Annotated in this window: 55 protein-coding genes, 2 tRNA genes and 1 rRNA gene (1 of these 58 only partly in view); 31 read left to right on the forward strand and 27 right to left on the reverse strand. The window is 65.1% G+C overall.

Annotated features, from left to right (window positions below; translation table 11 throughout):
• The 5 genes from rrf to EPD80_RS08755 all read left to right on the forward strand — a co-directional run.
• Positions 1-91, forward strand: a 5S ribosomal RNA gene (rrf, locus tag EPD80_RS11625); the annotation flags it as partial.
• Between the two features lie 120 nt (positions 92-211).
• Entirely contained in the window at positions 212-1093 is an 882-nt protein-coding gene (gene rssA, locus EPD80_RS08740; RefSeq protein ID WP_142805115.1) for a patatin-like phospholipase RssA, read from the forward strand.
• The gene (locus EPD80_RS08745; RefSeq protein ID WP_142811172.1) at positions 1090-2538 is read left to right on the forward strand and encodes an FAD-binding oxidoreductase; all 1449 of its coding nucleotides are present in this window, start codon (positions 1090-1092) and stop codon (positions 2536-2538) included. The genes rssA and EPD80_RS08745 overlap by 4 nt, the downstream gene beginning before the upstream one ends.
• Positions 2535-3515, forward strand: coding sequence for an octaprenyl diphosphate synthase (gene ispB / locus EPD80_RS08750; RefSeq protein WP_142811174.1), 981 nt, complete (start codon positions 2535-2537; stop codon positions 3513-3515). Before EPD80_RS08745 ends, ispB begins: the two co-directional genes overlap by 4 nt.
• A 12-nt stretch (positions 3516-3527) precedes the next feature.
• Positions 3528-3604, forward strand: a tRNA-Pro gene (locus EPD80_RS08755).
• A 92-nt stretch (positions 3605-3696) separates the two neighbouring features.
• On the opposite strand, the gene fliR is transcribed toward EPD80_RS08755, so the two are convergent.
• The 4 genes from fliR to EPD80_RS08775 form a co-directional block, all read right to left on the reverse strand.
• Positions 3697-4485: a flagellar biosynthetic protein FliR gene (gene fliR / locus EPD80_RS08760; RefSeq protein ID WP_185957753.1), complete on the reverse strand. Its 789-nt coding sequence runs from the start codon at positions 4483-4485 to the stop codon at positions 3697-3699.
• Positions 4486-4633: 148 nt separating this feature from the next.
• The gene (gene fliQ / locus EPD80_RS08765; RefSeq protein WP_142811176.1) at positions 4634-4900 is read right to left on the reverse strand and encodes a flagellar biosynthesis protein FliQ; all 267 of its coding nucleotides are present in this window, start codon (positions 4898-4900) and stop codon (positions 4634-4636) included.
• Positions 4901-4909: 9 nt separating this feature from the next.
• Positions 4910-5662 carry a flagellar type III secretion system pore protein FliP gene (gene fliP / locus EPD80_RS08770; protein ID WP_142811178.1) on the reverse strand — a complete coding sequence of 251 codons (753 nt, stop codon included), beginning with the start codon at positions 5660-5662 and terminating at the stop codon, positions 4910-4912.
• Entirely contained in the window at positions 5659-6012 is a 354-nt protein-coding gene (locus tag EPD80_RS08775) for a FliO/MopB family protein (protein WP_185957754.1), read from the reverse strand. Before EPD80_RS08775 ends, fliP begins: the two co-directional genes overlap by 4 nt.
• Before the next feature lie 170 nt (positions 6013-6182).
• On the opposite strand from EPD80_RS08775, the gene EPD80_RS08780 reads away from it, so the two are divergent.
• Positions 6183-6956 (forward strand): MBL fold metallo-hydrolase, encoded by a 774-nt coding sequence (locus EPD80_RS08780; RefSeq protein ID WP_142811182.1) that lies wholly within the window; start codon positions 6183-6185, stop codon positions 6954-6956.
• Between the two features lie 62 nt (positions 6957-7018).
• Here EPD80_RS08780 and EPD80_RS08785 read toward each other — a convergent pair whose 3' ends face one another.
• From EPD80_RS08785 to tkt, 6 genes are all read right to left on the reverse strand, one after another.
• The gene (locus EPD80_RS08785) at positions 7019-7444 is read right to left on the reverse strand and encodes a DUF1841 family protein (RefSeq protein ID WP_142811184.1); all 426 of its coding nucleotides are present in this window, start codon (positions 7442-7444) and stop codon (positions 7019-7021) included.
• Positions 7445-7582: 138 nt separating this feature from the next.
• A complete protein-coding gene (gene nth / locus EPD80_RS08795; RefSeq protein ID WP_142811294.1) occupies positions 7583-8239 on the reverse strand; it encodes an endonuclease III in 657 nt (218 codons plus the stop codon).
• Positions 8240-8327: 88 nt separating this feature from the next.
• Positions 8328-9005, reverse strand: coding sequence for an RnfABCDGE type electron transport complex subunit B (locus EPD80_RS08800; protein ID WP_221928928.1), 678 nt, complete (start codon positions 9003-9005; stop codon positions 8328-8330).
• The gene (locus tag EPD80_RS08805; RefSeq protein ID WP_142811186.1) at positions 9002-10186 is read right to left on the reverse strand and encodes a phosphoglycerate kinase; all 1185 of its coding nucleotides are present in this window, start codon (positions 10184-10186) and stop codon (positions 9002-9004) included. Before EPD80_RS08805 ends, EPD80_RS08800 begins: the two co-directional genes overlap by 4 nt.
• A gap of 10 nt (positions 10187-10196) precedes the next feature.
• A complete protein-coding gene (gene gap, locus EPD80_RS08810) occupies positions 10197-11216 on the reverse strand; it encodes a type I glyceraldehyde-3-phosphate dehydrogenase (RefSeq protein WP_142811188.1) in 1020 nt (339 codons plus the stop codon).
• Positions 11217-11246: 30 nt separating this feature from the next.
• Positions 11247-13265 (reverse strand): transketolase, encoded by a 2019-nt coding sequence (gene tkt / locus EPD80_RS08815; RefSeq protein WP_142811190.1) that lies wholly within the window; start codon positions 13263-13265, stop codon positions 11247-11249.
• A gap of 139 nt (positions 13266-13404) precedes the next feature.
• Here tkt and EPD80_RS08820 point away from each other — a divergent pair, with 139 nt between their 5' ends.
• Genes EPD80_RS08820 through EPD80_RS08830 form a run of 3 tightly spaced genes read left to right on the forward strand, consistent with a single transcriptional unit; the run spans position 13405 to position 17851 of the window.
• On the forward strand, positions 13405-15900 hold the full coding sequence (locus EPD80_RS08820) for a DNA translocase FtsK (protein WP_313770265.1): 2496 nt from the start codon (positions 13405-13407) through the stop codon (positions 15898-15900).
• Positions 15897-16553, forward strand: coding sequence for a LolA family protein (locus tag EPD80_RS08825; RefSeq protein WP_142811192.1), 657 nt, complete (start codon positions 15897-15899; stop codon positions 16551-16553). Before EPD80_RS08820 ends, EPD80_RS08825 begins: the two co-directional genes overlap by 4 nt.
• Positions 16550-17851, forward strand: coding sequence for a replication-associated recombination protein A (locus tag EPD80_RS08830; RefSeq protein ID WP_142811194.1), 1302 nt, complete (start codon positions 16550-16552; stop codon positions 17849-17851). The genes EPD80_RS08825 and EPD80_RS08830 overlap by 4 nt, the downstream gene beginning before the upstream one ends.
• Here the strand turns inward: EPD80_RS08830 and EPD80_RS08835 are convergent.
• A complete protein-coding gene (locus EPD80_RS08835) occupies positions 17846-18127 on the reverse strand; it encodes a hypothetical protein (protein WP_142811196.1) in 282 nt (93 codons plus the stop codon). The genes EPD80_RS08830 and EPD80_RS08835 overlap by 6 nt on opposite strands.
• A 197-nt stretch (positions 18128-18324) precedes the next feature.
• Between EPD80_RS08835 and serS the strand changes: the two genes are divergently transcribed.
• The 5 genes from serS to EPD80_RS08860 are packed head-to-tail and all read left to right on the forward strand — an operon-like array spanning position 18325 to position 22794.
• The gene (gene serS, locus EPD80_RS08840) at positions 18325-19611 is read left to right on the forward strand and encodes a serine--tRNA ligase (RefSeq protein WP_142811198.1); all 1287 of its coding nucleotides are present in this window, start codon (positions 18325-18327) and stop codon (positions 19609-19611) included.
• Positions 19612-19633: 22 nt separating this feature from the next.
• Entirely contained in the window at positions 19634-20758 is a 1125-nt protein-coding gene (locus EPD80_RS08845) for an NAD(P) transhydrogenase subunit alpha (RefSeq protein WP_142811200.1), read from the forward strand.
• 13 nt (positions 20759-20771) lie between these two features.
• Positions 20772-21077, forward strand: a complete 306-nt coding sequence (locus EPD80_RS08850) for an NAD(P) transhydrogenase subunit alpha (protein WP_142805005.1) — start codon at positions 20772-20774, stop codon at positions 21075-21077.
• Positions 21074-22450: an NAD(P)(+) transhydrogenase (Re/Si-specific) subunit beta gene (locus EPD80_RS08855; protein ID WP_142805006.1), complete on the forward strand. Its 1377-nt coding sequence runs from the start codon at positions 21074-21076 to the stop codon at positions 22448-22450. The genes EPD80_RS08850 and EPD80_RS08855 overlap by 4 nt, the downstream gene beginning before the upstream one ends.
• Positions 22451-22461: 11 nt before the next feature.
• Positions 22462-22794 (forward strand): hypothetical protein, encoded by a 333-nt coding sequence (locus tag EPD80_RS08860; protein ID WP_142811202.1) that lies wholly within the window; start codon positions 22462-22464, stop codon positions 22792-22794.
• Between the two features lie 24 nt (positions 22795-22818).
• On the opposite strand, the gene EPD80_RS08865 is transcribed toward EPD80_RS08860, so the two are convergent.
• A complete protein-coding gene (locus EPD80_RS08865) occupies positions 22819-24300 on the reverse strand; it encodes an EAL domain-containing protein (protein WP_142805008.1) in 1482 nt (493 codons plus the stop codon).
• 203 nt (positions 24301-24503) lie between these two features.
• Between EPD80_RS08865 and EPD80_RS08870 the strand changes: the two genes are divergently transcribed.
• Positions 24504-24941, forward strand: coding sequence for a MaoC family dehydratase (locus EPD80_RS08870; protein WP_142805009.1), 438 nt, complete (start codon positions 24504-24506; stop codon positions 24939-24941).
• Between the two features lie 56 nt (positions 24942-24997).
• Here the strand turns inward: EPD80_RS08870 and folE2 are convergent, their stop codons facing one another.
• The 11 genes from folE2 to tsaE all read right to left on the reverse strand — a co-directional run bounded on the left by folE2 (position 24998) and on the right by tsaE (position 36347).
• Positions 24998-25804: a GTP cyclohydrolase FolE2 gene (gene folE2, locus EPD80_RS08875; RefSeq protein WP_142805010.1), complete on the reverse strand. Its 807-nt coding sequence runs from the start codon at positions 25802-25804 to the stop codon at positions 24998-25000.
• A gap of 62 nt (positions 25805-25866) precedes the next feature.
• The gene (gene dxs, locus EPD80_RS08880) at positions 25867-27735 is read right to left on the reverse strand and encodes a 1-deoxy-D-xylulose-5-phosphate synthase (protein WP_142805011.1); all 1869 of its coding nucleotides are present in this window, start codon (positions 27733-27735) and stop codon (positions 25867-25869) included.
• A gap of 6 nt (positions 27736-27741) precedes the next feature.
• Entirely contained in the window at positions 27742-28644 is a 903-nt protein-coding gene (locus EPD80_RS08885) for a polyprenyl synthetase family protein (protein WP_142805012.1), read from the reverse strand.
• Complete coding sequence (gene xseB / locus EPD80_RS08890) at positions 28641-28880, reverse strand: exodeoxyribonuclease VII small subunit (protein WP_142805013.1); 240 nt, start codon at positions 28878-28880, stop codon at positions 28641-28643. Before xseB ends, EPD80_RS08885 begins: the two co-directional genes overlap by 4 nt.
• Positions 28877-29818, reverse strand: coding sequence for a 4-hydroxy-3-methylbut-2-enyl diphosphate reductase (ispH, locus tag EPD80_RS08895; protein ID WP_142805014.1), 942 nt, complete (start codon positions 29816-29818; stop codon positions 28877-28879). The genes xseB and ispH overlap by 4 nt, the downstream gene beginning before the upstream one ends.
• A gap of 7 nt (positions 29819-29825) precedes the next feature.
• Positions 29826-30254, reverse strand: a complete 429-nt coding sequence (locus EPD80_RS08900; RefSeq protein ID WP_142805015.1) for an FKBP-type peptidyl-prolyl cis-trans isomerase — start codon at positions 30252-30254, stop codon at positions 29826-29828.
• A complete protein-coding gene (gene lspA, locus EPD80_RS08905; RefSeq protein ID WP_142805016.1) occupies positions 30251-30766 on the reverse strand; it encodes a signal peptidase II in 516 nt (171 codons plus the stop codon). Before lspA ends, EPD80_RS08900 begins: the two co-directional genes overlap by 4 nt.
• Positions 30763-33576 (reverse strand): isoleucine--tRNA ligase, encoded by a 2814-nt coding sequence (gene ileS / locus EPD80_RS08910; RefSeq protein ID WP_142811204.1) that lies wholly within the window; start codon positions 33574-33576, stop codon positions 30763-30765. Before ileS ends, lspA begins: the two co-directional genes overlap by 4 nt.
• Complete coding sequence (locus EPD80_RS08915; RefSeq protein ID WP_142805018.1) at positions 33573-34526, reverse strand: bifunctional riboflavin kinase/FAD synthetase; 954 nt, start codon at positions 34524-34526, stop codon at positions 33573-33575. The genes ileS and EPD80_RS08915 overlap by 4 nt, the downstream gene beginning before the upstream one ends.
• Before the next feature lie 58 nt (positions 34527-34584).
• Positions 34585-35946, reverse strand: a complete 1362-nt coding sequence (locus tag EPD80_RS08920; protein WP_142805019.1) for an N-acetylmuramoyl-L-alanine amidase — start codon at positions 35944-35946, stop codon at positions 34585-34587.
• Positions 35919-36347, reverse strand: a complete 429-nt coding sequence (gene tsaE, locus EPD80_RS08925) for a tRNA (adenosine(37)-N6)-threonylcarbamoyltransferase complex ATPase subunit type 1 TsaE (RefSeq protein ID WP_221928929.1) — start codon at positions 36345-36347, stop codon at positions 35919-35921. The genes EPD80_RS08920 and tsaE overlap by 28 nt, the downstream gene beginning before the upstream one ends.
• Positions 36348-36419: 72 nt before the next feature.
• Here tsaE and queG point away from each other — a divergent pair, with 72 nt between their 5' ends.
• Positions 36420-37523: a tRNA epoxyqueuosine(34) reductase QueG gene (queG, locus tag EPD80_RS08930; protein ID WP_142805021.1), complete on the forward strand. Its 1104-nt coding sequence runs from the start codon at positions 36420-36422 to the stop codon at positions 37521-37523.
• Complete coding sequence (murI, locus tag EPD80_RS08935) at positions 37520-38338, forward strand: glutamate racemase (RefSeq protein WP_142805022.1); 819 nt, start codon at positions 37520-37522, stop codon at positions 38336-38338. The genes queG and murI overlap by 4 nt, the downstream gene beginning before the upstream one ends.
• Before the next feature lie 17 nt (positions 38339-38355).
• Here murI and EPD80_RS08940 read toward each other — a convergent pair whose 3' ends face one another.
• From EPD80_RS08940 to EPD80_RS08955, 4 genes are read right to left on the reverse strand one after another with little or no spacing between them, the layout of a single operon-like run.
• On the reverse strand, positions 38356-39231 hold the full coding sequence (locus tag EPD80_RS08940; protein WP_142805023.1) for a sulfurtransferase: 876 nt from the start codon (positions 39229-39231) through the stop codon (positions 38356-38358).
• Complete coding sequence (locus tag EPD80_RS08945; RefSeq protein ID WP_142805024.1) at positions 39212-39580, reverse strand: SpoIIAA family protein; 369 nt, start codon at positions 39578-39580, stop codon at positions 39212-39214. Before EPD80_RS08945 ends, EPD80_RS08940 begins: the two co-directional genes overlap by 20 nt.
• Positions 39581-39610: 30 nt before the next feature.
• Positions 39611-40972, reverse strand: a complete 1362-nt coding sequence (locus EPD80_RS08950) for a sensor histidine kinase (RefSeq protein WP_142805025.1) — start codon at positions 40970-40972, stop codon at positions 39611-39613.
• On the reverse strand, positions 40969-41697 hold the full coding sequence (locus tag EPD80_RS08955) for a response regulator (RefSeq protein WP_142805026.1): 729 nt from the start codon (positions 41695-41697) through the stop codon (positions 40969-40971). The genes EPD80_RS08950 and EPD80_RS08955 overlap by 4 nt, the downstream gene beginning before the upstream one ends.
• 184 nt (positions 41698-41881) lie before the next feature.
• Between EPD80_RS08955 and EPD80_RS08960 the strand changes: the two genes are divergently transcribed.
• The 14 genes from EPD80_RS08960 to nuoG form a co-directional block, all read left to right on the forward strand.
• Positions 41882-42418, forward strand: coding sequence for a Spy/CpxP family protein refolding chaperone (locus EPD80_RS08960; RefSeq protein WP_169116320.1), 537 nt, complete (start codon positions 41882-41884; stop codon positions 42416-42418).
• A 150-nt stretch (positions 42419-42568) separates the two neighbouring features.
• Positions 42569-44488: an ATP-dependent zinc metalloprotease FtsH gene (gene ftsH, locus EPD80_RS08965; protein WP_142805028.1), complete on the forward strand. Its 1920-nt coding sequence runs from the start codon at positions 42569-42571 to the stop codon at positions 44486-44488.
• Positions 44488-45333 carry a dihydropteroate synthase gene (gene folP / locus EPD80_RS08970; RefSeq protein ID WP_142811207.1) on the forward strand — a complete coding sequence of 282 codons (846 nt, stop codon included), beginning with the start codon at positions 44488-44490 and terminating at the stop codon, positions 45331-45333. The genes ftsH and folP overlap by 1 nt, the downstream gene beginning before the upstream one ends.
• A gap of 58 nt (positions 45334-45391) precedes the next feature.
• Entirely contained in the window at positions 45392-46777 is a 1386-nt protein-coding gene (glmM, locus tag EPD80_RS08975; protein WP_142811209.1) for a phosphoglucosamine mutase, read from the forward strand.
• The gene (gene tpiA, locus EPD80_RS08980; RefSeq protein ID WP_142805031.1) at positions 46774-47535 is read left to right on the forward strand and encodes a triose-phosphate isomerase; all 762 of its coding nucleotides are present in this window, start codon (positions 46774-46776) and stop codon (positions 47533-47535) included. Before glmM ends, tpiA begins: the two co-directional genes overlap by 4 nt.
• 9 nt (positions 47536-47544) lie before the next feature.
• Positions 47545-47892: a preprotein translocase subunit SecG gene (secG, locus tag EPD80_RS08985; RefSeq protein ID WP_142805032.1), complete on the forward strand. Its 348-nt coding sequence runs from the start codon at positions 47545-47547 to the stop codon at positions 47890-47892.
• Positions 47893-47948: 56 nt separating this feature from the next.
• Positions 47949-48033, forward strand: a tRNA-Leu gene (locus tag EPD80_RS08990).
• 160 nt (positions 48034-48193) lie between these two features.
• Complete coding sequence (locus EPD80_RS08995; protein WP_142805033.1) at positions 48194-48568, forward strand: NADH-quinone oxidoreductase subunit A; 375 nt, start codon at positions 48194-48196, stop codon at positions 48566-48568.
• A gap of 4 nt (positions 48569-48572) precedes the next feature.
• The gene (locus tag EPD80_RS09000) at positions 48573-49049 is read left to right on the forward strand and encodes a NuoB/complex I 20 kDa subunit family protein (RefSeq protein WP_142805034.1); all 477 of its coding nucleotides are present in this window, start codon (positions 48573-48575) and stop codon (positions 49047-49049) included.
• 16 nt (positions 49050-49065) lie between these two features.
• Positions 49066-49668 (forward strand): NADH-quinone oxidoreductase subunit C, encoded by a 603-nt coding sequence (locus tag EPD80_RS09005; protein ID WP_142811211.1) that lies wholly within the window; start codon positions 49066-49068, stop codon positions 49666-49668.
• Positions 49661-50914, forward strand: coding sequence for an NADH-quinone oxidoreductase subunit D (locus EPD80_RS09010; RefSeq protein WP_142811214.1), 1254 nt, complete (start codon positions 49661-49663; stop codon positions 50912-50914). Before EPD80_RS09005 ends, EPD80_RS09010 begins: the two co-directional genes overlap by 8 nt.
• Before the next feature lie 20 nt (positions 50915-50934).
• Entirely contained in the window at positions 50935-51414 is a 480-nt protein-coding gene (nuoE, locus tag EPD80_RS09015; RefSeq protein ID WP_142811215.1) for an NADH-quinone oxidoreductase subunit NuoE, read from the forward strand.
• On the forward strand, positions 51411-52730 hold the full coding sequence (gene nuoF / locus EPD80_RS09020; RefSeq protein ID WP_185957756.1) for an NADH-quinone oxidoreductase subunit NuoF: 1320 nt from the start codon (positions 51411-51413) through the stop codon (positions 52728-52730). Before nuoE ends, nuoF begins: the two co-directional genes overlap by 4 nt.
• Positions 52724-54495, forward strand: the 5' portion of a protein-coding gene (gene nuoG / locus EPD80_RS09025; protein WP_142811217.1) for an NADH-quinone oxidoreductase subunit NuoG. The gene runs 541 nt beyond the window's last position; the window shows 1772 of its 2313 coding nt (coding positions 1-1772); its start codon is at positions 52724-52726; the stop codon falls past the right edge of the window. The genes nuoF and nuoG overlap by 7 nt, the downstream gene beginning before the upstream one ends.

Here is a 54495-nt window from a genome sequence, read left to right on the forward strand (position 1 = left end):
CCACGCCTTCCCATCCCGAACAGGACCGTGAAACGGCGCCGCGCCGATGATACTGGAGCTCCGCCTCCGGGAACGTAGGTCAGCGTCAGACATCCCCTACCCCGCACACAAAAACCCCCTGCCAAAACGGTAGGGGGTTTTTGCGTCGACCTCCTGTGCGCCTTTCCTTGAGCTAAACTGGCATTTTCTGTTTGTTTTTTTGGTGCGTCCTATGTCGCGAATCGGTATTGCGCTTGGCTCTGGGGCGGCGCGTGGATGGGCTCATTTCGGTGTGATTCGTGCCTTGCGTCGTCTCGGAGTGAAGATCGACGTGATCGCAGGGACGTCGATCGGTGCCATCGTCGGGGCGGCCTATGCTTCGGGGCGCTTCGATGCCATGCAGCAATGGGTAGAATCGCTTTCCTGGGTCGATGTGCTATCGCTGATGGATGTTTCCCTGCGCGGCGGTGCGCTTCAAGGCGACCGGGTGATCGACTATTGCGCAGAGCATTTCTTCGCGTCGCGATTCGATGAATTGACGATCCCTTTTGGTTGTGTGGCCACGGAACTGACGACCGGGCGTGAAGTCTGGCTACGGGAAGGCCCGTTGCGTCCAGCGGTGCGCGCTTCCATTGGGCTTCCTGGAATGTTCACGCCGACCAAGCTGCACGGCCGTTGGTTCGTCGACGGTGGGCTCGTCAATCCCGTGCCCGTGAGCTTATGCCGTGCACTGGGAGCCGAACTGGTCATCGCCGTCGAGTTGGGATCGAGTCGGATGGGGCGGCATTTCCGTTTACCCAACGGTAACGGTAGTGTGGAACGCTGGAAGAACCGCTTGTTCGCCATGGTGGGGTTGACTTCCTCGGGCGAGGCGGACCAAGCGGAATCGTTGCCGCCGATCGCTGCGGTGCTGGCCACTTCGGTCAACATCATGCAGATGCGTATCGCGCAGTCACGTTTGGCGGGGGACCCGCCCGAGGTGTTGATTTCGCCTCGAGTGGCAGATTTGTCGATCCTCGATTTTCACCGCGCAGCGGATGCGATCGAGGAGGGCGAGGCGGCTGTACAGCGGGTAGAGTGGCAAATTGCCGAATTGCTGGAGAGCGCGCGATGAGCGCTTCCGATCTGCTTCGTTCCCTGGCGTGCTGTGTGGGTGAGGCACACGTGCGTTGCGCCGAGTCTGAGATGGCCGCTTTCCTTCTCGACTGGCGTGGGCGATATCGCGGCCGAGCCTTGGCGGTGGTTCAACCTGCCACGACAGACGAAGTGGCGGCAGTGGTGCGCCATTGCCGCGTGTATGGGGTGCATATCGTTCCCCAGGGCGGAAACACGGGGTTGGTGGGCGGCGCGACACCGCTCGAAGAGCAGGCCCCGGCGATCGTGCTGCACCTGGGGCGTTTGCGCCGAATCCGTAGCCTGGAGCCGCAGGAGTTCACCGTGGTCGCCGAAGCGGGGGTGACGGTACGGGAGGTGCAGGAGGCGGCGCGTTCGGCGAACCGCCTGTTTCCCTTGTCGCTCGCCTCGGAGGGCAGCGCCACGGTGGGTGGAGTGTGCGCGACGAACGCGGGGGGCGTACACGTCCTGCGTTACGGCACGACGCGCGACCTGGTGCTGGGCCTGGAGGTGGTGCTTGCCGACGGCAGCGTGATTTCTTCGCTCCAAGGCTTGCGCAAGGACAACACCGGCTATGCGTGGAAGCCCCTCTTCGTGGGCTCGGAAGGGACTTTGGGCGTCATCACCGCGGCGACCTTCAAGCTCTTTCCTTTGCCCACCGAAGTCGTGACTGCGTGGGTGGCCGTACCGGATCCGGCCGCGGCGGTGAGGCTCTTCTCCTGGCTGCGTGAGACGGTGGGCGAGGGGCTCGAGGCGTTCGAGCTGATAAGCCGCACGACGCTCGAGCTGGTATTGAAACACATTCCTCAGGCGAGGGTGCCCTTTTCGGGCGAACCTCCGGCATGGTCCGTGCTCGTCGAATTCGCCGAAGCCGGGCGTGGGGCGCAGTTGCAAGAGCGGGTAGAGCGGGCGATGACCGTGGCCATCGAGCGGGGTTGGGTGCAGGATGTGGCGCTTGCGGCCAATGAGGCGCAACGCCGGGCGTTGTGGGCGTTGCGTGAGAATGCCTCCGAAGCGCAGCGTTTCGAGGGATTCAGTTTCAAGCACGACGTCTCTCTGCCGATCCGGGCGCTTCCAGAGTTCATCGCCGAGTGTGAGGCGCGCCTGCGCCGGCATTGGCCCACCGTGACGCTCGTCTGTTTCGGGCATCTCGGCGATGGCAATCTGCACTACAATGTCTTCCCCACCGGGATCGAACCAGCCCAATGGCCGCTCATCGAACCGCGGCTGTCGGGATTGGTGCACGACACCGTGGCCGAATTCGGCGGTTCGATCTCGGCCGAGCATGGCATCGGACGCCTCAAGGCCGAGTTGTTGCCGCGCTACAAGTCCGAGGAAGAGCTTTCTTTGCTGCGCCGGCTCAAGGCAGCGATCGATCCAGAGAACCTGTTCAATCCGGGCAAGGTCGTGCGTGGCGACGACCGCCCGTGTAGCGAGGAAACATGACGCCAACGCCGACGATCAAGGAGATCCTTGCGCCGCTGCAGCCGGACATGGCGCGCACCGACGAGGTGATCCGGCGCGAACTGCATTCGGATGTGGCGCTGGTGCGCAGCATCGCCGATTACATCATCGCCGCCGGCGGCAAGCGCTTGCGCCCGGCGCTGCTCTTGGCGGTGGCCCGCGCCTTGGGCTATGACGGGCCGCACCATGCCACCCTCGCTGCCGTGGTCGAATTCATCCATACCGCCACCTTGCTGCACGACGACGTGGTCGACGAATCCGATCTGCGCCGAGGGCGTGAGACGGCCAATGCCGTCTTCGGCAACGCCGCGGCGGTCCTGGTAGGGGATTTTCTCTATTCCCGCTCGTTCCAGATGATGGTTTCGGTGGAGAGCATGCGGGTGATGGCGGTGCTCGCCGAGGCGACCAATGTCATCGCCGAGGGCGAAGTGCTGCAGTTGATGAACCAGGGCAATCCCGACACCACGCTCGAGGATTACTTCCGCGTGATCGAATACAAGACCGCCAAGCTCTTCGAGGCGGCGGGCCGCCTGGGGGCCATCCTCGCCGGGGCGACGCCCGAGGTCGAGGAGGCGATGGCGGCCTTCGGCCGGGAACTCGGCTGCGCTTTTCAAATCATCGATGATGTGCTCGACTATGCGGCCGATCCGGCGGTGTCGGGCAAGAACGTGGGCGACGACCTCGCCGAGGGGAAACCGACCCTGCCGCTGCTGCACGTGCTGCATCATGGTACGACGGTGCAAGCGGACCTCGTGCGGCAAGTCATCGAGCACGGGGGGAGAGAGCATCTTTCCGCCGTGCTCGAGGCGATCGCGGAAACGGGGGCGCTGGAGGTCTCGCGCCGCGTCGCCGAGCGCTATGCCACGGCGGCCAAGGCGCGACTGGCGTGCTTGTCCCCTTCCCAATTCCGGGAATCATTGCTACAATTATCAGACTTTGCGGTGAATCGTTCTGCATGAATCGCAAAACGTCGGGGAATAGCTCAGCCTGGTAGAGCACTGCGTTCGGGACGCAGGGGCCGGAGGTTCGAATCCTCTTTCCCCGACCACCTCTTTTTCATCTTCCGCCGAATGCCTGGATTACTTGCCCGACGGCCTCGATGCCTTCGGCGCGAATCCTCTTTCCCCGACCACCTCTTTTTCATCTTCCGCCGAATGCCTGGATTACTTGCCCGACGGCCTCGATGCCTTCGGCGAATCCCTGTTGCAGTATCCCTCCCATGGGGCTCAAACTCGCCAGCAAGGCGAGAAAACCCATCGTGATCGTGATGGGGAATCCGATCGCGAAGAGATTGAGCTGGGGGGCGGTGCGTGTGAGTATGGCCAGCGCGATGTTGGTGAGCAGCACCACCGCCGTGATCGGGAGCGACAGCAGAAAGGCGAATGCGAAGAGCGTCACCGGATAATGCAGCATCACTGCCATCCCTTCTTGCAGGGCGAGATCGGCGCCGAGGGGAATCCAGTCGAAGCTGACGACGATGGCATGCAGCAGCATCAAGTGGCCGTCGAGAGCAAGGAAGAGCAAGGTAGCTACCACCGCGAAGAATTCGTTCAGCACCGGTGTCTGGGTGCCGGAGGTGGGGCTATAGAACACCGCGAAAGACAACCCCATCTGGAATCCGACCATGGCGGCAGCCAGGTCGATCGCGGCGAAGATGAAGCGCAGCACGAAGCCGCAGGTGATGCCGATGAGCAGTTCTTGGGCGATGATCGGATAGATCAGCCAGGAGTCGAGCGGAATGGATGGGGCAGGCGGCAGTACCGGCGCGATGGCCACCGTGATCGCCAGCCCCAGTACCAGGCGAATGCGGGTGGGTAGCGCTCGATTGGAGAATACCGGCGCCACCGCGAGCAGGGACAGGATGCGCACCGCCGGGAAGAAGTAAGCGGAGATCCATGCCGACCATTGTGCTTCCGTGATCGTCCACATTGCTTCAGAGCCCATGAATGGATGTGCTGCGCGGACAGAGTGCTTTTTCGCCCGCCGTGCGTTCCTCGCTTGCCGTCTCGATGGATCTCGTCGTGGCTTTTCGGGCGTTTGCTACGCTCTCTGCCGGCAATGATCGATTCACGGATCTTTAGCCGATGAGCGAGGGAAGCGAGGAGAGCAGTCGCGTGAGGTAGTCGGTGATCGTCTGACCCATCCATGGGCCCATCACGATGAGGGTGGTGAACACGGCCACGAGCTTGGGGACGAAAGTGAGCGTCATTTCGTTGATCTGAGTGGCGGCCTGGAAGATGCTCACCAGCAGACCCGTGGCCAGGGCAGCGATGAATGGCGGGGCACTCAGTAGCAGGGCCGTGATCACGGCGTCGCGAGCGAAATCCATCAGCATGGGGGTCATGGTGGGTCCTCAGACGAGTGCGAAGCTTTTGACGAGCGAACCGATGAGCAGGGTCCATCCGTCGACGAGTACGAAGACGAGGAGCTTGAAGGGGAGCGCGACGATCACCGGCGACATCATCATCATCCCCATCGACATCAACACGGAGGCGACCACCATGTCGATGATCAGGAATGGGAGAAAGACGATGAAGCCGATCTGGAACGCCGTCTTGAGCTCGGAGGTGACGAAGGCCGGTATGATGACGCGCAGTGGCAGGTCCTCTGCCCGTTCGACCGGTGGCGTCTTGGCCAGGTCGGCAAAGAGGGTGAGGTCGTTGTCGCGCACCTGGGCGAGCATGAAGCGCTTGGTCGGAACCGCGGCGCGCTCCAGTGCCTGCGTGAAATCGATCTGGTTCGCTTGGAGAGGTTGCCAGGCTTCGACGTAGATCCGTTCGGCCACCGGCGCCATGATGAAGAAGGTGAGGAAGAGCGCCAGGCCAATCAATACCTGGTTCGGTGGCGAGGTTTGCGTGCCGAGTGCCATACGCAGCAACGAGAGCACGATGATGATGCGGGTGAAGCTCGTCATCATCAGGATCGCGGCGGGGATGAAGGTGAGGGCGGTGAGCAGCAGCAGCGTCTGCACCGTGAGGGAGTAACTCGTGCCACCGTCGCTGGCCGGGGTGGCCGTGGCCAGCGGAAGCCCTTGGGCGGCCGCGAGCGAGGGGAGGAGCAGGGCGGCGAACCCGAACAGCGCGATGTGCGCCCGTTCCGCTCTCATCGGCGTGCTCCTTCGCCTTCGCTGGTGGCAGGGGAGGGGGGTGCAGTGCGGCGTTCGTCGATGGCGGCGTTGAGCTGCTCGGTGAATGGAGTGGGCGGTTCGGGCAGGCGTTGTAGTAGCGTGATGGAGGAGGGGGTGACGCCGAGCAGTAGCCGCATGCCTTCGGCTTCGAGCAGGACGACGCGCTCGCGCGTGCCCACTGCGATCACCCCGACGATGCTCAGTCCCGTGCGTGCCCCTCGGCGACGCTGCAAGTTTTTCATGGCCGTGAAAACTGCCCATAGGGCGACTGCGGTCAAGCCGAGACCGAGTGCGAGCTGAGCCATGGGGTGAATCCAGTCGTAGGTCATGATGGAGCTCTCCTCGAAGATAGGATGGCATGAAAGGATGGAGACCATGTCCGGAAAAGAGGGGAGAACCCGAGGGTTTTCCTCGCTTCGCAGAAAAATACACGCCTCTTGGTGTGAAGTCCCCCGCTTCTTGGTAGAATGTTCGTATATCCGTTCCGTGGGATGGGATCATGGCGGTCGAACTATACAATGACGGAAAGCATATCTGTCTGGCGTTCTACGACCTGGTCGATGAGCAGGGGGATCATGCCGTGCAGTGCAATCAGTTCCTCGTCATCGACAACGGTCACGCGGCGCTGATCGATCCGGGCGGGAACATGACCCATACTGGTTTGTTGATGGGCATGAGCCGCTACTGTCGCCCGCAGAACGTCGACTACATCTTCGCGTCGCATGCCGACCCGGACATCATCGCTTCGGTGAACAAGTGGATGGTGACCACGCACGCCAAGGTGTTCATCTCCAAGCTGTGGACGCGTTTCGTACCCCACTTCACCACGGGCAAGGATTATTCTTCTCGCATCATCGGTATTCCCGATCCCGGTATGCGCATCCCACTCGGCAATAGCGAGATCGTGGCTGTGCCGGCGCACTTTTTGCATTCGGAAGGGAATTTCCAGTTCTACGATCCCGTCGCCAAGATCCTCTTCTCGGGAGACTTGGGCGTGTCGCTGGTCGATCACGAGCAGGCGGCGAAACCGGTGGAGGATTTCGATCGCCACATTCCCAAGATGCAGGCTTTCCATCAGCGCTACATGATCTCCAACAAGATCTTGCGCTTTTGGGCCAACATGGCGCGTCAGATCGAGATCGAAATGTTGGTGCCGCAGCACGGGCAGCGTTTCGTCGGCAAGGAGATGGTACGTCGATTCATCGACTGGATCGAGACCTTGCCCTGCGGCGTCGATCTCATGACCCAGGACGCCTATCGCATCCCGCTCTGAGAGCGCCCTGAGCGCGGGCATACGAAGGCCGACGGAACCGCATTCCGTCGGCCTTCGGCGTTTCAGCGCCGGGTACGGCGGATGCGTTCGATATAGCGGGCGTTGTCGGGAGGGCGGCGGTCGCGCTGGGCTTCGTGTAGCGTTTCGCCCAGGGCTTCGAGTACGTCGTGCAAGGCTTCGTGGAGATCGCCACGCACGGCGAGCCGTTCCTGCCAGGCGGCGCGGATGCCGGGGGGCTGGTCGATCGAGAGCTGCTCGGCGATCGCCAGATGCAGCGACAGGTGCAGGAAGGGGTTGAGGCCGCCGTCTTCCGGCGTGTAATCGCGCGCGAGCGCCGCCTCGTCTTCCAGTAGAGGAAAATACTCCGGGTGCAGGGCGATCACGTCGGCGGCCATCGCCTCGATCGGCTCGAGCGGCTGCTTGTCGCGCCATTTGCGATAGGCTTGGGCAAAGAATCGCCGTACCTCTTCACGGTTGGGCGTGAACATCGTTTGTCTCCTGGGGAAACGCTGAATCATTGGCTGCGCGGGCGAATCGCTGCGTTGCGCGGTGCTCGCTCCCTCGCCTATCTACTCGATATGTCTCGGTCGCTGCGCTCCGTGCGCCTTGCGCTTCATCCCGCTCGCTCATTGCTTTAGCGTCTCCCTAGTGCCGGGGGGGTTGTGCGGCCAATGGCAGAGGTCATGAACCGGGCAGGTGTCGCAGCGCGGTGCCCGCGCGGTGCAGGTGTAGCGACCGAGCAGGATGAGCCAGTGATGCGCATGCCGCCGAAAGCGCGGCGGGATGCGCGCCGTGAGCGCTTCTTCCACGGCCCGAACGGTCTTGCCCGGGGCGAGGCCGGTGCGGTTGGCGACGCGAAAGATGTGGGTGTCGACGGCGATCACGGGATGCCCGAAAAGGGTGTTGAGCACCACGTTGGCGGTCTTGCGCCCCACGCCGGGCAGGGATTCGAGGAAGGCCCGGTTGTCCGGGATCTCGCCGCCCGTGGTCTCCAGCAGCCGGCGCGAGAGTTCGTAGAGGTGTTTCGCCTTGCTGCGGTAGAGGCCGATGCGGCGGATGTGCTGGGCGATGCCTGCTTCACCCAGCGCCACCATGGCGCGCGCATCCGGTGCGACGGCGAAGAGGGTGCGCGTGGCCTCGTTGACGCTCTTGTCGGTGGCCTGCGCCGAGAGGACGACCGCGGCGAGCAACTGGAAAGGGGTGGCGTATTCGAGCTCGGTCGTGGGATGGGGATCGAGCGCGGCGAGTCGCTCGAAGAAGGCTTCGATCTCCTGCGGCGTCATGGGCGGGGCGGGGTCGGCCGCGGCCGCTTCCCCGGCACCGGGGCGTTTGCGCTGGCGGCGCCGTGCCTGCGTTCCGTCGGCCGCCTTTTCAGGTGCTCGAGCCATGCGTTTTTCCGCTTCGGGCACGTGCGAGGGCGGCCGCCACGAGCGTGCGTTTGAGCTGATCTTCGTCGCGCGGACGTCGGATGCGCTTGCGGGGATCTTCGCCGAGTTCGAGCCGGGCCTGGCGACGCAGGAAACGCATGCGCGAGGCGCTCGCCTCGGGGAAGGCGGGTGCGGGCAGCAGGACGATGCAGTCGACGGGGCAGGGAGGTAGGCACAGGCCGCAGCCGGTGCATTCGTCCTCGATCACCGTGTGCATGCGCTTGGGTGCGCCGAGGATGGCGTCCACCGGGCAGGCTTGGAGACACAGCGTGCAGCCGATGCAATCCGCTTCGACGATGCGGGCGACCTGGGGCGCTTGCGGTGGGCCGACTTCGGGATCGAGGGGGGTGGCGGGTACGCCGAGCAGGCTCGCCAGCCTGCCGATGAGCACTTCCCCGCCCGGAGGACAACGATTCGGCGTGCTCTCACCGCGCGCGAGCGCCTCGGCATAGGGGCGACACGCGGGGTAGCCGCAGCGGCGGCACTGCGTTTGCGGCAGCAGGGCGTCGATCTCGTCGGGCGTGGGCATCGTTTTTGGGCCGAAGAGGCGGGAAAAGACCGGTGCGGCGTCGACCGTCCGGGCCGAGAGGAGGTTCCCGGCCTGGACGGAATCAGGGCTCAACCGTCGTAGCGCGCTTCGAGCGCGGCGATGGCGGGCAGTTTCTTGCCTTCGAGGAATTCGAGGAAGGCTCCGCCGCCGGTGGAGATGTAATCGATATCCTTTTCCACGCCGAACTTCTTGATGGCAGCGATGGTATCGCCCCCCCCGGCGAGTGAATAGGCTTCCGAGTGCGCGATGGCGGAGGCGAGCATCTTGGTGCCGCCAGCGAACTGGTCGTATTCGAACACGCCCAGTGGTCCGTTCCACACGACGGTGCCGGCGTGCGCGACGATGTCGCAATAGCGCGAGGCGGTCTTGGGACCGACGTCGAGGATGCGGTCGTTCGGGCCGACTTCGTCGACCGGGACGCGGTTGGCACGGGCAAACGCCGAGACTTCGTCGGCGACGACGACGTCGACGGGCAAGGGGACTTCGGAGCCGCGCGCGGCCATCATGTCCATGATCGCCTGCGCTTCCACCACAAGTTCCGGCTCGGCGAGCGATTTGCCGATGCGCTTGCCCGTGGCGAGGAGGAAGGTGTTGGCGATGCCGCCGCCGACGATGAGCTGGTCGACTTTCTCGGCGAGCGACTTGAGGATGGTGAGCTTGGTCGAGACCTTGGCCCCGCCGACGATGGCCACGAGCGGACGCTTGGGATGTTCGAGCGCGCGCGAGAGCGCCTCGATCTCGGCGGCCATGAGGAGGCCGGCGCAGGCGACGGGGGCGAAGTGGGCGATGCCCACGGTACTGGCTTCTGCCCGGTGCGCGGTGCCGAAGGCGTCGTTCACATAGACGTCGCACAGGGCGGCATATTTGCGCGCGAGTGCCTCGTCGTTCTTCTTCTCGCCGACGTTACAGCGTACGTTCTCGAGCAGCACCACTTCACCCGGCTGGACGGTGAATCCGCCATCGACCCAGTGCTTGACGAGCGGCACCGGCCGACCGAGGAGCTCGGAGAGTCGCTCGGCGATGGGCGCGAGCGAGTCTTCGGGGGTGCAGGCACCTTCCTTGGGGCGGCCGAGATGGGAGGTGACCATGACCGCGGCGCCTTGCTGCAGGCAGTATTCGATCGTCGGGACGGAGGCGCGGATGCGGGTATCGTCGACGATGCGCCCGGTCTCGTCTTGAGGCACGTTGAGGTCGGCACGGATGAAGACGCGCTTGCCGCGCAGTTCGACGTCCTTGAGGGTCTTGACGCGCATGGTCGGCTCCTCAGGCGCAGGTAGCGAGCGCCTTGGCGGCGTCAAGCATACGGCAGGAATAGCCCCATTCGTTGTCGTACCAGGCGAGCACTTTGACGAGCGTGCCCTCGATGAGGCGGGTTTGCGTCGCGTCGAAAATGGCGGAATGGCCGTCGTGGTTGAAGTCGCAGGATACGAGCGGGTCGTCGTTCACCGCGAGGATGCCCTGGAGCGGACCCGCGGCGGCCTGGCGCATGAGTTCATTGATCTCGTCCTTGCTCGTGGGGCGGCTCGCGGTGAAGGTGAGATCGACGAGCGAGACGTTGAGGGTGGGCACGCGCAGGGCGAAGCCGTCGAATTTACCCGCGAGTGCCGGCAGCACCAGCCCGACGGCCTTGGCGGCCCCCGTCTTGGTGGGGATGATGTTCATCGCCGCGGCGCGGGCCCGGCGCAGATCCTTGTGGCGTGCGTCGATGAGCTGTTGGTCGAGCGTGTAGGCGTGCGCCGTGGTCATCAGGCCACGTTCGATGCCGATGTGTTCATGGAGCACCTTGGCCACCGGTGCGAGGCAGTTGGTGGTGCAGGAGGCGTTCGAGACGACTTGCATCTCGGGGCGCAGGATGCCGTGGTTCACGCCATAGACGATGGTGGCGTCGACGTCGTCGCTCCCGGGGGCGGAGATGAGGACTTTTTTCGCCCCTTGTTGCAGATGGATCCGGGCCTTTTCTTTGGTGGTATAGGCGCCGGTGCATTCCAGCAGCACATCGACGCCGTGTTCGCCCCAAGGGGTTTCGAGGGGATTCTTGGTCGAATAGAAGGGGATGCGGTCGCCGTCGACGATGAGCGTCTTGTCCCCTTCGGTGGCCACGGGGAAGGGGAAACGGCCGTGGGTGGTGTCGTATTTGGTGAGGTGTGCGTTGGTGGGCAGGTCGCCCGAGGCGTTGATCGCCACCACCTCGAATTCGTCGCGCCGGCCGAGCTCGTAGAGGGCGCGCAGGGTACAGCGGCCGATGCGGCCGTAGCCGTTGATCGCGATGCGGATTTTGCTCATGGGTCGCTCCTTGAAGGATGAAAGACGGGATCAGCGCGACAGCAGCAGTTTCGCCCGGGCGACGACGTGATCGACCGTGAAACCGAAGAACTCGAACAGGCGCGGCGCAGGAGCGGAGGCCCCGAAGCGGTCGATGCCGAGCACGTCGCCGTGACCACCGACGTAACGCCACCAGCCTTCGCCCGAACCGGCTTCGATGGCGAGTTTGGGCACGTCCGGCGGCAGCACCGCGTTACGGTATTCGATCGGCTGCTGGTCGAAGCGCCGCGTGCAGGGCATGGAGACGACGGTCGCGGCGATGCCGGATTGCGCCAGTGCGCCGCGCGCGTCGAGTGCGAGGGACACTTCCGAGCCGGTGGCGATCAGGATGAGGTCAGGGGCACGCTCTGCCTCTCGCAGCACGTAACCGCCGCGCCCGATCGCTTCGATCTGCTGCGGCGAGCGTTCGATGAAGGGGAGGTTCTGGCGCGACAGCAGCAGGGCCGAGGGCCCGTCGGTACGCTCGAGCGCCAGGCGCCAGGCCACCGCAGTCTCGACGCTGTCGGCCGGACGCCAGACGTCGAGATTGGGGATGAGGCGCAGCGAGGCAGCGTGTTCGATGGGCTGATGCGTGGGGCCATCCTCGCCCAGGCCGATGGAATCGTGCGTGAGCACGAAGATCTGGCGCTGGCGCATGAGCGCGGCCATGCGAATGGCGTTTCTCGCGTAGTCGGAGAAGACGAGAAAGGTGCCGGTGAAGGGGATGTGGCCGCGATGCAGCGCGATGCCGTTGGCGATCGCCACCATGCCGAACTCGCGCACGCCGTAGTGAAGGTAGTTTCCCCCTTCTTCAGGCGTGACGGGGTGGGCGCCGGGCCAGTCGGTGAGGTTGGAACCGGTGAGATCGGCCGAGCCGCCCAGCAGCTCCGGCAGGATCTTGGCATAGGCGGCGATGGCGTTCTGGCTTGCCTTGCGCGTGGCGATGTGCTCTCGCCGGGTGGCGGTGGCGCGGATCACCTCGTCGGCCAGATCCGGCCAGCGCAAGGGCAAAAGCCCGGCGACGCGACGTTCGAACTCGTCGGCGAGTTCCGGATAGGCCCGGCGATAGGATTCGAAGCGTTCCAGCCAGGCGGCTTCGCGTTCGCGACCGGCTGTGCGCGCATCCCATTGGGCGTAGATCTCTTCGGGGATCTCGAAGGGGCCGTAGGGCCAGCCGATCGCCTCGCGTGCGGCAGTGATTTCGGCTTCGCCCAAGGGAGCGCCGTGCACCTCGCTCGTGCCTTGTTTGTGCGGGGCTCCGGCGCCGATCACGGTGCGACAAATGATGAGGCTGGGGCGCTCGGTCTCGGCTTTGGCGAGCGTGATGGCCGCATCGATCGCGCGCATGTCGTGCCCGTCGATCGCCTCGATCACCTGCCAGCCGTAGGCGCGAAAGCGCGCGGCGGTATCTTCGGTGAACCAGCCTTGCACCTGGCCGTCGATCGAGATTCCGTTCGAATCGTAGAGGACGATGAGCTTGCCGAGTTTCCATGTGCCGGCAAGCGAGCAGGCTTCGTGCGAGACGCCTTCCATGAGGCAGCCGTCGCCGACGAAGACGTAGGTGTGGTGATCGACGAGTGTGTGCCCGGGGCGATTGAACTCGCGTGCAAGGAGTTTTTCCGCGAGCGCCATCCCTACGGCGTTGGCCAGCCCCTGCCCGAGCGGCCCGGTGGTGGTTTCGACGCCGGGCGTCTCGCCGTATTCGGGGTGTCCCGGTGTTTTGCTGTGCAGCTGCCGGAAGCGCTTGAGGTCGTCGAGCGAGAGGTCGTACCCTGTGAGATGCAGCAGTGCGTAGAGCAGCATGGAGGCGTGCCCGTTGGAGAGCACGAAACGGTCGCGGTCGCACCACTGGGGGTTGGCGGGATTGTGCTTGAGGTGCTTGCGCCACAGCACCGTGGCCATTTCGGCCATGCCCATGGGGGCGCCGGGGTGACCGGATTTCGCCAATTGCACCGCATCCATGGCGAGCGCGCGCAGGGCGTTCGCGAGCGGGCTGAACGTGCGCGGCAGGCGCGAGGCAGGCTGAGTCATCCTTTCGATCATCCAGCGGGAAACAAGAACGGCGATTATCGCGCAAAACGGGGCGCCCGCGAACTCTGGGGCGGGCAGGTCGCTGGCGTATAATTGGTCTCGACCTCTTTTCTTGGGTACGGCTCGCTCGATGAATTGGATGACGACCTTGCGTTCATCTCGTGGGGTGCGGGAGATCGCCTGGTTGGTGCTCGCCGCCTTGGGAGGGTATTTCGCGCTCATCTTGTTCGGCTATTCACCGTCCGATCCCGGATGGTCGCATGAGGCGTCGACCGAGACGATCGCCAATCCCGGCGGCCGGGTGGGGGCTTGGTTGGCGGATCTCTGCCTGTCGATCTTCGGGGTGTCCGCTTGGTGGCTTTTGGCGTTTGCCCTGCGCGGTCTGTGGTCGGCGTGGCGTCTGTGGCAGGGGGATGAACGCTCGACCGCGGGGTGGCGTGCTTCCATGGCCCTCGCCGGTGCGGGCTTGCTCGTGCTGCTCTCGAGCAGCAGCGCCTTGGAGGCCCTGCGCTTTCATGGGCACGGCATCGTGTTGCCCGCGGGGGCCGGCCCCGGGGGGTATCTGGGGGGAGAGCTCGCTCAGACCGTGGCGCGCTATTTCGGGTTCACGGGAGGGACTTTGCTGTTGCTCGTGGCGTGGATGGTGGGGGTGAGTCTGACGTTCGGCCTTTCTTGGCTCGACGTGTGTGAACGCGTCGGGGCTTGGGTGGAGGCGGGTGTGCATCGCTTGCAAGGCCGCTGGGAGCGTCAGCGGGCCGAATCCTTGCGCGACATGGCTGCGGTCACGGTTTCGTCCGTACGGGCTGACGGAGAAGGGGGTGTGCGTGCTCGCTGGGAACGGTGGCGTGCCCGCATCGTGCAGGCAGGGCAAGGACTGCGCCGTTGGGCCCGGTGGGGAAGGTCGCCCGATTCGAGCCGGCCCCGGCAGCGGGTCGAGCCGGATCTCTCTGCTCCACCGGGGAAGGATACGGACGGGGCGTTCGATGCCACGGCCTCCGAGCCCGTGTCCACGATGCACACCGGTGCCCCGAGGTCCAGCCCGAAACGGCACGGGCGACGAGACCGAGGCGAGGGAGAGAGCGTTTTGCAAAGTTCGCCCCCGTCCTCGAGTTCCGCCCTCGGCGCTCAAACTCCCTCTCAAGCGTCCGCCCCCCTGGAGCCGCGGCCGCCTTTGGCTCTGCTGGATGCACCGACGCTCGGCGGCGTGTCGGTGAGCGCCGAGGCGATGGCGGCCACCGCCCGGCTCATCGAGAGCAAGCTCGCCGAATTCGGCGTACGCGTGCAGGTGGTCGGAACGATTCCCGGGCCGGTGGTGACGCGCTACGAGATCGAGCCGGCCACTGGAGTGAAAGGGGCGCAGATCGTCAATCTGGCCAAGGACCTGGCGCGGGCGCTGTCGCTCGTATCCATTCGCGTGGTCGAAATCGTCCCGGGGAAATCCTGCATGGCGTTGGAAGTACCCAATCCGAAGCGCCAGATCGTGCGTCTGAGCGAAGTGCTCGATTCGCGCGCCTATCGGGAGATGGCCTCACCCCTGACGCTGTGTCTGGGCAAGGACATCGCGGGACAGCCGGTGGTGGCGGATCTCGCCAAGATGCCGCATCTCCTGGTGGCCGGAACCACCGGTTCGGGTAAGTCGGTCGGCATCAACGCCATGATCCTGTCGCTCATCTACAAGTCGACGCCGGAGCAAGTGCGGCTCATCATGGTCGACCCGAAGATGCTGGAACTGTCGATCTACGAGGGGATCCCGCACTTGCTCTCGCCCGTGGTCACCGACATGCGGCTCGCGGCCCAGGCGCTTGACTGGTGCGTGGGCGAGATGGAGCGGCGCTACAAACTGATGGCGGCGCTGGGGGTACGCAACATCGCCGGCTACAACGCTTTGCTCGAGCGGGCTCGGCGCGAGGGCGAATATCTCGGCAATCCCTTCTCGCTCACGCCGGATGCACCCGAACCCTTGGAAAAGATGCCTTACATCGTCGTCGTGGTCGACGAGCTCGCCGACCTGATGATGGTGGTGGGCAAGCGCATCGAGGAGCTCATCGCCCGACTCGCGCAGAAGGCGCGGGCGGCCGGCGTCCACCTCATCTTGGCGACCCAGCGTCCTTCGGTGGACGTGATCACCGGGCTCATCAAGGCCAACGTGCCCACGCGCATCGCCTTTCAGGTTTCTTCCAAAGTGGATTCACGCACCATCCTCGACCAGATGGGGGCCGAGACCTTGCTCGGCATGGGGGACATGCTCTATCTCGCACCCGGAACCGGTCTGCCGCGTCGGGTGCACGGGGCTTTCGTCGCCGACGAGGAGGTGCATCGGGTGGTCGAATACCTCAAGCGGCTCGGACCGCCGCAGTACGTCGAGGCGGTGCTCGCCGAGCCGGAGGAGGGAGAGGAAGGAGGGGTGGAAGGTCCGGACGGGGGCGAGGAGAACGACCCCTTGTACGATCAGGCGGTGGAGGTGGTGCTGCGTACGCGCCGCCCGTCGATCTCGCTGGTGCAGCGGCATCTGCGCATCGGTTACAACCGCGCGGCGCGGCTCATCGAGGCGATGGAACGCGCGGGACTGGTATCGCCGCCGGAGCACAACGGCAACCGCCAGGTGCTGGTGCCGGCACGGGGAGAAGAGGCGTGACGAAGGCGTTGGCCGGATGGGGGGTTGCGTTGTGGATGATGTTTGCCAGTGTGGCCCTTGCCCAGCAACCGGCAGTGGCCGAGGAGGCGGTGCGAAGGCTCGAAGCGTTCGTGTCGCAAACGAATGCAGCACAGGGGCGATTCCGTCAAGAGGTGCTCGATCGTCAGGGGCGAGTGCTGCAGCGTGCCGAGGGACGATTCCTCTATGAACGGCCGAGCCGTTTCCGCTGGGAAGTGCACTCGCCGGCGAAGCAGCTGGTGGTGAGCGATGGAACGGTCGTGCAGGTCTGGGATCCGGATCTGGAGCAGGTGATGGTGATGCAGTTCACCCATGCGCTCTCTGGCTCTCCCGCGGCGATTCTCGCAGACTCCCAAGCCTTGCATCGCGAGTTCGTCCCGGAGGGTGGGGAGATCGATGGCGAGCGCTGGGCGGTGCGCCTGAGGGCGCGTTCGGCCGAAGCGGGCATCGAGCGCGTCGTGGTCGAAGGCGAAGGAGAGCGGTTGCGGCGCATGCGCATCGAGGATCATTTCGGCCAGACGAGCGAGATTACGTTCACCGAGTTTCAGCGGGCCTGGTCGGTGCCGCCGGCCGAGTTTGCCTTTACTCCGCCGCCCGGCACCAAGGTGCTGGAAAACCACCCGGGGCGGCGATGAGCGGGGAGGCGCGCGCGCCGCTCGCCGAGCGCATGCGTCCGCAGCACCTCGACGAGGTGGTGGGGCAGGAGCATCTGCTCGGTCCGGGCAAGCCGCTGCGGGTCGCCTGGGAGCAGGGGCGGCTCTTCTCCATGATCCTGTGGGGACCGCCCGGGGTGGGAAAAACCACCCTCGCGCGCTTGCTCGCGCAGGCGGTGGGGGCGCGCTTCATCGCCCTGTCGGCCGTCATGGCGGGGGTGAAGGAGATCCGCGCGGCGATAGACGAAGCCCGTGCCGAGCGCGAACGCGGCGGCACGACGGTGCTCTTCGTCGATGAGGTGCACCGCTTCAACAAGGCGCAGCAGGACGCCTTCCTGCATCAGGTCGAAGAAGGCTTGGTAACCTTCATCGGGGCGACCACCGAGAACCCTTCCTTCGAGGTCAATTCGGCGCTGCTGTCGCGCACCACCGTGTTGCGGCTCGAACCCCTGGATGCAACGGCGCTCACGACGCTGCTCGCGCGTGCCGAGGCGCGTTTTCCCGAGGAGGCGGTTCCTTTGGACGAGGCGGCGCGCGTCATGCTGGTCGAACTCGCCGACGGGGATGCGCGGCGGCTGTTGAACGACGTGGAGTGGCTGTGGCAGGCGGCGCGGGCCCGGGGGCAGGCGGTGATCGACGTGCCGTTCGCGCGTTCGGTGATGGGTGAGCGGCTGCGGCGCTTCGACAAGGGGGGCGACGCCTTCTATGACCAGATCTCGGCCCTGCACAAGGCGGTGCGCGGCTCCGACCCCGACGCCGCGCTCTACTGGTTCGTGCGCATGCTCGACGGTGGCGCCGATCCGCTCTATCTGGGGCGGCGCATCGTACGCATGGCCAGCGAAGACGTGGGTCTTGCCGATCCACGCGCACTCACGCTCGCCCTCGATGCCTGTGCCGCTTACGAACGGTTGGGTTCTCCCGAAGGGGAGCTGGCGCTCGCCGAGGCGGTGGTGTACCTGGCCTGTGCACCGAAGTCGAACGCCGTGTACCTCGCGTACAACGCCGCGCGTGCCTTCGTGCGTCAGGACGGCTCGCGCCCGGTTCCGCTGCATCTGCGCAACGCCCCGACCCGGCTCATGAAGGAGTTGGGCTTCGGCAAGACTTACCGCTATCCGCACGACGAGCCGGAAGGGTACGCCGCCGGCGAGCGTTATTTCCCCGACGGCATGACGCCGCAGCGCTGGTATCGACCCGTGGAACGGGGGCTGGAGGCGAAGATCCGCGCCAAGCTGGAGCACCTGCGTGAATTGGATGCGCAGGCGCAAGAGCGCCGTTCATGAACCCGCGTTGGCAGGGGCGTGCAAGGGGTGATCGGCGAGCAGCCGCTTGCAGGCTTCGTGCGCCTGCTGCGCCTTGGCGGCGTTGCCGTCTTCGATGGCGCGCTCGGCGATCTCGAGCAGCCAGTTGGTCAGCACGACGATGCCTTCGTCGGATTGGGTGAGGCTGCAGGCGATGAGGCCGGCCGCTTCGGCGGGAAGATCATGATGCTCGGCCAGCAGCCCGATTTCTTCTTCAGTGAGGTTGCAGTAGTCGAGGCAGTCGCGTAACGTGAGCATGGCGAGGGGCCCTTCGAAAATATGCCACACCGGTCACTGTAGGCGCTGCAACTCATTATTGCCAATGATTTTTTTGTTTCGGAATGATGTTCCGTCTTTGACCCTGACTATCGATCGTTTCTTCGCGCCCGATCGTTGTCGGATATGGGCAGAACTGGTATCGTTGCACCCCGTCAGACGATTGATCAGGATGTGTGATGCTCGACGTTCAGTGGTTGCGCACCCGGCTCGACGAGGTGAAAGCGGCGCTCGCGCGGCGCGGCGCGAAGATCGACTGGTCCCGCTTCGAGGCGCTCGAGTCCGAGCGGAAAGACCTGCAGACCCGCACCCAGGAACTGCAGGCGCAGCGCAACGCCCTTTCGAAGGAAGTCGGACGGCGCAAGGGGCGGGGCGAGGATGCTTCCGACCTGCTCGCCCAGCTCGCGCTGATCACCGCGGAGCTCGACACCTGCGAAGCGCGCCTTTCGGCCCTGCTCACCGAGCTGGAATCCTTTCTCGCCGCCCTGCCCAACATCCCGCATCCTTCCGTGCCCGACGGAGCGAGCGAGGCCGACAACGTGGAGGTGTCGCGCTGGGGTGCTCCGCGGGCATTCGATTTCCCGGTGCGCGATCACGTCGACGTGGGTACGCCCCTGGGGCTGGATTTCGAGGCGGCAGCGAAAATCGCCGGGGCGCGCTTTGCCGTGATGCGCGGCGACGTGGCGCGGCTGCATCGGGCGCTGGGGCAGTTCATGCTCGATCTGCACACGCGCGAGCACGGCTACCTCGAAGTCCATGTGCCCTATCTCGTCAATGGGCGCAGCCTCTTCGGGACGGGGCAGCTGCCCAAGTTCGCCGAGGATCTCTTCGCCGTGCCGCGCGATCCGGAGAATTTCTACCTCATTCCCACTGCCGAGGTGCCGGTGACCAACCTGGTGCGTGACGAGATCGTGGAGGAGTCGGCATTGCCGCTGAAGTTCGTCGCGCACACGCCGTGCTTTCGCTCGGAGGCCGGTGCTTATGGGCGTGACACGCGCGGCATGATCCGCCAGCATCAGTTCGACAAGGTGGAGCTGGTGCGCATCGAGCACCCGGACCGCTCCTGGGAGGCGCTCGAGGAGCTCACCGGGCACGCGGAGACGGTGCTACAGCGCCTGGGCCTGCCCTATCGCAAGGTGGCTTTGTGCGCCGGCGATCTTGGATTCTCCGCGGCGAAGACCTATGATTTGGAAGTATGGCTGCCGGGGCAGAACTCCTACCGCGAGATTTCTTCGTGCTCGAACTTCGAGGCGTTCCAGGCCCGTCGCTTGCAGGCGCGTTTTCGCCCCGCCGGCGGCAAGGGTAAGCCCCAGCCGGTACATACTTTGAACGGCTCGGGTCTGGCGGTGGGGCGTACGCTGGTGGCGGTGCTGGAGAACTACCAGCAGCGCGACGGTTCGGTGGTGGTGCCCGAGGCGCTGCGGCCGTGGATGGGGGGGCAGGAGCTGATCGAGCCTCGTCGGTGATCGGGTAGAGAGGAGGAAGAGGATGGGCGTGATCGTGGGGGTGGCGAGCGCGCCGCAGCCGCAAGAGCGGCGGGTGGCGCTGGTGCCGGAGCTGGTGAAGAAGTACGAAGCGCTGGGCGCGAATGTCGTGATGGCTGCCGGCACGCCCAAGCGGGCGCATTGGGCCGACGAGGCGTTTCCGGGGGTGGAGATCGTGCCCGAGCCGGAGGAGGTGTTTCACCGCGCTCAGCTCGTACTGTGCGTGCAACCGCCGCGCGACGAAGAGCTCATGCTCATGCCCGAAGGGTCGATCCTGGTGGGGGCGCTGCAGCCTTGGGCGAGCCGCGAGCGCGTCGAGCGGCTGCTCGAGCGGCGCATCACGTCCTTCGCACTGGAACTCTTGCCGCGCATCTCGCGTGCGCAGAGCATGGACATCCTTTCCTCTCAGGCGACGGTGGCCGGATACGAGGCGGCGCTGATCGCCGCCGACCACAGCCCGAAATTCTTCCCCATGCTCACCTATGCCGCCGGCACCATCCGTCCGGCCAAGGTCTTGGTGATCGGCGCCGGCGTGGCGGGGTTGCAGGCGATTGCCACCGCCCGGCGGCTGGGCGCGGCGGTGGAGGCCTACGACGTGCGCCCCGACACGCGCGAGCAGGTCGAGTCGCTCGGGGCGAAGTTCCTCGACACGGGAGTGCGCGCCGTGGGCGAGGGCGGCTATGCCCGCGAGCTCACCGAAGAAGAGAAAGCACTGCAGGCGGAGAAACTCGGCAAGGCCGTGGGGCAGGCCGATGCGCTCATCACCACCGCCTCCATCCCCGGGCGGCCGGCACCGCGCATCATCACCGCCGAGATGATCGCGCGCATGCGTCCCGGCGCCGTGGTGGTGGATCTGGCCGCGGAGACGGGGGGCAACGTCGAGGGCACGGTGCCGGGCGAGAAGACCTGGATCGGGGAAGTTCTGGTGATCGGCCCGACTTTCGTGCCGAGCCGCATGCCGGTGCATGCTTCCGAGATGTTCGCCAAGAACGTGTTCAATTTCGTCTCGCTCTTCCTGCGTGATGGGGCGTCGTCGCTGTCGTGGGACGACGAAGTGCTCGCTGGCACCTGCGTGACGCATGCCGGCGAGCTCAAGAGCGAGCGGGTGCGCCAATGGCTGGGACTGTGAGGAGGGGGCTGCGATGGACGGTATGAGCGCGTTGTTCATTTTCATGTTGGCGGCGTTTACGGGCTATGAGGTGATCGCGCGAGTGCCGGTCATTCTGCACACGCCGTTGATGTCCGGGTCCAATTTCATCCACGGCGTCGTCTTGATCGGGGGGATGATCGTACTAGGGCAGACACCACCGGATGATGCGGCCTCGCTTGCCATCGGCTTCATCGCCGTGCTCTTGGGGGCGGCCAATGCGGCGGGGGGCTACGTCGTCACCGAGCGGATGCTGGCGATGTTCAAGTCGAACAAAGGTGCCGGGGAGAGCGGGCGATGAGTACGTTCATCCAGTTCGTCTATTTCCTCGTGACCGTTGCTTTCATCGTTGGCTTGAAGGCGATGAGTTCGCCAGCCACCGCGCGCCGTGGCGTGCAGTGGGCGGGGTATGCCATGCTCGCGGCGGTCCTGGTCACCTTCTATCTGCCGGGGTTGCACAACTACGGTCTGATGATCACGGCGATCGTGATCGGCGCTGCGATCGCCTGGTATCTCGGCAAGACGGTGAAGATGACCGACATGCCGCAGATGGTGGCGATCTACAACGGCATGGGCGGGGGCGCGGCGGCGGCGATCGCCGCGGTGGAATTCATGCGCGCAGATGCGGTCCATCATTCTTCGGTCGGCTTGCTCGCGGCCTTGGGGGCGATCATCGGGGCGGTGGCTTTTTCCGGCAGCTGCGTGGCTTTTGCCAAGCTGCAGGGGGTCTTGAAGAAGACCTACCGGGTGCCGCAGCAGAACAACGTGGCTTTCTTCCTCGCCCTCTTCACTTTTGGCATCGGACTGACGATCGGGTTTTCTTCCCATCCGGGCGGGTTCGAGCTCACGGTTTTCTTCCTCCTCGCCCTGGCGCTGGGGGTGCTGCTGACCTTGCCCATCGGTGGGGCGGACATGCCGGTGGTCATTTCGCTCCTCAATGCCTTTACGGGCCTGGCGGTCGGTTTCGAAGGGTACGTGCTCGCCAACCCCTTGCTCATCGTAGCGGGGACGGTGGTCGGAGCTTCCGGCACCTTGCTCACCCTCCTCATGGCCAAGGCGATGAACCGCTCGATCCGCACCGTGATCTTTGCGCCGATCACCGGCGAGGCGCAGGAGGCAGAGGGCGAAGTGACGGGTTCGCTCAAAGAGTATTCGCCCGACGACGCGGCGGCCACCCTGCGCTATGCGCAGAAGGTGATCATCGTGCCGGGCTACGGCATGGCGGTGGCCGGCGCCCAGCACAAGGTGTGGGAGATGGCGCAGCTCCTGGAAGAGGCGGGGGTGGAAGTGAAGTTCGCCATCCACCCCGTGGCCGGGCGCATGCCGGGGCACATGAACGTGTTGCTGGCCGAGGCCGGGGTGCCCTACGACAAGATCTTCGATCTCGAGGAGATCAACGCCGAGTTCGCCCAGACCGACGTCGCCCTGGTGATCGGGGCCAACGACGTGGTCAACCCCGCGGCGCGTACCAACAAGGCGAGCCCCATCTACGGCATGCCCATCCTCAACGTCGACCAGGCGCGCGAGGTGCTGGTGATCAAGCGCGGCAAGGGCACGGGCTACTCGGGCATCGAGAACGAGCTCTTCTACCGCGACAACTGCCACATGGTCTATGGCAGCGCGCAGGAAGTGGTGGCGCGCATCATCCAGCGCCTCAAGGAGCTGGAAGCCTGAAGCGGGCGGCGATGTGGCGTCGAACCTTGGTCTTGGGGCTTTTGTGGGCGCTGAGCGCAGCGATTTACGCGCAAAGTGGCACGGTGCCCCAAGCCATCCCACCCCTCGCCGCGCCCGAAGTGCGCCAGACTTTGCCTACCCCGCCACTGCGCGAGGGGCCCGATCCGGGTTTTGCCGGTATTTGGGCGACTTCCATCGACTTGCAGACGCTCGCCCTGATGCTGCAGCTGCGCGACTGGTGCCTGAACCGCAGCATTCCGGACGAAGTGCTGGAGCGCCAGCTCGGGCGACTCGGCGCGCTCACCGGCCGCGAGGAGGATTGCCGGACGGTGTTGTCGCGCTGATCCTTTCCCTGGCGCCGAGGCCGATCAATCCATCCCCTTGACGTGTAAAGGTTCGCCCGAGGTGACGGCCGGGCCGAACCAGGGGCCTTGTTGCAATCGAACGCCCAGCGCGGTGAGGAAATCGCGTTGTTCCGCCGTGGCCACGCCTTGGGCGCGGACTTCGAGATGCATGGCCTGCGCGAGCGATACCGTTCCCCCGACGAGGGCTTCGAGCCGTTCGTCCCGCCCGAGTCCCGCGACCCACGCAGCAGGCAGCATCACCCCGCTCCAAGGGAGGCGGGCGAGTTGCTCGAGCGGCAAGGCGGCCTCGTCGAGACCGGCGGCGATCCAGCGGATGCCGCGTCGGGAGAGGGCGAGCAACGTCGCGGCCGCCTCGGTGTCGAGTGCGGCACAGGCGGGCAGATCGAGTGCGAATTCGAGCGCCTCGGGGCGGATGCCGGCGGCGAGCGCCGTCTCTACCGCCGGGGGAAATTCGGGGTCACGCAGTGCCTCGGCCGCCAGGGTGAGCGTGAGCCGCCCCGGAATGCGCGCCGCGAGCTTGGGCAGTCTGGCCAGGGCATAGCGGGTGAGCTGCGGTACGGCCTGGGCGCGGCGTGCGAGTTCGGTGAGCCGTTCGGGGGCCAGGCCGGCGGTGGCAGGGTGATTCCACACGAGTCGGGCGTGGGCGCCGGCAAGCCGACGCTGCTGGAGATCGACGAGCGGTTCCAGCTGCAAGGCGAAGGATTCCGCCGGGCTTTCCCTCAGGGCAACGGCGAGTGGGTCGAGCGGCGGGGCCGACCGGGCGGGAGAGATGGTAGCAGGAGCGAATCGCGGCAGCCGCTCGAAGACGAGGACGCGCCATCCCAGCTGTGGCCCCTCGAGCACCCGGGCGCGTACCGGGGCCTCGCCCAGTCCCTTGATGCGGGCGAGCGGTGCCTCGCCTTCTTCCGGCCAGGAGACGGCGGCGAAGTGCGTGAGCGGTTGTAGCAGCCATTCTTGCCGTGCGGCGGGAAAGAACGCTCGGGCGGCATCGTTGAGCGCGGCGATGCGCCCGGCGTCGTCGAGCACCACCACCGGTTGAGGCACGGCGGCGGCAAGCCGGGGCCAGAATGCGTCGGTGTGCGCGACGTCGCGATATACCTCTCCGATCAGATCGGGCGAGAAAAGGATCGCGTGCAGGCCGGGGCGCAGGCGGGCGGCGGCGATGAAGCGGAAAAGGCGCGAACGGCCGCCGGGTAGCGCGATACGGATGCTGCCGCGGCTTTGCCCCTGGATGAACCAGCGAGCCCTGGCTTGCAGGAATTCCTTGTCCGAGGGGAAGAGTGTGGCGAGCGGCTGCCGGATCAGGTCACGGTAGTCGCGCTCGAGCAGTCGACAGGCGGCAGTGTTCGCCTCCAGGATGGTCTCGTCGCTGGTGAGGATGAGCCCTTCGTCGATGAGCTCGAGGAGGGCGAGATACAGGCCCGTTTCCGCGCCCTCGGAAAAGTCGGGCCGGAAGGGTTCGGCAGGCGGGGGCTGGATTCCCATGGTGGCGGAGGCTCGGGCGCAATGACTGATGCAGACACGATAACACCGCCCTATCGCCCTTCGGGGCGAGATAAGACGGCAGGAAAGGGCTTTTTTTCCTGCTTGGAACGTCTGGTGGGCGTTGGGGTTCCTGCAGGATTTTTTGCACTGCAGCATACCCATGGTAAACTGTATTTCCCAATTCAGAGCACAGGAGAAGAAGAATGGCAAGGGACTTCAATGCGATCATGGGCTATCGCTTCGAAGATCTGCACGTCGGGATGACGGCGGAGACGAGCCGCACCGTCACCGACGCCGACATCCTCATGTTCGCCGGCGTCTCGGGCGACATGAACCCGGTGCACATGGACGACGAGTTCGCCGCTACGACCATGTTCAAGGGCCGTATCGCCCACGGCTTCCTCACGGTGAGTTTCGTTTCGTCGGTGCTGGGCACGAAGATGCCCGGCCCGGGGGCGGTCTATGTGTCGCAGACGGTGCGCTTCCTCGCCCCGGTGCATTCTGGGGATACGGTGGTGTCGCGGGCGACCGTCATCGGCCTGCTGCCAGAAAAGCGCCGCGTCACGCTCGATACGCGTTGCATCGTGCGCGACAAGGTGGTGCTGGAGGGCGAAGCGGTGGTGTTCATCCCGCCGCGCTGAGGTCGCGCAGCAGGTCTGAAAAGGCGCCGGGGCAGGCCGACCGGCGCCTTTTCGCGTCAACGGGGTTTGGTCTTGTCGCGCTCGATCAGCGCATAGGCCGAATGATTGTGGATGGACTCGAAATTTTCCGATTCGGCGATGTAGTGCACGATGCGCGGATCGGCATCGAGCCGGGCGGCGACGTCGCGCACCATGTCTTCGACGAACTTCGGGTTGTCGTAGGCGTGCTCGGTGACGTACTTCTCGTCGGGGCGTTTCAGGAGGCCATAGAGCTCGCTGGAGGCCTCTTTCTCGGCCAGTTGCACGAGCTCTTCGATCCAGACGTGATCGATCGTGCGCGCGGTGATGGTGACGTGTGAGCGCTGGTTGTGCGCGCCGTACTCCGAGATCTTCTTCGAGCAGGGGCACAGGCTCGTGACCGGGACCACCACTTTCATGGTGAAACGGTACTCGCCGCCGGAGAGGATCTCGCCGATGAAGGTGACGTCGTAGTCCATGAGGCTCGCCACGCCGGTCACGGGAGCGCGCTTCTCGATGAAGTAGGGAAAACTCATCTCGATGTGGCCGGTCTCGGCTTCGAGCCGCTCGACCATTTGCCGCAGCATGGGTTCGAAATTCTCGACCGAGATCTCGCGCTCGTGGGCATTGAGGATCTCGACGAAACGCGACATGTGCGTGCCCTTGAAGTTGTGCGGCAGCCCCACGTACATGTTGAAAGTGGCCACCGTGTGCTGCACGCCGCCGCTACGGTCGCTCACGCGGATGGGATGACGGATGCTCTTGATGCCGACTTTGTCGATGGCCATGTGGCGGTGATCGGCGAAGGATTGCACGTCGGGGATGGCTTGGAGGGGTTCGTTCATCGTCGGGTTCTCTCGTCTCGTTCTTGGGGTTCGGTCGTATCGTAGCCCGCCATGGGTTCTCGTCAAGCATCGCCGTCATCGAAGCGCTCTATCGCCGCCAGGATGCCGTCGACGTCCAGCCGCAGTAGGTGCAGGAGTTGACCGTGCTCGCCGTGCTCGACGAAGCGATCGGGCAAGCCCAGTCGCAGTAGTCGCGGGGGAGTTTCCAGCGTCTGGCTGATGCGGGCGATCTCGCTGCCGGCGCCACCGATGACGGCGTTTTCTTCGAGGGTCACCAGCACTTCATGGGTGGCGGCCACGGCGCGTATCGTGGTGTCGTCGAGCGGTTTGACGAAGCGCAGGTTGACCACCGTGGCGTCGAGCCGCTCGCCGACTTCGCGCGCCGGCGCCACCATCGAGCCGAGGGCGAGCAGTGCGATGCGTCGGCCCTGGCGCAGCAGTTCGGCCTTGCCGATCGGCAAAGGCTCCAACCCCGGGTCGACGGGGACGCCGGGGCCGTGGCCGCGGGGGTAGCGTACCGCCGCCGGGCCGTCGTGCAGGAAGGCGGTGGTGAGCATGCGGCGGCATTCGTTCTCGTCGGCCGGTGCCATCACCACGAGATTGGGGACGCAGGCAAGGAAGCTCAGGTCGAAAGCCCCATGGTGCGTGGGTCCGTCGGCGCCCACCAGCCCGCCGCGGTCGATGGCGAAGACCACGGGCAACTTTTGCAGGGCGATGTCGTGGATGAGTTGATCGTAGGCGCGTTGCAGGAAGGTGGAGTAGATCGCCACCACCGGTTTGAACCCCTCGCAGGCAAGCCCCGCGGCGAAGGTGAGGGCATGCTGTTCGGCGATGCCGACGTCGAAGTAGCGTTCGGGGTATTCCTGGGCGAAGCGCACCAGGCCCGAACCCTCGCGCATCGCGGGGGTGATGCCGATGAGGCGTGGATCGCGCGCGGCCATGTCGCAGATCCAGTCGCCGAAGATCTGGGTATAGGTGGGGCGAGTGCCCTTGGTCGGCTCCAGCCCCCGGGCATGATCGAAACGCGATACGCCGTGATAGAGCACCGGGTCGGCCTCGGCGAGTTTGTAACCGCGCCCTTTTTTCGTGACGACATGCACGAAGCGCAAACCGCCGAGTTTGCGGATGTTGGCGAGCGTCGGCACCAGCACGTCGAGGTCGTGCCCGTCGATGGGGCCGTAATAGTGAAAACCGAATTCCTCGAAGAGCGTACCCGGCGGCGAGATCATGCCTTTGACGTGCTCTTCGACGCGTCGGGCGAGCGCCTTGATCGGCGGGGCGGCGGAGAGCACCGTCTCGCCCACCCGGCGCGCGGTATTGTAAGGCTCGCCGCTCAGCAGCCGCGCGAATATCTGGGTGAGTGCCCCTACGGGGGGTGAGATCGACATCTCGTTGTCGTTGAGGATCACCGTGAGATCGATCCCGTCGAGGTCGCCGGCATGGTTGAGCGCCTCGAAGGCCATTCCGGCCGACATCGCCCCATCGCCGATCACCGCCACGCATTGGCGTTTCTCGCCGCGGGCCCGGGCGGCGACCGCCATGCCCAGCGCCGCGGAGATGGAGGTGGAAGAGTGCCCCGTGCCGAAGGTGTCGTAAGGACTTTCCTCGCGCTTGGGGAAACCAGACAATCCTCCGAGTTGGCGCAGTGTGGCCATGCGGTCGCGCCGGCCGGTGAGGATCTTGTGGCCGTAGGTCTGGTGCCCCACGTCCCAGACGAGGCGATCGTACGGGGTGTCGTAGACGTAGTGCAGCGCGAGCGTGAGCTCGACGGAGCCGAGGTTGGAGGCCAAGTGCCCGCCGGTGCGGGCCACGGTCTCGAGGATGAACTGGCGCAACTCGGCGGCGAGCCGCTTGAGTTCGGGCAGCGACAGGCGGCGCAGATCGGCCGGATCCTCGATGCGGGTGAGCAGGGGAAAACGTTCGGTCGTCATGATGGATCAGCGCCGGCGCTCGGCGACGAAACGGGCGAGCTCGCACAGGCGCTCGGCAGGCGGTCCCAGGGCGGTGAATGCAGTGAGGGTTTCTGCCAGGGTATTTCGTGCAGCCTCGATCGCTCCCTCCAACCCCAGGAGCGTGACATAGGTGGCCTTGGCGTGGCGTTCGTCCTTGCCGGCGGTCTTGCCCAGGGTGGTGCTATCGGCAGTGGCGTCCAGGATGTCGTCGGTGATCTGGAAGAGGAGCCCGAGGGCGTTGGCACCGCGCTCGAGCGTGGCATGGGCTTGCGCATCGGGTTCGTCGCAGTAAGCGCCGGCGAGGACCGCATAGCGGATGAGCGCCCCCGTTTTGCGCCGATGCAGGGCTTGCAGCGATTCCAGGGGGATCTTGCGGCCGGTGGCTTCCAGGTCGAGCGCCTGCCCTCCGGCCATACCGTGCGAACCGCTGGCGCGGGCGAGCTCACGCACCAGGCAGAGCTGACGTTTCGCAGGCAAACTGGGTAAGGACGTGGCCAGGAGCTGGAAGGCGAGTGTCTGCAACGTATCTCCGGTGAGTAGTGCCGTGGCTTCGTCGAAGGCCACATGGACGGTGGGGCGGCCGTGGCGCAGAGTGTCGTCGTCCATCGCGGGCAGGTCGTCGTGGACCAGCGAATAGACGTGGATGAGCTCGACCGCCGCCGCGACGGGCAACAGCGCTTCGGTCGGGGCACCGAATCCCTCGCCGGAGGCGAAGACGAGCAGCGGCCGGATGCGTTTTCCGCCGCCGAGCACGGCGTAGCGCATCGCTTCGTGCAGGCGCCGGGGTTCCGTGTCGGCCGGCGGGAGAATTTGCTCGAGGAAGTGTTCGACGAGGGCCCGGCGGCGCTCGCACCAGAGCTCGAACGGTTCGCGCACGGAGAGCGTCATCGTTCGGCGGGAGGGTCTAGGGACACGAGGGAGCCGTTTTCGATGGCGAGCAGGCGCTGCTCGGCTTCGTCGAGCACCTGACGGCAGCGACGCACCAGCGCCACGCCTTGCTGATAGCGTTGTAGGGCCGTCTCGAGCGGTAGGCGGCCGGTCTCGAGCGCCTGGACGATGCGCTCGAGTTCGGTGAGCGCGGCTTCGAAGTCGAGGTTCTCGGGTGCGGCGGCGGGTTCGTTCATGTCGCCTCCGTGAGGGTTTTGGGAAGGGTGAAACGGACGTTTTCCGCCACGCCCGGGAGTTCGGCGATGTCGCTGACCCCCAGCTGGCGTAGCCGGGCGAGGACGCGCTGTACGAGTTCTTCCGGGGCCGAGGCACCGGCGGTGAGGCCGATGCGCCGTGCTTGGCCGAGCGTCTCGGCCGTGAGCGCCGTTTCGTCCTCGATGAGCCGTGCCGGGATGCCCAGCGCCGCGGCCACTTCCCGCAGGCGATTGGAGTTGGAGCTGTTGGGAGAGCCGATCACCAGCACGAGGTCGCATTGGGTGGCAAGCTGCTTGACGGCATCCTGGCGGTTTTGCGTGGCGTAGCAGATGTCGTCTTTCTTGGGGCCGAGAATGCGAGGATAGCGTGCGGTGAGCCGTGCGATGATGCGCCGGGCGTCATCGACCGAGAGTGTCGTCTGGGTCACGTAGGCACAGCGTTCGGGATCGAGCGAGAGCCGGTCAACCTCTTCTTCGGTCTCCACGAGGTGGATGCGATCGGGCACTTGCCCCATCGTTCCCTCGACCTCGGGATGCCCGCGGTGTCCGATCATCACGATGTCGTAGCCTTGGCGGTGCAGCCGCTGCACTTCGTGGTGCACCTTGGTGACCAGGGGGCAAGTGGCGTCGAGCACGGTGAGGCCACGCGCCCGGGCGCGCTCGTGGATCGTCTGAGCCACGCCGTGGGCGCTGAAGACGACGACGGCCCCGTCGGGGACTTCGTCGAGCTCTTCGACGAAAACGGCCCCGCGCGCGCGCAGGGTTTCGACCACGTGGCGGTTGTGCACGATCTCGTGGCGTACATAGATGGGGGCGCCGAAGCGTTCGAGTGCCCGCTCGACGATCTCGATGGCACGATCGACCCCGGCGCAGAAGCCGCGGGGGTTGGCGAGCATCACGGTGGGAGGAGTAGTAGCCATAGTGGGGTCAGCTGATGCCGATGATGTGCACTTCGAGCCGGACGGTCTTGCCGGCAAGGGGATGGTTGAAGTCCACGACGCCATACTCCTCGGTGAGTTCCCGTACCAGACCCGTATAGCGCGAACCGTCGGGAGCGGCGAACTCCATGAGCGTCATGGCCTCGGTGACTTCCGGTGGAAAATCGGCACGCGCCACTCGCTCGACGAGCTCGGGGCGGTGCGGGCCGAAGGCTTCTTCGGGTGGCAGCGTGAAGACGCGATGCTCACCCACGCTCAGTCCCACCAAACAGCGCTCGAGCGCCGGCAGCACTTCCCCCGTGCCAAGTTGTAAGGTGGCAGGGGTGGCCTCGAAGGTGCTCACCACGGCGGTGCCGTCTTCGAGGAGAAAACGGTAGTGGAGGGTGACGAGGCTGTCGGGGCGGACGGTGTCGGTCATGTCGGGGTCTCATTTGGTGGTTCGTTGGCGTGACGCGCCTGTTTGCCTTGCCGCCATTGGTGCCACAGCAGCAACGCCACGCCGACGGTGATGGCGCTGTCGGCGAGGTTGAAGGCGGGCCAAGCCCAACGGCCGGCGTGAAAGAGCAGGAAATCGTAGACTGCGCCATGCACCAGCCGGTCGATGGCATTGCCGAGCGCCCCGCCGACGATCAGACCATAGGCGAGGCGCTCCATCCGTCCTGCCTCTCTAGCCGCGGCGAGCCAAAGCAGCCATGCGCTCACGGCGAGCGCGAGCACGAGGAAGAACCCGCGCTGCCAGCCTCCGGCTTGCGCGAGAAAGCTGAAGGCCGCTCCCGGATTGTATACCGAGACGAGCTGCAGGAAAGGCGCGAGCACCAGGCGCTCACCCTCGGGGAGCCAACGCGAGAGGGCGAGCTTGCTACCCTGATCGAGCGCCATCACCGCCAGGGCAATGGCGAGCGTCGGCCGCAGGCGGGCGAAGGCGCTCATGCCCAGCGGCGCGTCTCGCCCGCGCCGTGTAGGTTGTCGATGCAACGCGCGCACAGGGTGGGGTGCTCGGGGTCGCTGCCCACGTCGGCTTCATAGTGCCAGCAGCGCTCGCATTTGGCGTGTGGGCTCGGCTCGACCTCGATTCCCTCGTCTGTGGGCGAGTCGACTTCCGCCAGACGCGCTTCCGAGGTGATGAGGGCGAACTTGAGCTCTGCGCCCAAGGCCGCGAGCGCGGCGTAGCGTTCGCCGTGGGCACGGATCGTGACTTCGGCCTGCAGCGAGGGGCCGACGCGGCCTTGCATGCGCACCGCCTCGATCGCCTTGTTGACCGCCTCGCGCGTCTCGAGCACGAGCGTCCAGCGACGTTCGATCGTCTCGGCGTCAGCGACTTCCGGAATCTCGTGCCAGGTATGCAGCATCACGCTGTCGTCGTCGCTGCCGGTGAGGTAGGTCCAGATCTCTTCGGCGGTGAAAGCGAGCACCGGCGCCATCAGGCGCACGAAGGCGTGCAAGATGTGGTGGAGTGCCGTCTGTGCCGACCGCCGCGGCAGCCCATCGGCCGGGGTCGTGTAGAGGCGATCCTTGAGGACGTCGAGGTAGAAGGCGCCCAGCTCCTCGGCGGCGTAGTTCTGCAGCGCCTGCACCACCTTGTGGAATTCGAAACGCTCGTAGTCGGCGCAGACCTGCGCCTGCAGGCGCGCTAGCCGCAGCAGGGCGTAGCGGTCGAGCTCCACCATGTCTTCCACCGGAACCGCATCCCGCGCGTACTCGAAGTCGGCCACGTTGGCGAGCATGAAGCGCAGCGTGTTGCGCAGTCGCCGGTAGACCTCGACGACGCGGTCGAGGATCTCCTTGGAGATGGTGAGCTCGCCGGAATAATCCGTGGCGGCGACCCACAGACGCAGGATTTCGGCGCCGAGCGTGTCGGCTACCTGCTGCGGTGCGACGACGTTGCCGCGCGATTTCGACATCTTCAGCCCTTGGCCGTCGACGACGAATCCGTGCGTGAGCAGCCCCCGGTAGGGCGGATGCCCGTCGATGGCACAGCCGGTGAGCAGCGACGAATGGAACCAGCCGCGGTGCTGGTCGGACCCCTCGAGGTACAGGTCGGCCGGATGCCCTAGCTCGGGATGCGAACCGCGCAGCACGTGCACGTGGGTGGTGCCAGAGTCGAACCACACATCCAGCGTGTCGAGCACTTTTTCGTAGCGATCCGCTTCCTCGCCGAGCAGTTCGCGGGGATCGAGCCGGAACCAGGCCTCGATCCCCTCGCGTTCGACGCGCTGGGCGACTTCCTCGATGAGCTGCGCCGTAGCGGGGTGCGGTTCACCCGTGGTCTTGTCGACGAAGAAGGCGATCGGCACGCCCCAGTTGCGTTGGCGCGAGATACACCAGTCGGGACGATTGGCGATCATGGCATGCAGCCGCGCCTGCCCCCAGGCCGGATAGAAGCGCGTGGCTTCCACCCCGCGCAAGGCTTTGTCGCGCAGGGTCTCGCCGTCGGGTAGGGCGCGACCGGGTATCGTATCCATGGCGATGAACCACTGGCCGGTGGCGCGATAGATCGTCGGGCTCTTGTGGCGCCAGCAGTGGGGGTAGCTGTGGCGGATCGGCGCGTGGGCGAAGAGCGATCCGACTTCTTCGAGCTTGGCGACGATCTTCGGGTTCGCGTCCCAGATCGAAAGCCCGCCGAAGAAGGGGAGCGCAGGATCATAGGTCCCGTCGCCGCGCACCGGCATGAGGATGTCTTCCTGGCGCATGCCGGCCTTGAGGCAGGTGAGGAAGTCGTCGACGCCGTAGGCCGGCGCCGAATGCACCAGACCCGTGCCGGTGGAGGTATCGACGTAATCGGCCGCGATCACCAGGCTGTCGCGGGCATAGAAAGGGTGGCGGAAACGCAGCCGGTCGAGCGCCGTGCCGTGCGCTGCGCCCAGCACGCGCCCCTCGAGTCCGTAGCGCGCGAGTGCCTGTTCGCGCAGCGCCGCGGCGAGGATGAGCGCGCCGCGGGGCGTGGCCACCAGTTCATAGACGACCTCGGGGTGCACGTTGATCGCCTGGTTGGCGGGAATGGTCCACGGCGTGGTGGTCCAGATCACGGCGTAGATCGGCCCTTGCGGCGGCTCGCTCAGGCCGAAGGCGTGGGCGAGGCGCGTGCGTTCGGCGGGGTCTTCGAGGGGGAAACCGACGTCGATCGCCGGCGAGGTGCGCTCGGCGTATTCGATTTCGGCTTCTGCCAGGGCCGAGCCGCAGTCGAAACACCAGTTGACGGGTTTGAGCCCCTTGTAGAGGTAGCCGCGCTCGTAGATTTTGCCCAGCGCCCGAATCTCGTTCGCCTCGTTGGCGAAGTTCATCGTGAGGTAAGGATCGTCCCAGTCGCCCAGCACGCCCAGGCGGATGAAATCTTTCATCTGGCGCTGGATCTGCTCGGCGGCGTATTCGCGGCAGCGGCGGCGGGCCTCGTCCGGCGGCAGGTGTTTGCCGTAGAGTTTTTCGATCTGATGTTCGATCGGCAGGCCATGGCAGTCCCAGCCCGGGACGTAGGGGGCATCGAACCCGGCCAGCGTCTTCGAGCGTACGATGATGTCCTTGAGGATCTTGTTGACCGCGTGGCCGATGTGGATGTCGCCGTTGGCGTAGGGCGGGCCGTCGTGCAGCACGAATTTGGGCCGACCGCGGCAGACCTCGCGGATCTTGCGGTAGAGCTTTTTCTGCTGCCATTGGGCGATCCAGCCCGGCTCGCGTTTGGCGAGGTTGGCGCGCATGGGGAAGGGCGTATCGGGAAGGTTGAGCGTGGCACGATAGTCGGTCATGGATGATCCTCGGTCAGGGGGAACGTCGCGCCGTGATGTCGATGCCATTGGCGGGCATGGACGACGTCTTCGGCGATCTGGGCTCGCAGGGCGTCCAGGCCGGCGAACTTGCGTTCCTCGCGCAGTTTGTGGAAGAAGGCGACGCACAGGCGACGGCCGTAGCATTCGCCGTGCCAGTCGAGCAGGTGGACCTCGAGCCGCGGCAAGAGTCCGCCCACCGTCGGGCGCAGGCCGATGTTGGCCACCGCGGGCAGCGGCGAGGCGGCAAGCCCCGTCACGGCGCAGACATAGACGCCCGGCGGAGCGAGCCGGCGCGGCGACAAGGCGATGTTGGCGGTGGGAAAGCCGAGCGTGCGTCCGAGTTTCTCGCCGTGCATCACTCGGCCCTCGATGCTGTACGGGCGCCCGAGCAGACGTGCGGCCTGGGCGAGCTTGCCCTCGGTCACCAGGGTACGGATGAGGCTGCTGGAGACGCGCCACTGATCGATGCGCACTTCAGGGATCGGCTCGACGGTGAAACCATACCGTTCGCCGGCTTCGAGCAGTTCGGCGAGACCTCCGCTGCGTCGGGCGCCGAAACGAAAATCGTCGCCGATGACGAGGTGCTTGACGTTGAGACCGCGCACGAGCAGCGTTTCGATGAATTCCGCGGCTCCGAGCCGGGCAAGGCGCAGGTCGAATCGCAGCACGTGCAGGCGATCGAGCGCCGAGTCGGTGAGCGCGAGGAGCTTCTCGCGCAAGGTGCTCAGCCGCGGCGGGGCGGATTGCGGGGCGAAGAATTCACGCGGGTGAGGCTCGAAGGTGAGGGCGGCGGCCTGGATCCGGGCTTCGTCGGCGCGCTCGCGCACCAGGCGCAACAGAACCTGGTGTCCGCGATGGACACCATCGAAATTGCCGATCGTCAGCACGGTGGGCGGATGAGGTCCGCCGCTGCCTCGGATGACGCGCATGGCCGCTGTGCCGGAAAAAACTTTGATTATATCGGCTGTGCAGCGAAACGCCGTCTTTTCAGCCCCTTCCCTCGCGTGCAGCGATCAGCAGGCGGGGGGTCGGAGCCGTGGTCTCGAGGTAGCGTTGCAGTCCCTTGAGGATCGCCTGCGCCAGTTGCTCTTGGTATTTTGGGTCTTTCAGTCGCCGCTCTTCCTCTGGGTTGCTGATGAAGGCAGTCTCGACCAATATGGCAGGAACGTCCGGATTGCGCAACACGGCGAAGTTGGCGTATTCGATGTCGCGTTTGTGCAACGTATTGACTTGCCCGAGGGCGGTAAGGACGTGGCGCCCGAGCTGGGCGGAATCCTGCATGGTCGCCGTGAGCGAGAGATCGAGCAAGGTCTTGGCGACGTGCTCGTTCTGTTGCCCCAAATTGATGCCTCCGATGAGGTCGGCCTGGTTTTCTTTGTTGGCGAGCCAACGTGCGGTGGTGCTCGAGGCGCCGCGATTGCTCAGCACATAGACGGAGCTGCCGCGCGGTGCCGAGGAGGCCACGGCGTCGGCATGGATGGAAATGAAGAGGTCGGCCTGGGCCCTACGGGCTCGCCGTACGCGCTCGCCAAGGGGAACGAAATAGTCTCCGTCACGGGTCAGGGCACAACGTAGATTGGGTTGGGCATCGATGATGCGTTTGAGCCGGCGCGCGATGGCCAGGGTCACGTCTTTTTCGCGGGTGCCGAAGCGGCCGATCGCTCCCGGATCCTCGCCGCCGTGACCGGGATCGATCACGACCACGTAGGGGGCTCCGCCCGAGGCCCGAGCCGTGGTCGGGGCGCCTTTCGTCTGGGCAGGGGGAGGGGCTGAAGCGGTGAGATCGGGCGTTGCGCTCAGCGCGGAGGATGCCGCCGTGGGCGATGTGGCCGCTCGCTTGCCGTCGAGCTCGGCAAGCAGGGCCTCGATGGGGTCGCGCGGCGTTTTGGGATAGACGTCGATGACCAGCCGGTGGCGATACTGAGCCACCGGATCCAAGGTGAAAATCTGCGGTTCGGCCTGCCGTTTGAGGTCGATGACCACGCGCACCACGTCGGGACGGAACTGACCGATGCGCACGCCATGAATGTTGGGATCGTCGGCCGCGATCTTGTCTGGTAGGCTCTTGAGCACTTCGTCGATGTTCATGCCAGGCAGGTCGATCACGAGCCGGTCGGGGTCGGGAACGAAAAGATACTCGAAATGCAGTGGCTGGTTCGCTTCGAGGGTGATCCTCGTGTAATCTTCGGCCGGCCAGGCGCGCACGGCGACGAAGGTCGTTCCTTGTGCCCTGGCCAGATGGGGCGTGAGGGTGAAGGCGGCCAGGAGGGCGCCGGCCCGTCCGAGGAAACGGCGCCGAGGGACCGTTGCGGGTATGGGCGTCATGGTGCGGCGAGGCGGTTCAGACATTGGCGAGCCCTCGGGGTCGAGGCGGTTAGCCGAACTTCACGGCTGCCGTCTGGTCGTGGTTCGATCGTGATCGTCAGATCGGCTCCGGGGGCGAGTGCTGCAGCTTTTTCCGGCCATTCGACGAGGCAAACACCCGTGCCGTCGAAGTATTCCTCCAGCCCCGCGGCGTAGAATTCTTCCGGTGTCGCGAACCGATAAAAATCAAAGTGATACAAGTTTAATCCAGAAACAGGATAAAGTTCAACCAGTCCGTAGGTGGGGCTCTTGACGGGACCGGTGTGTCCCAGAGCACGCAGAATCGCGCGCACGAAGGTGGTCTTGCCCGCGCCCAGGGGGCCGACGAGGTGAACGACCCAGCCAGGGGCAAGGCAGGGGGCCAGACGTGCGGCGAGCGCTGCCATGGCATTCTCGTCGCTGAGCGATAGGGTGATGGCCGAAGTTTCACGAGGCAGGGACATGGGGCGTTTGTGGAGATGACGAACTTGGTCGATTGGCAGGCGCGCAAACGCGCGATCGCCGAGGCGGCTGCCTCCTTGGGGTTTTCGGCGATGCGGGTGGCCGAGCCTGATTTGTCTCGGTGCGAACCGAGCCTGCTCGCCTGGTTGGAGGCTGGCTTCCACGGTGAGATGGATTATATGCGCCGGCATGGGCTTTTGCGTGCGCGTCCGGCAGAATTGGTGCCGGGCACGGTCCGGGTGATCTCCTTGCGCTTTCCCTATTGGCCTGTGGAGGAGGTGCCGGCACGGACCGTGCTCGCCGACCCGAGGCTTGGTTACGTGTCGCGCTATGCCCTGGGGCGGGATTACCACAAAGTCGTGCGCGCGCGCCTGGCAAAGCTCCTTGCGTTCATGGAAACGCTGGGGCCGCACCGTGGGAGGGTCTTCGTCGATTCGGCGCCGGTGATGGAAGTGGCCCTTGCCGAGCGCGCGGGGCTCGGCTGGCGCGGCAAGCACACGCTCTTGTTGAACCGAGAGGAAGGGTCCTTCTTCTTTCTCGGCGAGATCTTCACCGATTGGCCCTTGCCGGTGGACGAACCGGTTGCGCCGCACTGCGGGCGCTGCACCCGTTGCCTCGATCTCTGCCCGACCCGGGCAATCGTGGCGCCCTATCGTCTGGACGCACGCCGATGTATTTCCTATTTGACCATCGAGCATCCAGGGCCGATTCCCGAAGCCCTGCGCCCGATGATCGGCAATCGCATCTATGGCTGCGACGATTGCCAACTCGTCTGCCCGTGGAACCGCTTCGCGCGGCGCGTCGATCTCCCGGAATTCGCGCCACGCCATGGGTTGGATGCGCCGGCGCTCACTTCGCTCTTCGCCTGGAGCGAGGCCGAGTTCCTGGAGCGCTTCGCCGGCAGCCCCATCCGGCGCATCGGCTGGGAACGGTGGCTGCGCAACCTGGCCGTGGCCCTGGGCAACGCGCCCACGAGTCCGGAGGTGGTGGCGGCGCTCGCGGCGCGGCGAGAGCATCCCTCCCACCTGGTGCGCGAGCACGTCGCCTGGGCGCTCGCGCGGCATGGAGCGTCTCGAGGGGCGGTGCTACACTCGCGCTTTTGCAGGGATGGCACAGGATGACGAAGGCGGAGCGCCCCATCGGGGTGTTCGATTCCGGAGTGGGCGGCTTGACGGTGGTGCGCGCCCTCATGGAGCGGCTACCGTTCGAATCCATCGTCTACTTCGGCGACACGGCGCGCGTGCCCTACGGGATCAAGTCGCCGGACACCATCGCGCGTTACGCGGCCCAGCTCACCCGTTTCCTGCTCGCGCAGGACGTGAAGATGCTGATCGTGGCGTGCAACACCATGGCGGCGGTGGCGCAGGAAGTGGTGCGTGCGCTCGCCGGGCCGAACGTGCCGGTGCTCGACGTGATCGAGGCCGGCGCCCGGGCGGCGGTGGCGGCCACGCGTAACGCCACGGTGGGCGTGATCGGTACCCCGACCACCATCAATAGCAATGCCTATGCGCTGCGCATTCACGCGCTGCGCGGCGACGTGCGGGTGCATTCACGAGCCTGTGCCCTCTTCGTGCCGCTGGTGGAGGAGGGCTGGCTCGACCATCCGGTGACGCGGCTTACCGCCGAGGAGTACCTCAAGCCGGTGCTCGCCGAAGGGGTGGACACCCTCGTGCTCGGCTGTACCCATTATCCCTTGCTCAAGCCGGTGCTCGCCGAGATCGCCGGGCCGCGGGTGCGTATCGTCGATTCGGCCGTGACCACGGCCGAGCAGGCCGCCCAGGTGCTCGATCGAGAAGAGGGACTGCGCGCCGGAGTCGGCGTCGTTCTCCGGCATCGTTTCTACGTGACTGACGTCCCTCTGCGTTTCCAGACGATCGCCGAACGCTTCCTGGGGCGGTCCTTGCCGGAAGTGGTGCGCGTCGACGTGCCGGAGTAGTCTGCTCGGGTCGTTTCTCAGGGTTCGGGCCCGGTGGCGACCGGACGGCGCGGATCGGCGCACCACTCGCTCCATGAGCCGGGATAGAGGCGCGAGCCGTTCAAGCCCACCCATTCCATTGCAAGCAGGTTGTGGCAGGCGGTGACGCCGGAGCCGCATTGATGTACCACTTCCGACGGATCGCGGCCGGCAAGGAGCGCCGCGAATTCGGCGCGCAGGGCCTCGGGTGGGCGGAAGCGGCCGTGCTCGTCGAGGTTGAGGCGGTAGCAACGGTTGACGGCGCCGGGAATGTGGCCCGCGACCGGGTCGAGCGCCTCGTTCTCGCCGCGATAGCGGTCGGGACTGCGGGCATCGAGGATGAGGAACCGGCCCGTTCCGAGTTGGGCGAGGAGTTCGTCGGCGGTGACGGTGGGCATGCACGGCTCGGGTGCGGCCGGGTAGGTACACGGCGCGGCTTGCCGCACGCTGCGGTCGAACGGCAGATTGTCGCTGCGCCAGGCGTTCCAGCCCCCGTCGAGCACGGCGACGCGCCGATGCCCGATCCAGCGCAGCAGCCACCACGCGCGTGCCGCGAACATTCCTCCGTCGTCGTCGTAGACGATGATCCGAGTCTCGGGCGTGAGGCCGCAGTCCCCCGCGAAACGGACGAAATCGCCATACGCAGGAAGGGGATGGCGCCCATTCGTGCCGGTGCGTGGACCGGAGAGATCTTCGTCCAGATGCCAGAAGATCGCCCCGGGGATGTGGGCCTCCGCCCAGGCCCGGCGGCCGAGCGTCGGATCGCTGAGGTCGTGCCGGCAGTCGATCACCCGCCAGGAAGGATCGTCCAGGTGTTCGGCGAGCGTGCGAACAGAGAGGATGGGGCCGACGCCGTCATGGATGGCCTGGTGCATCTCGTCCCTCTTTGAGCCAGGCGAGGGCTTCTTCCTCCGTGTCGAAAACCTTGATCTCGGCCTCGAGAAAGAGGCTTTCGAGCCAGGTCAGCACGGCAAGCCAGTCGTCTTCGGCGACGATGGCGATGCGACGGAAGTCGTTCGGATGTTGCCGGGCGAAGCGGAATTCTTCCCAGGCAGCGTCGATCGTAAACCCCAGCATGTTGCGCAGGTCGAGCAGTACGTCCACCGGACCGCCGAAGCGGTTGCGGTATTCGACCGCATCCTCGAATTCCTTGAAATCTTCGAGCGTGAATTCGCCGAACACGGCGGCGGAGATGAGGTCGTCGCGGACTTCGATGGTGATCACGGTGCGGTTCCTCGGGAACGAACACGCTCACTATAGCGATCCGTGCCCGCCCCCGCAACCCGTCGCGGGCTCGCACGGCAGCACGAGACGGGCGCACAGACCGCCCAGTGCGGAATCCTCGAGCACGAGCGTGCCGTTCATCGCGCGGGCAAGGTTGACGGCGATCGCTAGACCCAGCCCCGTGCCGCCGGTGTCGTAATTGCGCGAAGGGTCTAGCCGAGCGAAGGGTTCTAGTACGGCGCGTCTCGATTCGCGGGGGATGCCTGGGCCATCGTCCTCGATGGTGAACTCGTAGGTTCGCTCCGCCGAGGGGCGCAAGGTGAGTCGCACGCGAGTGCCGTAGCGTGAGGCATTGTCGAGCAGATTCGAGAGGATGCGCCCGAGTGCTGCTGGGTCGACCGTTGCCGACAAGGGGGGAGCAGGCAGAATGGTTTCGATCTCCACGCCGCTTTCACGGTAGAGGGCGACGAGATCGGTAACGAATTCGTTGAGATCGACCTCCTGGTATTCGAGATGGGGGGTGAGGCTTCGGGCATAGTCGAGGCTGAGGTCGATGAGCTTTTGCATGTCCGCCAAATCGCGCTCGATCCCGTTGCGGATCTCGTCCTCGGGCAGAACCTCCACGCGCAGGCGTATGCGCGCCAGTGGTGTGCGCAGGTCGTGTGCGATACCGGCGAGCAGGGCGGTGCGGGCGGCGAGCAGCTGCTCGATGCGTTCCCGTAGGGCGTTGAGGGTGCGGGCAGTGAGTACGACTTCGTAGGGGCCGTGTTCGGGCAGTGGAGTGGCTGACGCCTGAGGGGTGGCAAAGGTCTCGAGCGCGCCGATGAGCCGCTCCAGCGGGGAAGTGACCCGGCGCAAGGCCCACAGCGTGATGAGCCAGGTCCCGATCCCGGCGAGTGCGAGCGCGGTGACGATGCGCCAGGGCAGGTTGGGTTGCGGCCGATGGAGTTGAGGTGGGAGCAAAGCGCTCAAAGGAGTGCCGTCTTCGAGGATGACGGTGGCTCCGCGGCGGGATCCGGCCTCGGTTTCGATTTCCCAGAAAGAGAGGTCTTCCAGCGAAAAGAAATTGGCGAGCGTTTCATGCCATACCGGCGGCAGGGGGAGTGGCCGAGCTCGTGGTGGAGGCGCGGCCGGAGCGACGATCAAGGGGGCGAATTCCCAATATTGAGCGGCCATGGGCCGCTCGCTCCAGGGCAGAGCTTCCATGACTGCAACGGCGCGCGCCAGTGCTTGGGCGGCGTCGCGTTGCAGACGCACTTCCGCGCTCGCCCGGCTTTGGTAGGCGAGCAAGGCCAGCGTCAGGGCAAAGAGGGCGACGACGGCGGCGCTGACCACCCAGGCGAGTCGGGTGCGCAAGCGTCGGCCGAAAGACAGCAGAGGAATCAGGCTCATTCGATCGATTCGACCGGAGCGGCGAGCACGTAGCCTTGGCCGCGCACCGAGCGGATGGCCCGCGGTACCTGAGGGTCGGACTCGAGTTTGGCGCGCAGGCGGCTGACGGCGATGTCGATGGCACGGTCGAACACGTCGGCGCCGCGCCCACGCGTGGCGCGCATGAGATAGTCGCGGGTGAGCACTTCGTTGGGGTGCTGTACGAAGAGCGACAGCAGGGCAAACTCGCTCCCGGTGAGCGGCTGGACCGTGCCATCCGGTAGGGTGAGGGTTCGTGCCACGGTGTCGAATTCGACCGGCCCGATGCGCCAGCGCCTGGGTGCGAGCGATGGCTGGGTGCCGGGGCTGCGCGTGCGTCGCAGGATCGCCTTGATGCGCGCCTCGAGCTCACGGGGAAGAAAGGGCTTGGTGAGATAGTCGTCGGCACCGATCTCGAGCCCAAAGACACGGTCGAACTCGTCGTTGCGCGCGGTGAGCATTAATACGGGGACTGCTCGGGTGCGTGGATTGGCCCGCAGCCGGCGCAGCACGCTGGGCCCGTCTTCACCGGGTAGCATCCAGTCGAGCACGATGAGATCGGGCAGACGCTGTGCCAAGAGCCCATCGAGCGCCGCAGCGTCGGCTACCGCTTCGACCGAAAAACCGCGTCGTCGCAAATCTTCGCCGAGCAAGCGGCGAAACTCATGGTCGTCATCGACCAGGATGAGGTGAGAGGTCGACTCCATTGGGGGCTTCGTATGTAACATCGACTGCATTATGGCGCACTTCACTCCAAAGGAAAAAGATACGATCGTCGGCGATAACAAACGTTACACGCCGAAACGCTGATGAGGCGCGAGGACGGCGGTTGCGTGCTCTAATGAACATGTCCGCAAGGGACGCAACGCAATGATGAATGAGGAGAAAACGATGATGGATGCTCGGATGAGGAAAAACGGTCTGACTCGCCGCTGGCGGCACGGCCTCGTCGCTCTGGCACTGATCGGGGTCGCGGGGGCCGGATTCGCACAGCAGCCGGCGCCAGCCCCCAGGGGGGGCGCTCCGATGGGGCCCGATGCCGGCCCGGCGGTACGCCCGCAGATGACGCCGGAGCAATGGCGCGAACGCATGCAGCAGCGCCACGACGCCGAAGTAAAGCGCCTGGAGGGGTTGCTGAATCTTCGCCCGGAGCAGCGTGCCGCCTGGGAGGAACTCCTCGCCGTTTGGAGTGCGCACCGGGAGCAGTTCTTCTCCTATCGCTGGGAGCAAAGCCAGCGCCCCGTGACGGCTTTGGGGAGGCTACAGGAGCGCGAAGAGCGCTTGGCGGCCCATCTCGAAGCGGTACGCAGCCTGCGCGAGGCGGTGCAAAAGTTTTACCTCCAGCTCGACGATACGCAGCGCGACGTGTTCGATCGGGAATTCATGCGCTGGGGTAAAGGGAAAGGAGGGGATCCGCGGCCGCGCTGAGCGTCTCGCCGGGACGATCGCGGCGCGTGATTGCCTGGTCACGTCGCCGCGATCGTTTTTTTCGATCGTCTTTCCTCTTGGCGCACGGAACAAACGCCTCTAGAATGGGCTCTGAAGCAACACTGGTAGCATCATCTAGGAGTTCGTCCCTTGAACAACGTCGTCAAAAATCTCGCGATCTGGATCGTCATCGGCATGGTGTTGATGACGGTGTTCAACCAGTTCAACGATCAGCGCCCTGTTTCCGCCAATACCATGGAATATTCCCAATTCATGGAAGAGGCGAAGTCCGGTCGCATCACCAAGGCCGTCATCGATGGGCGCGTCGTCAAGGCACTCACCGTGGACGGACGCCAGATAACCGTCTATACCCCTGGGGTTCAGGACATCTGGATGGTGTCCGACCTGATGCAGGCGGGAGTGCGCATCTCTGCGACCAAACCCGATGAAGGGCCTTCGCTGCTCACCAACATCCTCATTTCGTGGTTCCCCATGCTGCTGCTCATCGGGGTGTGGATTTTCTTCATGCGCCAGATGCAGGGCGGCGGCAAGGGTGGGGCGTTCTCCTTCGGTAAGTCGCGGGCGCGCTTGCTCGACGAGTCGAGCAACACGGTGACGTTCGCCGACGTTGCCGGTTGTGACGAAGCCAAGGAAGAGGTGCAGGAGCTCGTCGATTTCCTGCGCGATCCCACCAAGTTCCAGAAACTCGGCGGGCGCATTCCCAAGGGCGTGCTGATGGTGGGCCCTCCGGGTACGGGCAAGACGCTGCTCGCCAAAGCGATCGCCGGCGAGGCCAAGGTGCCCTTCTTCAGCATCTCCGGTTCGGATTTCGTCGAGATGTTCGTCGGCGTGGGGGCGGCGCGGGTGCGCGACATGTTCGAACAGGCGAAAAAACACGCCCCCTGCATCATCTTCATCGACGAGATCGACGCCGTGGGCCGCCAGCGCGGTGCTGGGCTCGGCGGGGGCAACGACGAGCGCGAGCAGACGCTCAACCAGCTGCTCGTCGAAATGGACGGGTTCGAGGGTGCGAGCGGCATCATCGTGATCGCCGCCACCAACCGTCCCGACGTGCTCGATCCCGCGCTGCTACGCCCGGGGCGCTTCGACCGGCAGGTGGTGGTGTCGTTGCCCGACGTACGTGGCCGCGAGCAGATCCTCAAGGTGCACATGCGCAAAGTTCCGATCGCACCCGATGTAGACCCCTCCATCCTCGCTCGTGGCACGCCGGGATTTTCGGGTGCGGATCTCGCCAACTTGGTCAATGAGGCGGCGCTCTTTGCCGCGCGCAGCAACAAACGCCTCGTCGACATGGACGACTTCGAGCGAGCCAAGGACAAAATCATGATGGGGGCCGAACGGCGCTCCCTCATCATGTCCGAGGAAGAACGGCGCAACACGGCCTATCACGAAGCCGGGCACGCCGTGGTGGCCAAGCTCCTCGACAAGACCGACCCGGTGCACAAGGTCACCATCATCCCGCGCGGCCGCGCTCTGGGCGTGACCATGCAGCTGCCCGAGGGGGATCGCTACAGCCAGGACAAGGAGCGTTTGCTGCAGATGATCGCCGTGCTCTTCGGCGGGCGTATCTGCGAAGAAATCTTCATGCACCAGATGACCACCGGAGCCTCCAACGACTTCCAGCGCGCCACCGACATCGCCCGCAAGATGGTCACGCAGTGGGGCATGTCCGACGCGCTCGGTCCGATGGTCTATGGAGAGGAAGAAGGCGAGATCTTCCTGGGACGTTCGGTGACCACCCACCGCAACGTTTCCGAGGCCACGATGCAGAAAGTCGACGCCGAGATCCGGCGCATCATCGACGAGCAATATGCGCTTGCGCGGCGCCTCATCGAAGAGAACCGCGACAAGGTCGAGGCGCTCGCCCAGGCCCTTCTGGAATATGAAACGCTGGATGCCGAGCAGATCGACGACATCATGGCCGGTCGCCCGCCTCGTCCCCCCAAGGATCGGGGTGACATGGGCGCCTCTCCACGCGGTGGCGCGTCTGGTCCAGCGAGCGAGCCCAAGCCCGGAGCGGCGCCTGATTCGCCCGAACCGGTGGTGTGATGCGGTGGCTGCAGGCGGGGCGCTTTCGGCTCGATCTCTCCGAGCCGAAAGTGATGGGCATCGTCAATCTCACCGAGGATTCCTTCTCCGGCGACGGGCTCGGCGCGCAGCGCGATCGGGCGCTGCGCCAGGCTGAGGCCTTCATCGCGGCTGGGGTCGATCTGCTCGATTTCGGCGCGGAATCGACGCGCCCCGGGGCCGAACCCGTGCCGGCCGAGCAGGAGCTCGAGCGCTTGCTGCCGGTGCTGGAAGCCCTGAAAGGGGCGCCGGTGCCGCTGTCGGTCGACACCATGAAACCCGAAGTGATGCGCGAGGTGCTGCGCGTGGGGGCCGATCTCATCAACGACGTGGCCGGATTCCGCCTGCCCGGCGCCATCGAGGCGGTGGCCGCCAGCGACTGCGCCTTGTGCGTCATGCACATGAAAGGCGAGCCGCGCACCATGCAGCACTCTCCCGTCTATACGGACGTGCTCGCCGAGGTCGAGGAATTCCTCGAAGAACGAACCGCGGCGCTGCAGGCGGCGGGCGTGGCGCGCGAGCGCATCCTTTGGGACCCGGGGTTTGGTTTTGGCAAGACGCTGGAGCACAACGCGGCGCTCTTTCGCGCCCTGCCGCGCTTGGCGGCGCGCCAGCCGCTCCTGGTGGGGGTGTCGCGCAAAACCATGATCGGCCAGATCACGGGCCGGCCCGTGGGCGAGCGGCTCGCCGGCAGCCTCGCGGCCGCCGTGCTCGCCTGGGTTCATGGCGCCGCCATCGTGCGCGTACACGACGTGGCCGCCACGGTCGATGCCCGTGAAATCCTGCGCGCGCTCGGGCCCTCTTCTGGCGACGCAACGACGGTCTGAGCCTTTTTCCCCTGATTTCGTGCGACAATTCGCACCCTGCGCAGCATAGGGTCTAAGAATGGGTCGTTATTTCGGTACCGACGGGATTCGCGCGCGCGTCGGCGAGCCGCTGATGTCGCCGGAGTTCGTCCTCAAGCTCGGGCATGCCGCCGGGCGGGTGCTCGCGCGTCACGCGCACGGTGGCGCCAAGCGGGCGGCGGTACTCATCGGCAAGGATACGCGCATCTCCGGCTACATGATCGAGTCGGCTCTCGAGGCCGGTTTGTCGGCGGCCGGCGTCGACGTGGTGCTGTGTGGCCCCTTGCCCACGCCTGGGGTGGCTTATCTCACCCGCGCCTTGCGCTTGGAGGCAGGAATCGTGGTGAGCGCCTCGCACAATCCCTATCCCGACAACGGGATCAAGTTTTTCGGCCCGAATGGCGAGAAACTGCCCGATGAATTGGAGGCCGAGATCGAAGCGACGGTCGAATCGCCTCTCGTTTGCCGCGAAGCGCACGAGCTGGGACGTGCCAGGCGCTTGGACGATGCCGCGGGGCGCTACATCGAATTCTGCAAGAGTACTTTCCCCGCTTCGATGTCGCTCGATGGGCTGCGTCTGGTACTGGATTGCGCCCACGGCGCCGCCTATCAGGTCGCTCCGGCGGTGTTCCACGAACTCGGCGCCGAGGTGGTGGCGCTCGCCAATCAGCCCAACGGATTCAACATCAACGAGGGCGTCGGGGCGACGCATCCCGAATACCTGCAGGCCATGGTACGAGCGCACCGTGCCGACTTGGGCATCGCCTTCGACGGCGATGGCGATCGGGTGATCATGGCCGACGCCGAAGCACGCCTCTACGATGGCGATGCGCTCCTCTACGTGATCGTGCGCGATCGTGTGCTGGCAGGGCAGCGCCTCGGCGGAGTGGTCGGTACGCTGATGTCGAACCTGGGGCTGGAGCACGCCGTGCACAGACTCGGGGTGCGATTCGAGCGCACCAAGGTCGGCGATCGCTACGTCGCGGAGGCGCTGCGCGAGCGTGGGTGGGAGTACGGCGGCGAGAGTTCTGGGCATTTGCTGTGCCTCGGCGTACATACCACGGGCGACGGTATCATCAGCGCCTTGCAGGTCTTGGCCGCTTTGCGCCGCCGCGGTGAGACCCTGGCGCAAGCCTGCGCCGACCTCGTGCGCTACCCCCAGGTGCTGCGCAATGTCTCGGTACCGCGCGGCTATGACTGGAAGGACCATCCCGGGGTGCTCGCCGCTTGCCGCGCCGCCGAGGCCGAACTGGCCGCGCAAGGGCGCATCCTGTTGCGCCCCTCGGGAACCGAGCCGTTGTTGCGCGTCATGGTGGAAGGGCGCGATGCCTCGCTCGTACAGCGTTGGGCCGATGCGCTTGCAGCGGCGATCGAGTCGTCGCTCGCCACGGAAAGCGCATCGATGCACTCGGGGGGTAATCCATGAAGAAAATCGTACTCGGCAACTGGAAGTCGGTCGGCGATACGGCCAGTAACGTCGTGCTGCTCACTGCGCTCGCCCAGCATGCTCCTGCTGCCGGCGTGGAACTCGGTGTATGCGTCCCTTATCCGTATCTGCCCCAGGCGAAAGCGATACTGGAAGGCACGGAGATCGGCTGGGGGGCGCAGAACGTCAGTCCGTTTGGTGCCGGCGCCTACACGGGCGAGGTCCACGCAGGAATGCTCGCCGAATTCGGCTGCCGGTATGCCCTCGTCGGGCATTCGGAACGGCGTCAGTATTTCGGTGAGACGGATGAGCTGATTGCTGGTAAAATCGATCGTTTGTTGGCAGCCAACGTCCGGCCCGTGGTCTGCGTCGGCGAGACGCTCGCCGAACGTGAGTCTGGCGCTTGGCGCGAGATGCTCGAGGGGCAGGTGAGGGCGCTCGTCACTCGGCTCGGAGTCGATAAATGCGCCCGCGCCTGGTTTGCGTACGAACCGGTCTGGGCGATCGGCACCGGGCGCAGTGCTGAGCCACGGGACATCGCCGAGGCGCATGCGTTTTTGCGCCGGCAGCTGGTGGCGTTGGGTGTGCCGCAGCGCGATCTCGTGCTTCTCTATGGCGGCAGCGTCAAGGCGGACAATGCTCAGAGTATTTTCGCCGTTCCGGGGTGCGACGGCGTGCTCGTCGGTGCGGCCTCCCGTGTCGTCGGAGAATTCGCTGCCATCGCAGCGGCGGCCGCGCGTGCGGTGCAAGGAAGTTAGGAGAAGAGAATGTCGGGAGTCTGGTTTTCGGTCATATTGACGGTCCATGTCTTGATTGCGGTCGCCTTGATCGCTTTGGTGCTGCTCCAGCGGGGGAAAGGGGCCGACGCAGGGGCTGCCTTCGGAGGTGGCTCTTCGGCCAGTCTCTTCGGGGCGAGCGGCGGGGCGAATTTCCTCAGCCGTACCACCGCGGTGCTCGCAACGCTGTTTTTCTTGACAAGCTTGGCTTTGACGTATTTGGCCAGTCAGCGCCTCGAGCAAGGCAGCGGCAGCGTCATGGAGGCGGCGCCGGTCGAAGCGCTGCCGCAACCGAGTGCTCCCGTGCCCGGTTCTCAAGCACCGGCCGTGCCACAATAAAGAAGAGCCGCTTGCAAAAAATCGTCTCTTTGCGTTATAATTTACGAATTACGCAAGCCGACGTGGTGGAATTGGTAGACACGCCATCTTGAGGGGGTGGTGGCGCAAGCCGTGTGAGTTCGAGTCTCACCGTCGGCACCAGAAAGCAGCTGAAAAATCGCTGCTTTTTTTTCGTCGAATCTATGATAAATAAATAACTACGACGGCACCAGGTTCTTGTTCGTCCGAGTCCTGAATCGCGAGATTTTTTGCGCTATGATGGACCAGTGTTCCGGGCGGATTGGGCAGCCGAGAGGTGATCATGGTCGAGAATTATTTCCCGGTATTCGTGTTTCTCGTCGTTGCGCTGCTCTTTAGCATGGCGCCTCTCCTTCTCGGGCGTTTGCTCGGACCGAGTCGTCCTGATCCGGAAAAACTTTCGCCTTACGAGTGCGGTTTCGAGCCGTTCGAGGATGCGCGCATCCGCTTCGACGTGCGCTATTACCTCATCGCGATCCTCTTCATCCTGTTCGACCTGGAAATCGCTTTCCTCTTCCCTTGGGCGGTGGTCTTCAAAGACATGATCGCCGAGGGGGCACACGCGTTCTATGTGTTTGGCACCGTCATGGTTTTCCTTGCGGTGCTGGTGATCGGCTACATCGTCGAGTGGAAGAACGGCGCACTCGACTGGGAGTGAAACGATGAGCATCGAAGGCGTCATGCGCGAGGGGTTTCTCACCACTTCGCTCGACACGGTCCTCAACTGGACCCGCACCGGTTCGCTGTGGCCCATGACGTTTGGTCTGGCCTGCTGCGCCGTCGAGATGATCCACGCCGGCTGCTCGCGCTACGATCTCGACCGCTTCGGCGTCGTCTTCCGTCCCAGCCCGCGCCAGTCCGACGTGATGATCGTCGCCGGCACGCTGTGCAACAAGATGGCCCCGGCACTGCGTAAGGTGTACGATCAAATGCCCGAGCCGCGCTGGGTGATCTCCATGGGTTCCTGCGCCAACGGCGGGGGCTACTACCATTATTCGTACTCGGTGGTGCGCGGCTGTGACCGCATCGTTCCCGTCGATATCTACGTGCCGGGTTGTCCGCCCACCGCCGAGGCCCTGCTCTACGGCATCATCCAGCTGCAGAACAAGATCAAGCGCACATCGACCATCGCGCGTTGAGCCCCGGAGACCCAGCATGAGTCGCATCGAACGTTTGGCGCAAACGCTACAGGAGGTGCTCGGCGACAAAGCGCTCGAGGTGCTCCTCGACCGCGGCGAGGTGACCTTGCGCGTGAGCGTTGCCGACTATCCCCTCGTGGCCCAGTTGCTGCGGGATCATCCCGAGCTGGCTTTCGAGCAGCTCATCGACCTCTCGGGGCTGGATTATTCCACCTATGGTAATCGCCCGTGGCCTGGTCATCGCTACGCCGTGGCCGTTCATTTGCTCTCCTTGCAGCACAACGTGCGTCTGCGCGTCAAGGTCTTCGCCGAAGACGACGAGTTTCCTCTGATTCCGTCCGTGATCGAGGTCTGGCCCAGTGTCGACTGGTATGAGCGCGAGGCCTTCGACCTCTTCGGCATTCTCTTCGATGGACATCCCGATCTGCGGCGCATCCTCACGGATTATGGCTTCGTGGGTCATCCGCTGCGTAAAGACTTCCCGGTGAGCGGCCACGTCGAAATGCGCTACGATCCCCATCTACGCCGCGTGATCTACCAACCCGTCACGATCGAGCCGCGCGTCAATGCGCCGCGCATCGTGCGTGAAGCCCATTACGGGGACGTCGACCATGGCTGAGATTCGCAACTACACCATCAACTTCGGTCCGCAGCACCCTTCCGCGCATGGCGTGCTGCGGCTCATCCTCGAGCTCGACGGGGAAGTCGTCGCTCGTGCCGATCCGCACATCGGGCTGCTGCACCGTGGTACGGAAAAGCTCGCCGAGACACGCACTTGGGTGCAATCGGTCCCCTACATGGATCGGCTCGACTACGTCTCGATGATGTGCAATGAGCATGCATACTGCATGGCCATCGAGCGGCTGCTGGGTATCGAGGTGCCAATCCGCGCCCAGTACATCCGGGTGATGTTCGACGAGATCACGCGCATCCTCAATCACCTGCTCAACATTGGCACGCACGCGCTCGACATCGGCGCCATGACCATGGTGCTCTACACTTTCCGTGAGCGTGAGGATCTCATGGATGCGTACGAAGCGGTCTCCGGTGCGCGCATGCATGCTGCCTATTACCGACCGGGCGGCGTCTATCGCGACCTGCCCGATCAGATGCCGAAGTATCAGGTGAGCAAAGTCAAGGACGAGAAGCGCGTACGCGAGCTCAACCGCAACCGCGAAGGGTCGCTGCTCGATTTCCTGGAAGATTTCACCGAGCGTTTTCCCAAATACCTCGACGATTACCATGAGCTGCTCACCGACAACCGCATCTGGAAGCAGCGCACCGTTGGGATCGGCGTGGTCTCGCCCGAGCAGGCGCTCGCCTGGGGCTTCACCGGCCCTATGTTGCGTGGCTCCGGTGTGGCTTGGGATCTGCGCAAGAAGCAGCCCTACGAGGTCTACGACCAGCTCGAATTCGACATCCCCGTGGGCACCAATGGCGACTGCTACGATCGCTACTTGGTGCGCATGGAAGAGATGCGCCAGTCGAACCGAATCATCAAGCAGTGCATCGACTGGCTGCGCAAGAACCCCGGTCCGGTGATCACCGACAACCACAAGGTCGCGCCGCCACCACGAGCCAGGATGAAAGAAGGGATGGAGGAACTCATCCATCACTTCAAGCTGATGACCGAGGGGATTCACGTACCGCCGGGTGAAGTCTATGCTGCGGTCGAGCATCCCAAAGGCGAATTCGGCGTCTATGCCGTCTCCGACGGCGCCAACAAACCCTACCGCGTCAAGCTGCGCGCGCCGGGCTTCGCGCATCTCTCGGCGATGGATCGCATGGCGCGGGGGCATCTCGTCGCCGACGTGGTGGCGATCATCGGGACCATGGACATCGTCTTCGGCGAGATCGACCGCTGAGACGGGGAGAACGCACGACCATGCTAAGTCAAGACTCGCTCGCAAAAATCGATCGTGAAATCGCCAAATACCCCGAAGGCCAGAAACGCTCGGCGGTGATGGCGGCGCTGCGCATCGCGCAGGAGGAGAAGGGGTGGCTCGCCCCGGAGACGATCGAATTCGTCGCCGGCTATCTCGAGATCCCGCCGGTGGCCGCCTATGAAGTGGCCAGCTTCTACAACATGTACGATCTCGAGCCGGTGGGCAAGCACAAGATCACCGTGTGCACCAACCTGCCGTGCGCGCTCTCGGGCGGGGTCCATGCCGCCGAATATCTCAAGGAAAAACTCGGCATCGATTTCGGCGAGACCACGCCCGATGGCCTCTTCACGCTCAAGGAAGGGGAGTGCATGGGGGCCTGCGGTGACGCACCCGTGATGCTCGTCAACAACCACCACATGTGCAGCTGGATGACGAAGGAAAAAATCGACCAGCTCATCGAGCAGCTGAGGGCCAAATGAGCGCGCAAGGACTGATCCTCAAGGGACTCGACGGCGACCGCACCTGGCGGCTCAAAGACTACGAAGTGCGCGGCGGCTATTCGGCCCTGCGCCGTCTCCTCACGGACAAAGTGCCGCCGGAGCAGGTGATCCAGGAAGTCAAGGCTTCCGGTTTGCGCGGTCGTGGCGGCGCCGGCTTTCCCACCGGGCTGAAATGGAGCTTCATGCCACGGCAGTTCCCCGGCGAGAAGTACGTTGTCTGTAACTCCGACGAGGGCGAGCCGGGTACTTTCAAAGATCGCGACATCCTGCGCTACAACCCGCACGCCGTCATCGAGGGCATGATCATCGCGGGTTACGCCATGGGGTGCCGACGCGGGTACAACTACATCCACGGCGAAATCTTCGAAGTCTATCTGCGATTCGAAGAAGCGCTCGAAGAAGCCCGCGCCGCCGGCTACCTCGGCGAGAACATCCTCGGCAGCGATTTCTCCTTCGATCTCTACGCCCATCACGGCTACGGCGCCTACATCTGCGGCGAGGAGACGGCGCTGCTCGAATCGATCGAAGGCAAGAAAGGGCAGCCGCGCTTCAAGCCGCCTTTTCCGGCGAGCTTCGGCCTCTACGGCAAGCCCACCACGATCAACAACACCGAGACCTTCGCCTCCGTCCCCTTCATCCTGCAGATGGGCGGCGAGGCTTTTCTCAAGCTGGGCAAGCCCAACAACGGCGGCACGAAGATCTTCTCCGTATCCGGCCACGTCAATCGTCCCGGCAACTACGAGGTGCCTCTGGGTACGCCGTTCGCCGAGCTGCTGGAGATGGCCGGCGGCGTGCGCGGTGGCCGCAAGCTCAAGGCGGTGATCCCCGGGGGTTCTTCGGCCCCGGTGTTGCCGGCCGAGATCATGATGCAGTGCACGATGGATTACGATTCCATCGCCAAAGCCGGCTCCATGCTCGGTTCGGGCGCGGTGATCGTGATGGACGAGACCACCTGCATGGTCAAGGCCCTGGAGCGCCTCTCCTACTTCTATTTCGAAGAATCTTGCGGGCAATGCACCCCTTGCCGTGAGGGCACCGGTTGGCTCTACCGCGTCGTGCATCGCATCGAGCACGGGCAGGGGCGGCCCGAAGATCTCGCGCTGCTCGAGTCGGTCACCGGCAACATCATGGGGCGTACCATCTGTGCCCTGGGGGATGCCGCTTCGATGCCGGTGCAGAGCTTCATCAAGCACTTCCGCAGCGAATTCGAGCATCACATCGAGCACAAGCAGTGTCTGGTGCCGCCCGAAGTGCAGCGGGCGGGAAGTGAAATCTACGTGGGGCCGTCATGCTAGAACTCGAAATCGACGGGAAGCCGGTCCAGGTCGACGACGGCAGCACCGTGATGGATGCGGCGAAGAAGCTGGGGATCTACATCCCGCACTTCTGCTATCACAAGAAACTGTCGATCGCCGCCAACTGCCGCATGTGCCTGGTCCAAGTGGAAAAGGCACCCAAGCCGCTACCGGCTTGCGCCACGCCTGCCACCAACGGCATGAAGGTGTATACGCACTCGCCGGCGGCGGTGAAGGCGCAGAAAGGGGTGATGGAGTTTCTCCTCATCAATCACCCTCTCGACTGCCCGATCTGCGACCAGGGGGGGGAGTGTCAGCTGCAGGATCTGGCCGTCGGCTATGGTCAGAGCGCCTCGCGCTACGACGAAGAAAAGCGCGTGGTGCACGAAAAAGACCTCGGGCCCCTGGTGCAGACGTTCATGACGCGCTGCATCAACTGTACCCGCTGCGTACGTTTCCTCGACGAGATCGGCGGCTATCAGGAAATGGGGCAGGCGTTCCGCGGCGAGCGGGCCGAGATCATGCCCTTCCTCGGGCGCACGATCGACTCCGAGCTCTCGGGCAACATCATCGACCTCTGCCCGGTCGGGGCGCTCACGTCCAAGCCCTTCCTCTACCGGGCGCGTACCTGGGAACTCACCCGTCGCCGCTCGGTGAGCCCGCACGACGGTTTCGGTTCCAACCTGATCGTGCAGTCGCGCCACGACGTGGTCAAGCGGGTGTTGCCGCTCGATACCGAAGCGATCAACGAATGCTGGCTCTCCGACCGCGACCGTTTCGCCTATCCCGGGCTCGAAGCGGCCGACCGGCTCACGACTCCGCTCGTCAAGCGCGACGGCCAATGGGTGGAAGTCGATTGGGCGACGGCGCTCGAAGTGGCGGTCAATCGCCTCAAGAGCGTCATCGACGAGGAGGGGGCACGGCAGGTGGCCTTCCTTGCGCACCCCATGGCCACCGTCGAGGAGCTCCATCTGCTCAAACGCCTGGGTGAAGCTCTGGGGGTGGGGCTGGTCGATGCGCGTCCCGATCGGCTGGATGCCAGAGCCGATGCCGCCCGCGGCGCTGTCGCCTGGCTCGGCATGGAGTATGCCGACGTCGCGGCGCTCGATCGCCTCTTCGTGATCGGTTCCGCCTTGCGCCAGGATCTGCCGCTCCTCGCGCACCGCGTGCGGCAGGCGGCCAAACGCGGGCTCGAGGTGGCTGCGCTCGATTTCGTCGCCGACGACTGGCGCCTGCCGGTCGCGCCGCGGCTCGTGGCCAAACCCAGTGAATTCGTCGCCCGCCTTGCTGCCGTGGTGCGTGCCGCGGCCGAAGCGAAAGGTGTGGCGGTGCCGAGCGCAGCCGGAGAGGCTGCTGCGCCCAATGAAGCGGAACGGGCAATCGCTCGGCAGCTGCTTTCGGGTGAGCGGCGAGCGATCTGGCTCGGGGCGCTTGCCCTGGCGCATCCGGATGCGGCAGCGATCGAGTCCCTTGCCACGGAATTGGCCCAGATTTCCGGCGCGACGCTCGGCTGGTTGCCGGCCGGGGCGAATGCCGTCGGGGCGCAGCTCGTGGGGGCGATCGGCGCCGAGACGGCACTCGCTTCGCTCGCGCAGCCGCGCTCGGCCTACCTGTTGCTGCACCTGGAGCCGGAAGACTTTGCCGACGAGATGGCAGCCCAGGCGGCTTTCGAGCGTGCCCGCACCGTGGTGGCCCTCACGTCCTATGCCGGAGAGGCGTTACGTGCCCGTGCCGACGTGTTGCTGCCGGTGGCGCCCTTCACCGA

The organism is Tepidiphilus olei, from assembly GCF_006980705.1.
GTDB classification, from domain to species: domain Bacteria; phylum Pseudomonadota; class Gammaproteobacteria; order Burkholderiales; family Rhodocyclaceae; genus Tepidiphilus; species Tepidiphilus olei.

Bases quoted from the DNA above. Each gene is read 5' to 3' on its own strand.
- ispH (WP_142805014.1), bottom strand. From the start codon at position 29,818: ATGGCTACTACTCCTCCCACCGTGATGCTCGCCAACCCCCGCGGCTTC.
- EPD80_RS08835 (WP_142811196.1), bottom strand. From the start codon at position 18,127: ATGCTCACGTTACGCGACTGCCTCGACTACTGCAACCTCACTGAAGAA.
- nth (WP_142811294.1), bottom strand. From the start codon at position 8,239: ATGACGCCGCAGGAGATCGAAGCCTTCTTCGAGCGACTCGCCGCGCTC.
- EPD80_RS08820 (WP_313770265.1), top strand. From the start codon at position 13,405: ATGACGACCTTGCGTTCATCTCGTGGGGTGCGGGAGATCGCCTGGTTG.
- EPD80_RS08950 (WP_142805025.1), bottom strand. From the start codon at position 40,972: ATGAGCCTGATTCCTCTGCTGTCTTTCGGCCGACGCTTGCGCACCCGA.
- tkt (WP_142811190.1), bottom strand. From the start codon at position 13,265: ATGACTCAGCCTGCCTCGCGCCTGCCGCGCACGTTCAGCCCGCTCGCG.
- EPD80_RS08860 (WP_142811202.1), top strand. From the start codon at position 22,462: ATGTGGCGTCGAACCTTGGTCTTGGGGCTTTTGTGGGCGCTGAGCGCA.
- folE2 (WP_142805010.1), bottom strand. From the start codon at position 25,804: ATGAACGAACCCCTCCAAGCCATCCCCGACGTGCAATCCTTCGCCGAT.
- lspA (WP_142805016.1), bottom strand. From the start codon at position 30,766: ATGAGCGCCTTCGCCCGCCTGCGGCCGACGCTCGCCATTGCCCTGGCG.
- murI (WP_142805022.1), top strand. From the start codon at position 37,520: ATGACGAAGGCGGAGCGCCCCATCGGGGTGTTCGATTCCGGAGTGGGC.
- EPD80_RS08960 (WP_169116320.1), top strand. From the start codon at position 41,882: ATGATGGATGCTCGGATGAGGAAAAACGGTCTGACTCGCCGCTGGCGG.
- folP (WP_142811207.1), top strand. From the start codon at position 44,488: ATGCGGTGGCTGCAGGCGGGGCGCTTTCGGCTCGATCTCTCCGAGCCG.
- nuoF (WP_185957756.1), top strand. From the start codon at position 51,411: ATGAGCGCGCAAGGACTGATCCTCAAGGGACTCGACGGCGACCGCACC.
- glmM (WP_142811209.1), top strand. From the start codon at position 45,392: ATGGGTCGTTATTTCGGTACCGACGGGATTCGCGCGCGCGTCGGCGAG.
- fliQ (WP_142811176.1), bottom strand. From the start codon at position 4,900: ATGACCCCCATGCTGATGGATTTCGCTCGCGACGCCGTGATCACGGCC.
- EPD80_RS08920 (WP_142805019.1), bottom strand. From the start codon at position 35,946: ATGTCTGAACCGCCTCGCCGCACCATGACGCCCATACCCGCAACGGTC.
- queG (WP_142805021.1), top strand. From the start codon at position 36,420: ATGACGAACTTGGTCGATTGGCAGGCGCGCAAACGCGCGATCGCCGAG.
- EPD80_RS08900 (WP_142805015.1), bottom strand. From the start codon at position 30,254: ATGACCGACACCGTCCGCCCCGACAGCCTCGTCACCCTCCACTACCGT.
- EPD80_RS08850 (WP_142805005.1), top strand. From the start codon at position 20,772: ATGGACGGTATGAGCGCGTTGTTCATTTTCATGTTGGCGGCGTTTACG.
- xseB (WP_142805013.1), bottom strand. From the start codon at position 28,880: ATGAACGAACCCGCCGCCGCACCCGAGAACCTCGACTTCGAAGCCGCG.
- ileS (WP_142811204.1), bottom strand. From the start codon at position 33,576: ATGACCGACTATCGTGCCACGCTCAACCTTCCCGATACGCCCTTCCCC.
- EPD80_RS08775 (WP_185957754.1), bottom strand. From the start codon at position 6,012: ATGACCTACGACTGGATTCACCCCATGGCTCAGCTCGCACTCGGTCTC.
- EPD80_RS09010 (WP_142811214.1), top strand. From the start codon at position 49,661: ATGGCTGAGATTCGCAACTACACCATCAACTTCGGTCCGCAGCACCCT.
- EPD80_RS09000 (WP_142805034.1), top strand. From the start codon at position 48,573: ATGAGCATCGAAGGCGTCATGCGCGAGGGGTTTCTCACCACTTCGCTC.
- EPD80_RS08845 (WP_142811200.1), top strand. From the start codon at position 19,634: ATGGGCGTGATCGTGGGGGTGGCGAGCGCGCCGCAGCCGCAAGAGCGG.
- EPD80_RS08915 (WP_142805018.1), bottom strand. From the start codon at position 34,526: ATGCGCGTCATCCGAGGCAGCGGCGGACCTCATCCGCCCACCGTGCTG.
- tsaE (WP_221928929.1), bottom strand. From the start codon at position 36,347: ATGGCAGCGCTCGCCGCACGTCTGGCCCCCTGCCTTGCCCCTGGCTGG.
- EPD80_RS08865 (WP_142805008.1), bottom strand. From the start codon at position 24,300: ATGGGAATCCAGCCCCCGCCTGCCGAACCCTTCCGGCCCGACTTTTCC.
- ispB (WP_142811174.1), top strand. From the start codon at position 2,535: ATGACGCCAACGCCGACGATCAAGGAGATCCTTGCGCCGCTGCAGCCG.
- EPD80_RS08805 (WP_142811186.1), bottom strand. From the start codon at position 10,186: ATGCGCGTCAAGACCCTCAAGGACGTCGAACTGCGCGGCAAGCGCGTC.
- EPD80_RS08855 (WP_142805006.1), top strand. From the start codon at position 21,074: ATGAGTACGTTCATCCAGTTCGTCTATTTCCTCGTGACCGTTGCTTTC.
- fliP (WP_142811178.1), bottom strand. From the start codon at position 5,662: ATGAGAGCGGAACGGGCGCACATCGCGCTGTTCGGGTTCGCCGCCCTG.
- serS (WP_142811198.1), top strand. From the start codon at position 18,325: ATGCTCGACGTTCAGTGGTTGCGCACCCGGCTCGACGAGGTGAAAGCG.
- EPD80_RS08785 (WP_142811184.1), bottom strand. From the start codon at position 7,444: ATGTTCACGCCCAACCGTGAAGAGGTACGGCGATTCTTTGCCCAAGCC.
- dxs (WP_142805011.1), bottom strand. From the start codon at position 27,735: ATGACGACCGAACGTTTTCCCCTGCTCACCCGCATCGAGGATCCGGCC.
- EPD80_RS08870 (WP_142805009.1), top strand. From the start codon at position 24,504: ATGGCAAGGGACTTCAATGCGATCATGGGCTATCGCTTCGAAGATCTG.
- tpiA (WP_142805031.1), top strand. From the start codon at position 46,774: ATGAAGAAAATCGTACTCGGCAACTGGAAGTCGGTCGGCGATACGGCC.
- EPD80_RS08940 (WP_142805023.1), bottom strand. From the start codon at position 39,231: ATGCACCAGGCCATCCATGACGGCGTCGGCCCCATCCTCTCTGTTCGC.
- EPD80_RS08955 (WP_142805026.1), bottom strand. From the start codon at position 41,697: ATGGAGTCGACCTCTCACCTCATCCTGGTCGATGACGACCATGAGTTT.
- secG (WP_142805032.1), top strand. From the start codon at position 47,545: ATGTCGGGAGTCTGGTTTTCGGTCATATTGACGGTCCATGTCTTGATT.
- fliR (WP_185957753.1), bottom strand. From the start codon at position 4,485: ATGTGGACGATCACGGAAGCACAATGGTCGGCATGGATCTCCGCTTAC.
- EPD80_RS08745 (WP_142811172.1), top strand. From the start codon at position 1,090: ATGAGCGCTTCCGATCTGCTTCGTTCCCTGGCGTGCTGTGTGGGTGAG.
- rssA (WP_142805115.1), top strand. From the start codon at position 212: ATGTCGCGAATCGGTATTGCGCTTGGCTCTGGGGCGGCGCGTGGATGG.
- EPD80_RS08995 (WP_142805033.1), top strand. From the start codon at position 48,194: ATGGTCGAGAATTATTTCCCGGTATTCGTGTTTCTCGTCGTTGCGCTG.
- gap (WP_142811188.1), bottom strand. From the start codon at position 11,216: ATGAGCAAAATCCGCATCGCGATCAACGGCTACGGCCGCATCGGCCGC.
- nuoE (WP_142811215.1), top strand. From the start codon at position 50,935: ATGCTAAGTCAAGACTCGCTCGCAAAAATCGATCGTGAAATCGCCAAA.
- EPD80_RS08830 (WP_142811194.1), top strand. From the start codon at position 16,550: ATGAGCGGGGAGGCGCGCGCGCCGCTCGCCGAGCGCATGCGTCCGCAG.
- EPD80_RS08780 (WP_142811182.1), top strand. From the start codon at position 6,183: ATGGCGGTCGAACTATACAATGACGGAAAGCATATCTGTCTGGCGTTC.
- EPD80_RS08885 (WP_142805012.1), bottom strand. From the start codon at position 28,644: ATGACGCTCTCCGTGCGCGAACCGTTCGAGCTCTGGTGCGAGCGCCGC.
- EPD80_RS09005 (WP_142811211.1), top strand. From the start codon at position 49,066: ATGAGTCGCATCGAACGTTTGGCGCAAACGCTACAGGAGGTGCTCGGC.